The 56,730-nt window shown below is 61.8% G+C and carries 53 protein-coding genes and 1 tRNA gene (1 of these 54 only partly in view); 26 read left to right on the forward strand and 28 right to left on the reverse strand.

The annotated features are described in order from the left end of the window. From soxC to gph, 8 genes are all read left to right on the forward strand, one after another. On the forward strand, positions 1–1,203 hold a 1,203-nt coding region (soxC, locus tag BKY26_RS07190), incomplete at its 5' end, for a sulfite dehydrogenase (protein WP_071689722.1). Beyond that, positions 1,187–2,227, forward strand: coding sequence for a c-type cytochrome (locus BKY26_RS07195; protein ID WP_071689723.1), 1,041 nt, complete (start codon positions 1,187–1,189; stop codon positions 2,225–2,227). The genes soxC and BKY26_RS07195, both read left to right, overlap by 17 nt. A 4-nt stretch (positions 2,228–2,231) precedes the next feature. After that, entirely contained in the window at positions 2,232–2,906 is a 675-nt protein-coding gene (locus tag BKY26_RS07200) for a c-type cytochrome (RefSeq protein WP_071689724.1), read from the forward strand. Positions 2,907–2,962: 56 nt separating this feature from the next. Continuing rightward, complete coding sequence (locus BKY26_RS07205; RefSeq protein ID WP_071689725.1) at positions 2,963–4,225, forward strand: NAD(P)/FAD-dependent oxidoreductase; 1,263 nt, start codon at positions 2,963–2,965, stop codon at positions 4,223–4,225. A gap of 66 nt (positions 4,226–4,291) precedes the next feature. Next, a complete protein-coding gene (locus tag BKY26_RS07210) occupies positions 4,292–4,726 on the forward strand; it encodes a DUF302 domain-containing protein (RefSeq protein WP_071689726.1) in 435 nt (144 codons plus the stop codon). Continuing rightward, positions 4,723–5,949, forward strand: coding sequence for a 5-aminolevulinate synthase (hemA, locus tag BKY26_RS07215; RefSeq protein WP_071689727.1), 1,227 nt, complete (start codon positions 4,723–4,725; stop codon positions 5,947–5,949). Before BKY26_RS07210 ends, hemA begins: the two co-directional genes overlap by 4 nt. A gap of 122 nt (positions 5,950–6,071) precedes the next feature. Then, positions 6,072–6,977, forward strand: coding sequence for an MBL fold metallo-hydrolase (locus tag BKY26_RS07220; RefSeq protein WP_083431355.1), 906 nt, complete (start codon positions 6,072–6,074; stop codon positions 6,975–6,977). Between the two features lie 41 nt (positions 6,978–7,018). Continuing rightward, positions 7,019–7,687, forward strand: coding sequence for a phosphoglycolate phosphatase (gene gph / locus BKY26_RS07225; RefSeq protein ID WP_071689728.1), 669 nt, complete (start codon positions 7,019–7,021; stop codon positions 7,685–7,687). Positions 7,688–7,704: 17 nt separating this feature from the next. Here gph and BKY26_RS07230 read toward each other — a convergent pair whose 3' ends face one another. Both BKY26_RS07230 and BKY26_RS20630 read right to left on the reverse strand, forming a co-directional pair. Beyond that, entirely contained in the window at positions 7,705–8,964 is a 1,260-nt protein-coding gene (locus tag BKY26_RS07230; RefSeq protein WP_071689729.1) for an aminotransferase class V-fold PLP-dependent enzyme, read from the reverse strand. A gap of 454 nt (positions 8,965–9,418) precedes the next feature. Then, a complete protein-coding gene (locus tag BKY26_RS20630) occupies positions 9,419–9,712 on the reverse strand; it encodes a hypothetical protein (RefSeq protein WP_245764439.1) in 294 nt (97 codons plus the stop codon). On the opposite strand from BKY26_RS20630, the gene cpaB reads away from it, so the two are divergent. The 5 genes from cpaB to BKY26_RS07255 all read left to right on the forward strand — a co-directional run bounded on the left by cpaB (position 9,684) and on the right by BKY26_RS07255 (position 13,857). Next, positions 9,684–10,325, forward strand: a complete 642-nt coding sequence (gene cpaB, locus BKY26_RS07235; protein WP_245764437.1) for a Flp pilus assembly protein CpaB — start codon at positions 9,684–9,686, stop codon at positions 10,323–10,325. The genes BKY26_RS20630 and cpaB overlap by 29 nt on opposite strands. Beyond that, positions 10,322–11,590 (forward strand): CpaE/TadZ family protein, encoded by a 1,269-nt coding sequence (locus BKY26_RS07240; RefSeq protein WP_071689731.1) that lies wholly within the window; start codon positions 10,322–10,324, stop codon positions 11,588–11,590. Before cpaB ends, BKY26_RS07240 begins: the two co-directional genes overlap by 4 nt. After that, on the forward strand, positions 11,575–12,054 hold the full coding sequence (locus tag BKY26_RS07245) for a TadE/TadG family type IV pilus assembly protein (protein ID WP_071689732.1): 480 nt from the start codon (positions 11,575–11,577) through the stop codon (positions 12,052–12,054). Before BKY26_RS07240 ends, BKY26_RS07245 begins: the two co-directional genes overlap by 16 nt. After that, positions 12,047–12,487, forward strand: a complete 441-nt coding sequence (locus tag BKY26_RS07250) for a TadE/TadG family type IV pilus assembly protein (RefSeq protein WP_071689733.1) — start codon at positions 12,047–12,049, stop codon at positions 12,485–12,487. The genes BKY26_RS07245 and BKY26_RS07250 overlap by 8 nt, the downstream gene beginning before the upstream one ends. 98 nt (positions 12,488–12,585) lie before the next feature. After that, a complete protein-coding gene (locus BKY26_RS07255; protein WP_158514312.1) occupies positions 12,586–13,857 on the forward strand; it encodes a pilus assembly protein TadG-related protein in 1,272 nt (423 codons plus the stop codon). A gap of 7 nt (positions 13,858–13,864) precedes the next feature. Here BKY26_RS07255 and BKY26_RS07260 read toward each other — a convergent pair whose 3' ends face one another. From BKY26_RS07260 to BKY26_RS07355, 20 genes are all read right to left on the reverse strand, one after another. Continuing rightward, complete coding sequence (locus BKY26_RS07260; RefSeq protein WP_071689735.1) at positions 13,865–14,833, reverse strand: type II secretion system F family protein; 969 nt, start codon at positions 14,831–14,833, stop codon at positions 13,865–13,867. Beyond that, the gene (locus BKY26_RS07265) at positions 14,826–15,806 is read right to left on the reverse strand and encodes a type II secretion system F family protein (protein WP_071689736.1); all 981 of its coding nucleotides are present in this window, start codon (positions 15,804–15,806) and stop codon (positions 14,826–14,828) included. The genes BKY26_RS07260 and BKY26_RS07265 overlap by 8 nt, the downstream gene beginning before the upstream one ends. Continuing rightward, complete coding sequence (locus tag BKY26_RS07270; protein WP_071689737.1) at positions 15,796–17,193, reverse strand: TadA family conjugal transfer-associated ATPase; 1,398 nt, start codon at positions 17,191–17,193, stop codon at positions 15,796–15,798. The genes BKY26_RS07265 and BKY26_RS07270 overlap by 11 nt, the downstream gene beginning before the upstream one ends. A 178-nt stretch (positions 17,194–17,371) precedes the next feature. After that, positions 17,372–17,533 carry a Flp family type IVb pilin gene (locus BKY26_RS07275; RefSeq protein WP_071689738.1) on the reverse strand — a complete coding sequence of 54 codons (162 nt, stop codon included), beginning with the start codon at positions 17,531–17,533 and terminating at the stop codon, positions 17,372–17,374. Between the two features lie 585 nt (positions 17,534–18,118). Further along, positions 18,119–19,180 carry an ABC transporter ATP-binding protein gene (locus tag BKY26_RS07280; protein WP_071689739.1) on the reverse strand — a complete coding sequence of 354 codons (1,062 nt, stop codon included), beginning with the start codon at positions 19,178–19,180 and terminating at the stop codon, positions 18,119–18,121. A 3-nt stretch (positions 19,181–19,183) separates the two neighbouring features. Further along, on the reverse strand, positions 19,184–20,287 hold the full coding sequence (locus BKY26_RS07285) for an ABC transporter ATP-binding protein (RefSeq protein WP_071689740.1): 1,104 nt from the start codon (positions 20,285–20,287) through the stop codon (positions 19,184–19,186). Between the two features lie 10 nt (positions 20,288–20,297). Then, positions 20,298–21,230 (reverse strand): carbohydrate ABC transporter permease, encoded by a 933-nt coding sequence (locus tag BKY26_RS07290; protein ID WP_071689741.1) that lies wholly within the window; start codon positions 21,228–21,230, stop codon positions 20,298–20,300. Then, the gene (locus tag BKY26_RS07295) at positions 21,227–22,084 is read right to left on the reverse strand and encodes a carbohydrate ABC transporter permease (RefSeq protein ID WP_131541800.1); all 858 of its coding nucleotides are present in this window, start codon (positions 22,082–22,084) and stop codon (positions 21,227–21,229) included. The genes BKY26_RS07290 and BKY26_RS07295 overlap by 4 nt, the downstream gene beginning before the upstream one ends. Positions 22,085–22,168: 84 nt before the next feature. Further along, positions 22,169–23,800: an ABC transporter substrate-binding protein gene (locus BKY26_RS07300; protein WP_071689743.1), complete on the reverse strand. Its 1,632-nt coding sequence runs from the start codon at positions 23,798–23,800 to the stop codon at positions 22,169–22,171. A gap of 105 nt (positions 23,801–23,905) precedes the next feature. Beyond that, positions 23,906–25,636 carry a sigma-54-dependent Fis family transcriptional regulator gene (locus BKY26_RS07305; RefSeq protein ID WP_071689744.1) on the reverse strand — a complete coding sequence of 577 codons (1,731 nt, stop codon included), beginning with the start codon at positions 25,634–25,636 and terminating at the stop codon, positions 23,906–23,908. 171 nt (positions 25,637–25,807) lie between these two features. Continuing rightward, a complete protein-coding gene (locus BKY26_RS07310; RefSeq protein WP_071689745.1) occupies positions 25,808–26,287 on the reverse strand; it encodes a peroxiredoxin family protein in 480 nt (159 codons plus the stop codon). A gap of 28 nt (positions 26,288–26,315) precedes the next feature. Next, positions 26,316–26,648 carry a carboxymuconolactone decarboxylase family protein gene (locus BKY26_RS07315; RefSeq protein WP_071689746.1) on the reverse strand — a complete coding sequence of 111 codons (333 nt, stop codon included), beginning with the start codon at positions 26,646–26,648 and terminating at the stop codon, positions 26,316–26,318. Between the two features lie 61 nt (positions 26,649–26,709). Next, the gene (locus BKY26_RS07320) at positions 26,710–27,810 is read right to left on the reverse strand and encodes an acetoin dehydrogenase dihydrolipoyllysine-residue acetyltransferase subunit (protein ID WP_071689747.1); all 1,101 of its coding nucleotides are present in this window, start codon (positions 27,808–27,810) and stop codon (positions 26,710–26,712) included. Positions 27,811–27,814: 4 nt separating this feature from the next. Further along, positions 27,815–28,822 carry an alpha-ketoacid dehydrogenase subunit beta gene (locus BKY26_RS07325; protein ID WP_071689748.1) on the reverse strand — a complete coding sequence of 336 codons (1,008 nt, stop codon included), beginning with the start codon at positions 28,820–28,822 and terminating at the stop codon, positions 27,815–27,817. A 29-nt stretch (positions 28,823–28,851) separates the two neighbouring features. Next, complete coding sequence (locus BKY26_RS07330) at positions 28,852–29,832, reverse strand: thiamine pyrophosphate-dependent dehydrogenase E1 component subunit alpha (protein WP_071689749.1); 981 nt, start codon at positions 29,830–29,832, stop codon at positions 28,852–28,854. Between the two features lie 11 nt (positions 29,833–29,843). Next, positions 29,844–30,887 (reverse strand): ATP-NAD kinase family protein, encoded by a 1,044-nt coding sequence (locus BKY26_RS07335; protein ID WP_071689750.1) that lies wholly within the window; start codon positions 30,885–30,887, stop codon positions 29,844–29,846. A 319-nt stretch (positions 30,888–31,206) separates the two neighbouring features. Next, entirely contained in the window at positions 31,207–32,004 is a 798-nt protein-coding gene (locus BKY26_RS07340) for an FAD binding domain-containing protein (protein WP_071689751.1), read from the reverse strand. A gap of 11 nt (positions 32,005–32,015) precedes the next feature. Next, positions 32,016–34,370, reverse strand: coding sequence for a xanthine dehydrogenase family protein molybdopterin-binding subunit (locus BKY26_RS07345; protein WP_071689752.1), 2,355 nt, complete (start codon positions 34,368–34,370; stop codon positions 32,016–32,018). A 14-nt stretch (positions 34,371–34,384) separates the two neighbouring features. Beyond that, positions 34,385–34,855, reverse strand: coding sequence for a (2Fe-2S)-binding protein (locus BKY26_RS07350; protein ID WP_071689753.1), 471 nt, complete (start codon positions 34,853–34,855; stop codon positions 34,385–34,387). A gap of 39 nt (positions 34,856–34,894) precedes the next feature. Beyond that, a complete protein-coding gene (locus BKY26_RS07355; RefSeq protein WP_071689754.1) occupies positions 34,895–35,395 on the reverse strand; it encodes an SRPBCC family protein in 501 nt (166 codons plus the stop codon). Positions 35,396–35,475: 80 nt separating this feature from the next. Between BKY26_RS07355 and BKY26_RS07360 the strand changes: the two genes are divergently transcribed. Then, positions 35,476–36,756 (forward strand): RNA polymerase factor sigma-54, encoded by a 1,281-nt coding sequence (locus BKY26_RS07360; RefSeq protein ID WP_158514313.1) that lies wholly within the window; start codon positions 35,476–35,478, stop codon positions 36,754–36,756. Between the two features lie 163 nt (positions 36,757–36,919). Here BKY26_RS07360 and BKY26_RS07365 read toward each other — a convergent pair. From BKY26_RS07365 to BKY26_RS07380, 4 genes are all read right to left on the reverse strand, one after another. After that, positions 36,920–37,009, reverse strand: a tRNA-Ser gene (locus BKY26_RS07365). An 82-nt stretch (positions 37,010–37,091) separates the two neighbouring features. Next, a complete protein-coding gene (locus tag BKY26_RS07370) occupies positions 37,092–38,039 on the reverse strand; it encodes a glucokinase (RefSeq protein WP_071689756.1) in 948 nt (315 codons plus the stop codon). A gap of 17 nt (positions 38,040–38,056) precedes the next feature. Then, positions 38,057–39,373, reverse strand: a complete 1,317-nt coding sequence (locus BKY26_RS07375) for a GH1 family beta-glucosidase (protein WP_071689757.1) — start codon at positions 39,371–39,373, stop codon at positions 38,057–38,059. 4 nt (positions 39,374–39,377) lie between these two features. Further along, positions 39,378–40,409, reverse strand: coding sequence for a LacI family DNA-binding transcriptional regulator (locus tag BKY26_RS07380; RefSeq protein WP_071689758.1), 1,032 nt, complete (start codon positions 40,407–40,409; stop codon positions 39,378–39,380). 250 nt (positions 40,410–40,659) lie between these two features. On the opposite strand from BKY26_RS07380, the gene BKY26_RS07385 reads away from it, so the two are divergent. The 7 genes from BKY26_RS07385 to BKY26_RS07415 all read left to right on the forward strand — a co-directional run bounded on the left by BKY26_RS07385 (position 40,660) and on the right by BKY26_RS07415 (position 48,881). Then, a complete protein-coding gene (locus tag BKY26_RS07385) occupies positions 40,660–42,003 on the forward strand; it encodes an ABC transporter substrate-binding protein (RefSeq protein ID WP_071689759.1) in 1,344 nt (447 codons plus the stop codon). Positions 42,004–42,072: 69 nt separating this feature from the next. Beyond that, positions 42,073–43,050, forward strand: coding sequence for a carbohydrate ABC transporter permease (locus tag BKY26_RS07390; protein ID WP_071689760.1), 978 nt, complete (start codon positions 42,073–42,075; stop codon positions 43,048–43,050). Then, positions 43,050–44,273: a carbohydrate ABC transporter permease gene (locus tag BKY26_RS07395; protein ID WP_071689761.1), complete on the forward strand. Its 1,224-nt coding sequence runs from the start codon at positions 43,050–43,052 to the stop codon at positions 44,271–44,273. The genes BKY26_RS07390 and BKY26_RS07395 overlap by 1 nt, the downstream gene beginning before the upstream one ends. A gap of 15 nt (positions 44,274–44,288) precedes the next feature. Next, positions 44,289–45,935 (forward strand): alpha-glucosidase, encoded by a 1,647-nt coding sequence (locus tag BKY26_RS07400; RefSeq protein WP_211267991.1) that lies wholly within the window; start codon positions 44,289–44,291, stop codon positions 45,933–45,935. Beyond that, entirely contained in the window at positions 45,928–47,028 is a 1,101-nt protein-coding gene (locus tag BKY26_RS07405) for an ABC transporter ATP-binding protein (RefSeq protein ID WP_071689762.1), read from the forward strand. Before BKY26_RS07400 ends, BKY26_RS07405 begins: the two co-directional genes overlap by 8 nt. 113 nt (positions 47,029–47,141) lie before the next feature. Next, positions 47,142–47,897, forward strand: coding sequence for an SDR family NAD(P)-dependent oxidoreductase (locus BKY26_RS07410; RefSeq protein ID WP_071689763.1), 756 nt, complete (start codon positions 47,142–47,144; stop codon positions 47,895–47,897). 36 nt (positions 47,898–47,933) lie between these two features. Continuing rightward, positions 47,934–48,881 (forward strand): 1-phosphofructokinase family hexose kinase, encoded by a 948-nt coding sequence (locus BKY26_RS07415; protein WP_071689764.1) that lies wholly within the window; start codon positions 47,934–47,936, stop codon positions 48,879–48,881. An 86-nt stretch (positions 48,882–48,967) separates the two neighbouring features. Here the strand turns inward: BKY26_RS07415 and mepK are convergent, their stop codons facing one another. Continuing rightward, positions 48,968–49,528, reverse strand: a complete 561-nt coding sequence (mepK, locus tag BKY26_RS07420; RefSeq protein WP_071689765.1) for a peptidoglycan L,D-endopeptidase MepK — start codon at positions 49,526–49,528, stop codon at positions 48,968–48,970. A gap of 368 nt (positions 49,529–49,896) precedes the next feature. On the opposite strand from mepK, the gene BKY26_RS07425 reads away from it, so the two are divergent. The 4 genes from BKY26_RS07425 to BKY26_RS07440 are packed head-to-tail and all read left to right on the forward strand — an operon-like array spanning position 49,897 to position 54,106. Continuing rightward, a complete protein-coding gene (locus tag BKY26_RS07425) occupies positions 49,897–51,477 on the forward strand; it encodes a L,D-transpeptidase family protein (RefSeq protein ID WP_071689766.1) in 1,581 nt (526 codons plus the stop codon). Positions 51,478–51,512: 35 nt separating this feature from the next. After that, a complete protein-coding gene (gene lpxD, locus BKY26_RS07430; RefSeq protein ID WP_071689767.1) occupies positions 51,513–52,601 on the forward strand; it encodes a UDP-3-O-(3-hydroxymyristoyl)glucosamine N-acyltransferase in 1,089 nt (362 codons plus the stop codon). A 36-nt stretch (positions 52,602–52,637) separates the two neighbouring features. Beyond that, on the forward strand, positions 52,638–52,898 hold the full coding sequence (locus BKY26_RS07435; protein ID WP_071689768.1) for an acyl carrier protein: 261 nt from the start codon (positions 52,638–52,640) through the stop codon (positions 52,896–52,898). Then, the gene (locus tag BKY26_RS07440) at positions 52,895–54,106 is read left to right on the forward strand and encodes a beta-ketoacyl-[acyl-carrier-protein] synthase family protein (RefSeq protein ID WP_071689769.1); all 1,212 of its coding nucleotides are present in this window, start codon (positions 52,895–52,897) and stop codon (positions 54,104–54,106) included. Before BKY26_RS07435 ends, BKY26_RS07440 begins: the two co-directional genes overlap by 4 nt. A 75-nt stretch (positions 54,107–54,181) precedes the next feature. On the opposite strand, the gene BKY26_RS07445 is transcribed toward BKY26_RS07440, so the two are convergent. Then, complete coding sequence (locus BKY26_RS07445; RefSeq protein WP_071689770.1) at positions 54,182–54,838, reverse strand: invasion associated locus B family protein; 657 nt, start codon at positions 54,836–54,838, stop codon at positions 54,182–54,184. 476 nt (positions 54,839–55,314) lie between these two features. On the opposite strand from BKY26_RS07445, the gene BKY26_RS07450 reads away from it, so the two are divergent. Then, positions 55,315–56,730 carry the 5' portion of a helicase HerA-like domain-containing protein gene (locus BKY26_RS07450; RefSeq protein WP_071689771.1) on the forward strand. The gene runs 174 nt beyond the window's last position, so the window shows 1,416 of its 1,590 coding nt (coding positions 1–1,416); its start codon is at positions 55,315–55,317; the stop codon falls past the right edge of the window.

The raw sequence follows: 56,730 nt of genomic DNA on the forward strand, positions 1-56,730 counted from the left end.
GCGGCCGCCATCACGGGAACCGTAGCGCGGGCAGATGCGCCCGATCCGGCCATCACCGAGGTACAGCCCTGGGCGCGCTACCTTGGCGAAGGCGTCGATGCGCGGCCCTATGGCTACCCGTCGGAACACGAGGCGCATGTGGTGCGCCGCAACGTGGAATGGCTGACCGCCGATCCGATCTCCTCGGTGAACTTCACCCCGATCCACGAGCTGGACGGGATCATCACCCCCAATGGGCTGTGCTTTGAACGCCATCATGGCGGTATCGCCGAGATTGACCCGGCCCAGTACCGGCTGATGATCAACGGTCTTGTGGACCGCGAACTGGTCTTCACACTGGAAGACATCATGCGCTTCCCCCGTGAAAACCGCGCCTATTTCCTCGAATGCGCGGCAAATTCGGGCATGGAATGGCGCGGCGCGCAGCTCAATGGTTGCCAGTACACCCACGGCATGATCCACAACGTCATGTATACCGGCGTCCGCCTGCGTACCCTGCTGGAAGAGGCCGGTGTGCAACCAGAGGGCGAATGGCTGCTGGCCGAAGGTGCCGATGCCTCGGCCATGACCCGCTCGATCCCGATGGAGAAGGCGCTCGATGACTGCATGGTCGCGTTCAAGATGAACGGCGAGGCGCTGCGGCCTGAACAGGGCTATCCGGTGCGTCTGGTCGTGCCCGGTTGGGAAGGCAACATGTGGGTCAAGTGGCTGCGCCGCCTGGAAGTGGGCGATCAGCCATGGCACCACCGGGAAGAGACCTCGAAATACACCGATCTCTTTGCCGATGGCCGCGCGCGGCGCTTCACCTGGGAAATGGACGCCAAGTCCGTCATCACCAGCCCCAGCCCGCAAAAGCCGATCAGCCACGGCCCCGGCCAGATGGTGCTGACCGGTCTGGCCTGGTCCGGTCGCGGCACCATCCCGCGCGTGGATGTGACGCTGGATGGCGGCATCAACTGGCACGAGGCCCGCATGGACGGCCCCAGCTGGGACAAGTCGCTGCATCGCTTCTACTATGATTTCGAATGGGACGGCTCGCCGATGATCATCCAGAGCCGCGCCCATGACTCGACCGGCTATGTCCAGCCCACAAAGGACGAGCTGCGCGAAGTGCGGGGCGAGAACTCCATCTACCACAATAACGGCATCCAGACCTACGCCGTGGCAGCCGACGGGAGCGTTGAAAATGTCGAAATCGCTTAAGCTTCTCCTGACCGCCGCCACGCTGACGGCCCTTGGGACGGCCGCAAGCGCACAGACCTATGGCCTGGGCCGCGAGGCATTGCCCGAAGAGGTCGCCGCCTGGGATATCGACATTCGCCCCGACGGGCTTGGCCTGCCGGTTGGCTCCGGGTCGGTTCTGGACGGTGAAGACGTGTTCCTGGAGCTTTGCGCGTCCTGCCATGGCGATTTCGCTGAAGGCGCGGGCCGCTGGCCGCCGCTTGCAGGCGGGCATGGCTCGCTTGCGTCGGACGACCCGCTGAAAACGATCGGCTCCTACTGGCCGTATCTGTCGACAGTGTGGGACTACGTGCACCGCGCCATGCCCTTCGGCGACGCGCAGTCGCTGAGTGATGACGAGGTCTACGCGATCACGGCCTTCCTGCTCTACATGAACGATATCGTGCTCGAGGATGACTTTGTCCTGTCGAACGAGAATTTCGGCGATATCGTGATGCCGAATGCCGACGGGTTCTACATGGATGACCGCGAGGAAAGCCCGCTTTGGGGCCCGCGCGAGGTCTGCATGACTGACTGCGCGGAAAGCGTGGAAATCACCATGCGTGCCAATATCCTCGACGTGACGCCCGATGATGCGGCGGCCCGTGAAGCGCGGGAATCCGGTGGCGCAGAGGCCGTGGAAGAAGCCGCGACCGAGGAAGCGGCCGAAGACCCGAATGCCATCGATATGGAACTGGCAGAGGCGGGTGAGGGCCTGTTCCGGCAGTGTTCCAGCTGCCACCAGGTGGGCGACGGGGCGCAGAACCGCACCGGTCCGATCCTGACCGGGATCGTTGGCGCACCGGCCGGGCTTGTCGAAGGCTTCCGGTATTCCAACCCGATGCAGGCGGCTGCCGAAGAGGGGTTGGTCTGGACGCCGGAGGAACTCCATGCCTTCCTCGAAAACCCGCGCGCCTATATGCGCGGCACGCGGATGGCCTTCCGCGGGGTGGCGGATGAGGCGGATCGCGACGCCATCATCGAATACCTCCGGTCGGTGGAATAAGAAGATGGTGCGCAGGGTCCTCCTTCCGATCCTCGCAACCCTCGCCGGGGCCCCTGTGGCCCTGGCGCAAGAGGGCGACGCCGAACGCGGTGCCGTCCTCTTTCGACAATGCAATTCCTGCCATGTGGCAGAGCCGGACGGTCCGTCCCGCACCGGCCCCAATCTCTACGGGGTGCTTGGCCGGACCGCAGGTGCGCTGGAGGGCGTCCGCTATTCCCCGGCGATCCGCGAAGCAGGCGAAGGCGGCCTGATCTGGACCGTGGAAACGCTGGACGGGTTCCTGCAGGATCCGCGCGGCTACATCCCCGGATCCCGCATGAGCTTTCGGGGCCTGCCGGACCTTCAGGACCGAATGGATGTGATCGCCTACCTGACCGGCGACGCGCCTGTGGTACATTCTTCGGAACTAGGGCGCCTGTCGCCCGAAATCTTTACGATCGAAGGCGACGTGGAATACGGGGAATACCTGTCGTCCGAATGCGTGGCCTGCCATAGCGCCAGTGGCAGCGACGAAGGCATTCCGGTGATCACCGGGCTGGAGCCCGAAGCCTTCATCCTCGCCTTGCACGATTATCGCGACGGCCACCGGGAGCATCAGGTGATGACCACGGTGACCGCCAGATTGACCGACGAGGAAATCGCCTCGTTGGCGGCCTATTTCGCCGAACTGGAGGAGTAGGGCCAATGCCCGCTTGGAGGAGCGGGCAGACAAAAGTGGAGTAGGGAGGCTCCGGTATCATGATCAACAGACGTACATTCCTCGGAACCACGGCCGCACTGGCCGGAACACTCGCGGCCCCGGCCGTACTTGGCCAGGCCAGACCGCGCGCGGTCGTGATCGGCGGCGGGGCAGGCGGGGCGACCGCCGCGCGCTACATCGCAAATGACAGCGACGGCATGATCGACGTCACCCTGATCGAGCCAACGCGCCACTACTACACCTGCTTCTTCTCGAACCTCTATCTGGGCGGCTTCCGCACCATTGAATCGCTCGGCCACAGCTATGGCACGCTGGCAGCCGATTACGGCATCAACGTCGTCCATGACTGGGCCACCGGCATCGACCGTGATGCGCGCACCGTGGCGCTGGCGGGTGGTGGATCAGTGCCCTATGACCGGCTGATCGTCAGCCCCGGCATCGACTTCAAGGAGGGCGCCGTGCCCGGCTGGTCCACCGCCGCGCAGAATGCGATGCCCCATGCATACAAGGCGGGATCGCAGACCGAGCTGCTGCGCGCGCAGCTGGAAAACATGCGCGAGGGCGGCACCTTCGCCATGGTCGCGCCGCCCAACCCCTATCGCTGTCCGCCGGGGCCCTATGAGCGGGTCTCGATGGTCGCGCATTACCTCAGCCAGAACAACCCGACGGCGCGGATCCTGATCCTCGACCCGAAGGAAAGCTTCTCGAAACAGGCGCTGTTCGAAGACGGATGGGCCCGCCACTATCCGGGGATGATCGAACGGATCGGCCCCGATTTCGGCGGCGGCAACGTGGAAGTGCGCCCCGAGAGCATGGAAGTGGTCGTCGACGGGCAGGTCGAGGCGGTCGATGTCTGCAATGTCATCCCGGCGATGCAGGCGGGCAGCATCCTGCAAGACGCGGCCCTGACCGAAAGCGATTGGGCCACGGTGATGCCCGCCACCATGCAGTCGGTGATGGATGAAAACATTCATGTCCTGGGCGACTCCGCGCGCCAGGGGGCGATGCCGAAATCGGGCTTTGCCGCCAACAGTCAGGCCAAGGTGGCCGCGATGGCCGTGCGCCATGCGCTGACCGACAGCCGCCTGTTCCCGGCGCGTTTCTCGAACACCTGCTGGTCGCTGATCACCACCGATGACGGCATCAAGGTGGGGGCGACCTACCAGGCGGGCGAGGACCGGATCGAGGCGGTCGATACCTTCGTCAGCCAGCTTGGCGAAAGCGACGAAGTGCGGGCGGAAACCTACCGCGAGTCGCTTGGCTGGTATGACTCCATCACCTCCGACATGTTCGGCTGATGGAACCATTCGGCCTCGCGGCAGGGTGCTGCGGGGCCACTTCATGAACCACGAAAGGATCAGACGATGAAACAGTTTGCACTTGCAGCCGCCCTGGTAGCGGCCACCGCGACCGGCGCATTGGCGCAGCAGGCCGTGACCTATCCTTTCGACGGCAGTTTCGAGGATGCGGCCTTTGGCGTGGAAAGCGCCATCGTGGGCCGGGGTCTGGTGATCGACTACACGAGCCATGTGGGCGAGATGCTGGAACGCACCCGCGAAGATACCGGCAGCGACGTGGTGCTGTTCGACGAGGCGGATATCTACCTGTTCTGCTCGGCCGTCGTGTCGCGCCAGGTGATGGAGGCCGACCCGATGAACATCGCCAATTGCCCCTATGGCATCTTCATTGCCAGCATGGAAGGCGAGGTGATGATCGGTTATCGGGCGATGCCCGAGGAGTCGATGGCCCCGGTGATGGCCTTGCTGGATGAACTGGCGCGCGAGGCAGCCGGTCAATGACATCTGACCGCTACGACAGCATCTTCAGGGCGCAGCTTGACGCCCTGAAGGACGACGGGAACTACCGCATCTTCGCGGAACTGGAACGTCGCTGCGGGGCGTTTCCTCTGGCGAAGAACCACGGGGCGGGGGCCGATGAGGTCACCGTGTGGTGCGGCAATGATTATCTGGGCATGGGCCAGCACCCGCGCGTGTTGCAAGCCATGCACGAGACCGTTGACGCCTGCGGCGCAGGGGCAGGGGGGACGCGCAATATTTCGGGCACCACCCACGCCCATGTGATGCTGGAGCGCGAACTGGCCGACCTGCATGGCAAGGAGGCGGCGCTTCTGTTCACGTCCGGTTACGTGTCGAACTGGGCTTCCTTGGGGACGCTCGGTTCGCGGCTGCCAGGCTGCACGATCCTGTCCGACAGCCTGAACCATGCCTCGATGATCGAAGGCATCCGCCATGCCCGTTGCGACAAACAGATCTGGCGGCACAATGATGTAGAAGATCTGGACCGGCGGTTGTCGGCGCTCGATCCCGATGCGCCCAAGATCGTGGCCTTCGAAAGCGTCTATTCCATGGATGGCGATATCGCGCCGATTGCCGAGATCCTCGACGTGTCCGAGCGGCATGGCGCGATGACCTATCTCGACGAGGTTCATGCAGTTGGTCTCTACGGCCCTCGCGGCGGCGGGATTGCCGAGCGTGAAGGGCTGATGGATCGGGTCACGTTGATCGAGGGCACGCTTGGCAAGGCCTTCGGCGTGGTGGGCGGCTATGTCACCGGGTCGGCCCCGCTGGTCGATTTCATCCGCAGCTTTGCCAGCGGATTTATCTTCACCACCGCCCTGCCGCCCGCGATTGCCGCGGCGGCGACGGAGTCGATCCGGGTTCTGAAAGGGTTCGAAGGCGCGCGGTTGCGGGCGGCGCAGCAAAAACAGGTGGCGCGGCTCAGGGCGCGTCTGGATGCCATGGGCATTCCGCACCAGCCCAACCCGAGCCATATCGTGCCGGTCATGGTCAAGGATCCGGTCAAGTGCAAATGGCTGTCCGATATCCTGCTGGACCGCTACGGGATCTACGTGCAGCCGATCAACTATCCGACCGTGGCCAAGGGCGAGGAGCGGTTGCGTTTCACCCCCTCGCCGCTGCATTCGGACGCGGAGGTCGACCGGCTGGCGGAGGCGCTGCACGATCTTTGGAGCCAATGCGCCCTGGCGCGGGTCGTGGCGTGATCGGATAGCGGAGGATCGCCGCGCATTGCGCGTCGATCCGCGGGGGATCCTCCCCCGCACCCCCTGAGGTATTTTTGCCAAGATGAAAGGGCTAAAGCCCAGATGGAACAGGAGAACGGTCAATGAGCGGGATCACGCGGCGGATGCTGATGGCGGGGGCGGCGGGCCTTGGAGCGGCGATGGCAATGCCGCGTTGGCTGCATGCGTCCATGCAGATCGGGGATTGGCAGCTCGACACGCTGAGCGATGGCAATCTGATGCTGCCGGCGGATTTCATCCTTGGGCCGATGCCGGCCGATGAGGTTGCACCGATCCTTGCGCGCAACGGGATTGCGCCGGGCGAGCCGCTGACGCCGCCCTGCAATGTGACCTTGCTGCGCGGGCAGGGGCGGGTGGTTTTGTTCGATGCAGGGTCCGGACTGGCCTTTCAGCCGTCGGTGGGGGAATTGCCGGACGCGCTTTTTGCGCTTGGGGTCGATCCCGCGGATGTCACGGATGTGGTGTTCACCCATGCCCATCCCGATCATCTCTGGGGCGCGCTGGATGATTTCGACGAGGCGATGTTCTACAATGCCCGCCATTACATGGGTGCGGGCGAATTGGCCTATTGGCGCGATCCAGAGACGGTGAACAGCATCGGCGCGGCACGCCAGGCCTTTGCCATAGGTGCCGCGCGGCGGTTGGAGATCCTGGGGGACATGGTCGAAAGCTTCGATGACGGCAACGAGGTCTTGCCCGGTGTCACCGCCGTGCTGACGCCCGGACATACGCCGGGGCACATGTCCTTTGCCGTGGGCAATGCAATGATCCTGGGAGATGCCATCGGCAACCATCACGTGGGGTTCGAGGCACCGGGGCTGCTGTCGGGGTCGGATCAGGATCAGGCCATGGCGGCCGAAACCCGGCTGACGCTGCTGGATCGGATCGTGGCCGATGACATGACGGTTGTGGGCTTCCACCTGCCCGGCGGTGGCATAGGCCGGGCAGAGCGCATGGACGGGGCCTATCGCTTCGTGCAGGACGGCTGACGCCCATTGACCCCGCCCGCGCCGTCTGAGATGCGGGGGGCATGACCACGCCTTCCGTTTCGGCCCGCATTGTCTTCGACCTCGACGGCACGCTCATCGACAGCGCGCCCGATATTCACGCCATCGCCAATGAGGTGCTGGCCCTGGAAGGCTGCGCGCCGATCACGCTGGAGGAGGCCCGTCGTTTCGTTGGCAACGGCGCTGCGGTTTTCGTGGCGCGGATGCGCTGCGCGCGCGGGCTGCCGGACGCTGCGCAGGAGCGGATGCATGACGCCTTTATCGCGCGCTATGACCGGGCCGTGGGGCGCACCCATCCCTATCCCGGCGTGGCAGCGGCACTGTCAGGTCTGCAGGCGGCAGGGCACCGGTTGGGGATCTGCACCAACAAGCCGATCAAGCCCGCGCTGGCGGTTCTGGCGCATCTGGACCTGGATGGTTGGTTCGGGGCTGTCATTGGCGGCGACAGCCTGATCGTCAAGAAACCCGACCCCGCCCCGTTGGAGGCTGCGTTCGAGGCGCTTGGGCAAGGGCCGATGGTCTATGTGGGCGACAGCGAGGTGGATGCCGAGACCGCCGAGCGGCTCGGTGTGCCCTTCCTGCTGTTCACCGAAGGTTATCGCAAGACGCCCGTGAACAAGCTGCCCCATGCGGCCGCCTTTGATGACTTTGCGCATCTGGGCGGCTTGGTGGACAATCTGCTGAAACGCTAGCCCTCAGCCCTCAGCCCTCAGCCCTCGGGCGCCATGTCCTTCAGCGCGGCCAGAAGCTCTGCGACCTCGCCCTCGGTATTGTAGTGGCACAGCGACACGCGGATGCAGTCGGTCAGGCCCAGAGGGGTCAGCACATTGCCGCTGTAGTGATCGGCCTTGCGCGTATGGGTGCGGATGCCCTGCTGGTTGAGTGCTTCGACCACATCCTCGGACGCATGGCCCGCGACCACGATCGACACCAGCCCCTCGCGCGCCGGGTTGTCTGCGCCTGCAAGGATCGTGATGTGGTCCATATCCCGCAGTCCGGGCAGATTGCCGGTGCCGTTGATCATCGCGTTGGTCAGATGGGTTTCGTAGTCGTGAATGGCGCGGCCCGCCGCTTCGATCCGGTCACGCCGGTCTGTCGCGTCCGACACCTCGCCGCCCAACCAGTCGAAATAGTCGATGACATCCGACATGGTGGCATAGCTGCCCGCATCGCGGGTGCCGAATTCCCACCCCGTTGCAGGAGCGTCGATCAGCATGTCATGGGGCATTTTGCCGAACCGGTCCGAAATCCAGGCGATGCCATAGCCGTGGCGGGAAAACACCTTGTAGGGCGAGATCGCGTAGCCATCGACATCATAGGCACCCAGGTCGAGCTGACCATGGGCGGCGTGCTGAATGCCATCGACGATGATCAGGCAGTCGGGCGACACGGCGCGGATCGCAGCCGAGATCCCCGCCACATCCATCGCCATGCCAGTGACCGGAGAGCCGTGAAGGATCGTGGCAACGGCGACATCGGGCGTCATCCGGGCGGCATAGTCCTCGGGCGTGGTGCGGCCCGTTGCGTTGTCATGGGGGACGTTCACATATGTCAGCCCGGCAATTTCAGCCCAACGGCGCGCGGCGCTGCGGCTGGCGGGATGTTCGATGGACGACCCGATGACCTTGGCCCCCTTGGGCGCATTCACGCAAGCCGTGCGGATCAGGCGGAACAGTAGCTCGGTGCCGCTTTCACCGGCAAAGAACTGTCCCCCCGGCGCGTTCATGAACACTGCGAGATCGGCCTTGGCCTTGTCGATGATCGCCTGCAAACCTTGACCGGCGGGGTTGATCCGGCCCGGATTATCGGGCAGGGCGGCGAACTTGGCCGAGGTCTGAACCACCGAGTTGAGGGTCAGCGCGCCGCCTGCATTTTCGAAAAAGATGCGCGGGCCCTGAAAGGGACAGCTGTCCACATGGGCAAAGCGCGCGCGGATTGCGTCGAGAAGGGCGGGGGTGTCCTGGATCATATCGTCTGTCCTGTCATGGCGCGAGTGACGGTCGCCTTGGTACGTGGCGCGACACCGGGAAGGCGCGGCGAGAAACCGTTTCGGCAATGGAAGACCGGTTTGAAGGCGTGCTGTCAAGCGCAAGCCTTGAGGACAGCAAAAGGGCTGAATGCGTCAGGCGGGCAGTCTATGCGCGTGGATTGGAACAGTCTGTTCCTCTATCGGCGTCAATGGCGATATGGCCGTGAGCCGGGGTTTATTGTTTCCGATATCGAAATGATGAAAGTCATATTGATGCATTATTGAGGAAGCGGAAGCATTGCGATCATTCTCCAATTGTACGCCGAGCATGGGAAGAGCCTTTTATATACGAAAGAGCTGTGAGACATAATTATGGTATTGTTCCGGTCCAAAAGCAGCCATTGCGGCAATCGTGGCCGCAGAGATATTTTCTTCGAATGAAATAGCGAATTTGTCAGTGGAGACACCACAATGCCTGCCCTGACGACAGGCTGCATTCAGCCAGCAGGGTTTTACTGAAGATAAAGATAGCCGCAAGACCCAAGTGCGAATGCTGAAAAGAGAATGAAATGATACGAGCTTTTCTCCTCATCATCTTTTTGACCAGCGGCAGCGCCGCATTGCGCCATGCATTGGACAATGACGCTGTGGCAGAGGGAATTGCCTCAAACCAGAACCTGCAAATTGCGCGCGCGGAACCCGAAGTGGAACGGGCGAGAGTGAGTGTTGCAGTTGCTTCGCGGGCCATTCAATCGGGGTATCAACTGTCCGCGTCCGATCTCGGATGGGTGCGCATGCCCATTGAGTCCGTGTCACCTGATTTTATCCTCGACGGCGATGCATCCGTGTCGGTCGATGAATTGATCGGCCGGATCGCCGCGCGCGACATCGCCGCGGGCGACCCGATCCTGTTGCAAGACCTGCGCGACATGTCCGAACGCAGCCTGTCTGGCAGGCTGCTGCCGGGGATGCGGGCCTTCTCCGTTCTGATCGACCAGGAGGCCATGGCCGGGGGGCTGATCATGCCCGGTGATCGGGTCGATGTGGTCTACACGTTCTACCCCCAGGACTCCGAGACCGCGGCAAGCATGATCATTGCCGCCAATGTCCGGGTTCTTGCGCTGGACGACATGACCGAGTTCGGCCAGCGGGAAGAGCTTTCGGAGGACGAACCGCCGAATGAAAGAAACGCGACGCTGGAACTGTCGCCCGACCAGATCGGCCGTGTATCGGCCGCGGAAGAGGACGGGCGGTTGCGGCTTGCACTGAGGTCTGCCGATGAAATCGCGGGACCGGCACCAGTGAACAGCCCGATCATTCGCGTCAACCGGGGGGGCGTCGTCAGCTTCGAAATGCGATGAACAAACAGCTCGATCCATCAGATTTTCCGGAAACGATCAGGTCGGCCACGGCCCCCGAAAACGCGCTTCTGCCCGCGCTTCGGATCGGGGCCTTTGCAAGGTCCGAACAGGCGATCCGGGAACTCAACCGCGCCAAGGGTGACATTTCGCTCAACCGGACAAGATGGAAGATCCGCACCGGCGATCTCGACACCGCGATCCATGCCTTCACGGAAGAGAAATCCCCCGATCTTCTGATCGTCGAAAGCGGCGATGATCCGGCTGTCTTGCTGCGCAAGCTCGAAACGCTCAGCGTCCATTGCGAAGCGGGAACGCGGGTCATTCTTCTTGGCGCAAGATCCACCTATTCGGCGGATTTCTATCGGAGCGTTGTGAAGATCGGTGTCAGCGATCTGCTGGTATCGCCGCTCAGAGCCAGGCAGGTCATCGAAACGATCAAGGAAATCTACGCGGACTGGTCCGATGTCCGGCTTGGGAAGATAACCGCGTTCATCGGGTCTCGCGGGGCGGGGTCGTCCATGATCGCGCAGAACGTCGCCGCCACCATGTCGCGCGCCATGTCCACGGATGTGCTGCTGGTGGATCTCGATCCGCAATTCGGGACTGTCGGCCTGAATTTCAACGCCAAAAGCACCTACTCCCTGACCGATATCCTCAGGCGGGGCAGCAAGCTGGATGATATCCTGATCGAGCGGATTTCCACCGTGATGCATGACCGGCTGCGTTTGCTGACGGTGGATGCGCGCATGGACAATCGCAGCGAACTGCCAATCAACGCCATTCGCGCCATCCTGAACCTTCCGAATGCGCTGCGCCAGCACGTGGTGCTGGATCTTCCGCCGATCTGGTCCCGCAGGATGCGGACCATCATCCAGCGGGTCGATACCGTGGTCATCACCGCCGAACCCACACTGCGCGGCTTTCGCGATGCGGGGCATCTGGTGCACGCGGTCCGCGCGGCAAGGCCCGACAAGGAGGCACCCACCCTTGTGATCAACAAGCTGCGCGGCGGCAGGGAAAAACATATCAAGACCTCCGAGTTTCAGGACTTCCTGCGCCTGAACACGGTGATGGACGTGCCCTACAACCACAAGCTGGTTAGAAAGTCCCAGGCTGTTGGGCGGTCTGTCTTCGAATGCGATGAAGGTGCCCAGATTTCCCGCAGCCTTCTCAAGATCGCAAAGGCGGTAAACGGCGAGTTGAACATCGGCGATGATCGCAGCATCTGGGATAAAGTGGCGTCCAGGCTATGGAAATGGTGGTAGCGCGGACAGGCGGATTCTGGAGGTCGGAACGGGGCGCCGGTGCTGTCGAGTTTGCGCTGATTGCACCACTGCTGATCCTGATGCTGCTTTCGGCGGCGGATCTGGCCCTCGCGGTCAATCAGCGCATGGTGATGCAGCATATCCTGCGGGTGGGGGCGCAAACCGCCATGGCCGGTGGCAGCCTGTCAGAAGTCGAACGCGCCCTTGAGACGGCGGAAGACACGCTCGCCACGGGCAGAATGTCGGAGCTTTTGGTCAACGAGCCGGTGATCGACTGGCGTTGCGGGACAAGATCGGTCGACCGACGGGACTCCTGCGGACGGGGGCGTGAGCCTTCTGCCGTGTTCGTATTCGCGGCGGGTCTTCCTTTCCGAAGCATCGTGCTCGGGGATCGTCTCGGGATGGATATCGAGGTGGCGCTGGAGCTTGAGGTGCCCCTGACATGGAGCGCGGACGATGATTGATGATCCCTGCGTCAGGACGCGCGGCCCGCGCAAACCGCTGATCGCGGTTCAGGCCTTCAGCCGGTCCGAGAAGGCCGCGGTGTCAGTGGAGTTTGCGCTGGTCGGCCTGCTTGCCATTCCGCTTTTCTTCGGGATTTTCGAGATCGGCAGGGCGTTCTACAACAAGACCACGCTCGACTACCTTGCCGATGAAATCGCGCGGGCGGCGGCGATCCGGCTGGACAGTGTGGCCATCGACACGGCTTTCATGGACGCGGCCATGGACGAGGCGCTGAATGCCGTCGCCATCTTCATAGATCGCGCCGCGTTGGACCGGCGGCTGGTCAGCAACAACGGGGAAACAACACTTGTCCTGAGCTACCCGCACCAATTGCGTGTGCCGATGATCCTGGATGAAACGATCACCCTGACCGCCACGCGGATTCTGCGATGATTCAGTGCGGCGAACCCACTTGTCTCGAAAGTCCCCGCCGCAAAGCCGGTAATATGGCGTTCCGGCAATCGCGGTTCGTGCAGGATGAACGTGGGTCGATGACCACGACGTTTGCCTTGGTAATGCCCTTCCTGATCGGTGGCATTGCCTTCGGGGTGGAGGTGTCAACATGGCTCATGCTGGAGCGGCAAACGCAAAACGCCGCCGACATGGCCGCGTTTTCCGCCGCGGTCAACCTGTCGCTGATGGATGATGAAGAGGATGCGGTCGACCGGGCCGAGCAGGTCGCATTCGGCAGCGGCTTGTCCCGTGATACCGCCGTGGTCGATGTCGAATTCATCAGCCAAACCGGGGTCGCGGTCGAGATTTCGGTTCAGCACCCGCGCTATTTCACCCGGCTCTTTTCCGACAGCGATGTCACGATCCGGGCACGGGCCGTCGCGGATATCGTTGTCGGAGACGCCGCCGCCGCATGCCTGCTGGTGCTCGACAGTCGGAATGACAGCACCTTGGAACTGGACGGCGGGTCGGTGATCGACATGCCCGATTGCGCGATCGAAGTGCATTCCCGCAATGATGACGGGTTGGATATCTCTGGCAGCGCCGAAATCAGCGCTGCCTGCCTTTCGGTCCGGGCCGATGAGGTGGACGACCGGGACGCCGAGCGCGTTTCCGACCTTGGCTGCGGGTCCATCGTGACGGATGCACCGCTGAATGGAGATCTTCCCGAGCGTCTACAGCAGATCGTCGAGCGCGAAGAGGACAGCCTGCGCGACTTCGTCGACGAAGTACCCAGATATCGTGGCGACCGGACAATTCGGGGCGGGGTGCTGACGCCGGAAGACGTCGGGCATCCTAGTGGGATTCCCATGATGCGGTTTGACCGTGACGTGACCCTGAGCGATGAAATCACCCTGATGCCGGGGATCTACATCGTCGATGATGCAGAGCTGCGCACCCGGAACAACACGGTTCTGAATGGTGAGGCGGGGGTCATGTTCTACCTTGTCGATGGTGGCGAGCTCGATTTTCACAGTGGCACCGACGCCAGCTTGCGGGGATTGACCGGTTTCGAAGGATCCATCTTTCAGGATGTCGTGATGCTGAATGACGGCGATGACGAGGAATACACGTTCGAGGCCGGCGAATGGACGGGGATTATCCTGCTGCCCGAGGCGGAGATCGAAATCGGGGGTGGTCGGTCCATTGACGGCTGCTTTCTGTTCGCGGCGCAGAGGTTCCAGATGCAGGGAAATTCGCGCATTGATGTCCTGTGCGAGGACTCGGCCTTCGATCCCAGCCTCTACGCAGGCACCGGGGGCGGTCCGGGATCGGGCGGAAACAACAGCGTGATCTTTCTGGTGGAATGAGCAGAGCCTATTGAAGATCGAGGATGTCGATTGCCGCGGGCGCAAGGATTACGATGAACAGGACAGGAATCAGAAACAGGATCAGCGGCACCCGCAGCCGCGAGGGCAGGGTGGCTGCCTTCTTTTCGGCCGCTGCAATGCGCAGGCGACGGCTTTCTTCGGACAGGTTGCGCAGGGTGGAGCTTAGCGGCATCCCGTAGAATTGCGCCTGAGAGATGGCGCGCGTGGCCTCGCGCACAGCGGGAATGTTGATCCGGCGCCCCATGTTTTCAAGCGCATCGCGGCGGTTCTGAAGAAAGGCCAGCTCGGCCACCGTCAAGGTGAATTCCTGCGCCAATTCCGGCGCGCTGGTGGAAATGTCCCGCGCGACCTTCGACAACGCGGCCTCCAGTCCAAGACCGGCATCGACGCAGAGATAAATCAGGTCAAGTGCATCGGGCCAGTCGCGCCGGATCTTGTCCTGGTACCGAATCCTGAGGTTCTTCAAGGCCAGATCAGGGGCCCAGATCGCGGCCACCCCGCACAGCAGGCTTGCCAGGATGACGGCCGCCGGCGGGCGCTGTGCCATGATCGTTGCATTCAGAAAACCCCATGCCAGCAGCATGGCGATGAACGGTATCGTCACCTTGGCGATGACGAAGATCGACGCGGCACGCGGGGATCGGAGCCCCGCATTGTGAAGGTCCTTTTTCAGACTCGCGAACGAACTGGCCGCATATCGGGCCAGCCGTCGGTTCAGGCGGGTTTTCAGGGGCGGAGTCATCTGGCGGGACTCCGATGCCGCCGCGGGCCCTGTTCCGTTCCGATCTGTCAAGGGCAGTGTCCCCGCAAGATCCTTCATGCGCGCATGAAGCGTATTCGCAAACAGGGCGGGCCAGAAGATGATCAGAATGGCCGAGACATAGGTCACGAGCACGAGAACGATCAGAACCAGATCGGAGAAGAACAGCTCTTGCAGGGTTGCATAATCAGGCATCGAATTTCACCATTTCCTTCATGATGAAGAACCCAAGGCACATGTAGATGGCAGCCCCCGAGATGATCAGCTTGCCCGACACGGTGGTGTAGAACACGCTTAGGTAGTCGGGGTTCAGGAACAGCAGCGCCGCGATGACAATGAAGGGCAGGGCGCCGATGATCAGCGCCGAAGAGCGTGCATCCGCCGTCATGCTGATGATCTTATCTTTCAGTATCCGGCGTTGGCGCAACGTCTCGCTCAGTGTGTTCAGCGTGTCTGCAAGGGACGAACCGGTTACGCTTTGAAGGTTCACGATGGTCACGAAATACTTGATTTCCTGCAACGGCATCCGCTCTGCGAACCGGGTCATGACTTCCGGAACCGAAAGGCCGATTTCCCGTTCCATCTCGATCCGGCGAAACTCGGCGGCTATGGCGGGCGAGGCTTCCTCCGCAATCAGTCGAAACGTGTCCGTCAAGGTCAGACCCGAGCGCAGACTGCGTACCATGGTGTCGATCGCGGCGGGAAATTCGGCGGCAATGAGAGCCCGGCGCCGGGACCGAAGTTGCCCGCGATAGAGCCACGCGCCGCCCAATGCGAACGCACCCCCGATCATCGAAGCGGCAATCCACGAGCCGCCTACGAACAGCATCGTGAGGGTGACAAGGGGAAAGACGATGATGCCGAGGCCCAGATATCGCCGAAAGTCCGGATCCTTCAGCGCAGACATCCGCAGCATCCGTTCGCGATATCTGGATTGCGGTCCGCGCGGGCGACCGGCGGCGTCCGACATCTGGGATGCTTTGCCCGCGGCGGCACCTGCTGGCTGGACACCGAGTGCGTCAAGCCGCCGCCGATATTTCCGCGCGGGGTTGATCCGTTCATGCAGGATGAAAAGGGCCAGGGCACAGATCGCGATCACCCCGGCGACATAGGCCAGATCGGGCCGCAGCGCCGCGAGAATACTGGTCAGACCCTGTTCAACCGGCATGGGCCATATCCTCATGAACTTGCAGCCCGTCCCGCGCGAGGGCGCGCATCAGGTTTCGGGTCTCGCCATATTGTTCGCTGCGCCTGAGGATTTCCCCGACCGGATACGCAAGTGCCCGATGCTGACCGACGATCTTGTCCCCGACCTGTTCGCCATCGGTCCTGAACACGATCAGATTGCGCAGGCGCTGTTCCTGTGGCCCTTCGTCGAGCACTTCGGTCACATGGGTGATGCGGCGACTGCCATCGCGATGGCGCTCCACGTGAATGATGACGTCAATCGACCGCTGGAACATTTCCTGAATGATGTCAGGCCCAAGCGAGCTGAACCCCATGGTCACAAGCGCGGTCATTCTGGACATGGCATCTTCGGGGGAGTTTGCGTGCAATGTGCTCATGGAACCGTCATGCCCGGTATTCATGGCCTGAAGCAGGTCGAAAGCTTCCGGTCCCCGGACCTCGCCCACGATGATGCGGTCTGGCCGCATGCGCAGGCAGTTCCTGACCAGATCCCGCATTGGGATCTGCCCTTTGCCCTCGACATTCGGCGGACGGGTTTCCAGACGTACCACATGCGGCTGCTGCAAGCGCAGCTCGGCGGTATCCTCGCAGGTGACGATGCGCTCGTGTTCCTCGATATATCCGGTCAGGGCATTCAGCATCGTGGTCTTGCCCGACCCTGTTCCGCCAATGATCAGGATGTTGCAGCGGCACCGGGCGAGGATGCGCAGCAATTCGGCCCCGCCCGCGGAAATGACGCCGCGGTTGACCATCTGATCGACCGTCAGAACATCCTGCCGAAACAGCCGGATGGTCAGGGACGGCCCGTTGATGCTGACGGGTGGAATGATCACGTTCACGCGCGATCCATCCTTCAGGCGGGCGTCACAGATCGGGCTGGCCTCATCGACGCGGCGGCCCACCAGGCTGACCATGCTCTGGCAGACGTTCAGCAACTGGTTGGTATCCCGGAACCGGACATCGGTCTTGCGCAGCACGCCGTCGATCTCGACATAGATCGGCTCGGTGCCGTTCACCATGATCTCGGTGATGTTGCCCTGGGTTAGAAACCGTTCCAGCGGCCCGAAGCCGAGCATGTCATCGCTGATTTCGTTCAGCAGCCGCTCTTCCTCTGCGGCGGATACCTTCAGTTTGTCGCTGATGATGATCTCGTCCAGCGCGGCGGCAATCAATGCGCGCCCCTGCGTAATCCCCCCGCGCAGCAACCGCGCGGCGTCGAGTTCTTCGATCAGCCGGGAAAACACCAGTCGGCGCAGATCGCGATAGGCGTCTTCCTGTTCGAGACTTGCATCGTCTTCCGCACTCGAATCGAGGATATCAAACCCACTGGCGGACGGTGTAGTTTCTTGAAATACCCCATTGGGCATTCCGAAACCGGAAGTTGATGAGTTGGAATTCTTCTTGCCAAACATTATTATGGGCCTTTTGGGAAATGATTACGTACCTTCTGATCCGAATGCCCCAACCGGATTGCGAGGCCACGCCAAAAAATGGGTGGCCTCGCATTTTTTTGTTTCACGAAAGCCCGAATGGCGATCCGCAAGATTATTGCAGAGCGGTGCTGATGGCTGTGAAAGCGGTGGTCAGATCCGTTCCCACAGTGCCCAGGATGCCAACGATGGCAACGGCAATCAACGACCCGATCAGGCCATATTCGATTGCGGTTGCTCCGTCTTCGGACGTCATGAAAGTAGTAAGTTTGTTCATCGTATTACCCCCTAAGTGGTAGTTAATTCCCCCAACGCAATTAAGATTGCATGGTGGCACGACCCGTAGAAGTGTACTTGTGTATAAGATTTGGATCGTTTGAAAATTTTAATATCGTTTGGCGCGTTTTTTAATACTTTGGTATATGTCTGCGGCCAAATGGGTTTCTGGCCTCGAAACAGTAAAAAACTACTGTTTCCGACACTGAAAGCGACCAGGTGAATTTCCGCCGAATCCGAATCGAATTAGGGGGCAGGGCATTGCGCAGCGACTCGCTGTCCGGTCAATCCGGCTGTATGGGGAGGCCAGCTATCGACACCTCTTGCAGAAGGATTTCTGTTTGCCCGGACTTTCTGGCGGGGGTCTGCTGTGGCATGGGGAGACCCGCAAATCATTGCGACGGACGGTCATGACAGGACAGATCAGCTCAAAGCAATTTCCTCTGCCACGACCTTTCCTTTGCCGCCGAACATCTTTACGCCCGTGCCGGGGCAAGCTGAAAGCCATGCCTTGACCGCGACGGACGCAAGAGTAACGTCTTCTGCTCCCCCACTCCCTTGTCGTTCAGGCACCCTGCCGCGATTGCTAGATCCTCTGTCCCGTTTCATCGAACAGGTGGAGATGCCGGGAGTCCAGGCTGACGCGTTGAGCGCAGCCCTCTTTCAGGATCACCTGGCCCGGCGTGCGGATCTTCAGGATCTGCTCGCCCAGCATCGCGTTGATGATGGTATAGCTGCCGAGCGGTTCGACTGAGGAAACCGTCACCTCGAAGCTTGGGTTTCCGTCGCTCTCGCCAAGCCAGATGTCCTCTGGCCTGACGCCGAGCGTACCTTCTCTGCCCTTTGGGGGCGCGCCGCTGATTGCAACGCTTTCAGGCAGGATATCGGCTTTGAACTGCGCACCGCGTTCATCGAAGTACCCTTGGAAAAGATTCATCGGCGGTGATCCGATGACCTTGGCGACGGCAAGCGAGCCGGGCCGGCTGTAGACCTCGTCAGGTGTGCCGATTTGCGCGATCTTTCCGTCGATGACGACCGCCACCCGATCCGAGATCGCCATGACCTCCTCCTCGTCATGACTGACATAGACGAATGTCTGGTTGTTTTCCCGTTGCAGCCGCTTCAGTTCCACCCGCATCTCTTCGCGAAGACGCGCATCGAGCGCGGCAATCGGTTCGTCCAGAAGCATGGCCCGGCTATCCGCCGCAAAAGCCCGGCCAAGCGCGATCCGCTGGCGTTCGCCGCCCGACATCTGCGCGGGGTTCTTGTGCAGGATGTGACTGACATGAAGAACCTCGGATACGAAATCCAGCCGTTCTGCAATCTCGCGCTCCGATGCGCCGCGTTCCCTGAGCGGGAAGATGATGTTCTCGCGTCCTGTCATATGCGGAAAAAGCGCGAGGTTCTGGAACACCATGGAAATGCCGCGCTCGGCGACATCCATACCCGCACCATCGCGACCCGATAGCACTACTTGCCCTTCATCCGGTTGCAACAGGCCCAGGATCAGCTTGAGGATTGAGGTCTTGCCGGTCGATGGCGGCCCGAAGATGCCGAAGAATTCTCCCTGCTCCACCGTCATGCTGATTGGGCCGAGCGTGAATTCAGGATAGGTCTTCACCGCGTTTGTGATTTCAATCGCCGTCATGGTTCAGCGGCCTCCCAGCCGTCGGCCCGAGTCTAGGTCAAAGGCCATGCTTGCATCGGAGGGCAGGAAGAACGGAACGTCATCGCCCACCTCCAGTTGTGCTTGATCGTCGAATGCGAGGAACATGGTTTCCTGAACCTGGAGGTATGCGAGCCGCTTTGGCCCCACCCGTTCCAGAACCTCGACCTTGCCGTGCATCGTGATGTCGGTCGGGCAACGCTGGTCACCGAAATAGATGTCCTGCGGGCGGATCCCGAAAGATCCGCTGTGAACCCTGGCATCGCTGGTGAAATCCGCCCGCACCTTCCCGGCAAGCGGGATCTCGGCCCCGCCATGCAGCATCAGGTGCAGTTCCCCGCGCTCTTCCCGCAACTCGCCGTCAACAAGGTTCATGCGCGGGCTGCCGACAAAATTGGCGACGAAGCGGTTTTGCGGATCGTTGTAGATGTCCAGCGGCGCGCCGTATTGCATCAGCTTGCCCTGGTCGATGATCGCGATTTTGTCGGCAAGGCTCATCGCTTCGATCTGGTCATGGGTAACGTAGATCATCGTCTGGCCGAACTCGTGTTGCAGCACCTTCAGCTCGGCCCGCATGTAGGCGCGGAAGCCTGCGTCGAGGTTGGAGAGCGGCTCGTCCAGCAGGAAAATCCGCGGCTCCACGATGGCCGAGCGCCCGATGGCGAGCTTCTGCATCTCGTTCACCGAAAGGCTGGAGGCAGGCTGATCGAGCCTGTGCGCGATGCTCATCCGGTCGGCCATGGCCCTGACGCGCCGGTCGATCTCGGAGCGGTCGACCTTCTTGACCTCCAGCCCGTAGGACAGGTTTTTGTAAACGCTGAGATGGGTGAAAATCGCATAGTTCTGGAACACGAAGCCGATATTGCGATCCTGGATGCGGATGCGGCTCAGGTCCTGACCGTCGAAACGGATTGCCCCTTCGGTGACGTCCTCCAGCCCGGCGATCATGTTCATCGTTGTCGTCTTGCCGCAGCCCGAAGGCCCCAGCAGCGCGACGAACTCGCCTTCCTCGATGTCGATGGAGATATCGTCAACGGCGGTGAAGTCGCCAAAGCGTTTGGTAACGTTCTGTATTTGAATGGATGACATCTTGGCCCCCCTATTTCTTGGCCATCAAGGACAGGCCCTTCATCGCAAGCATGCTGAGCGCAATCAGGATCGACAGCCCCATGGTCGCCACATAGGCCCATTCCAGCTCGCCGAAGGTCTGGTTGTAGAGGAAGACCGAGATCGTTTCCGTCTGCACACCCGGACCGCCATTGGTCATGATGAAAACCAGGTCGAAGATCTTGAAACACTCGACCGCGCGCAGGACGAGCGCGATGATGATGACGGTCTTCATGCGCGGCAGGATGATCTTGACGAAGTTCTGCCAGTTCGACCCGCCAAGCAACCGCGCGGCAAGAAGCTGGTCGGACGGCACCCCCAGCATCCCCGCCAGCAGGATCAGGAACATCAGCGGCGTCCATTGCCAAATATCCGCGATGATGACCGAGATCATCGCCCGGTTCACATCGGTCAGCCACGAGAACTCGGGCGGCAGGCCGAGATGGTCATTGATCGGCCCGGTGCCCTGAAAGAGCAGGAAGAACATCAACCCAACCACGGCGGGCACGATCATCATCGGTGTCAGCATGATCGAGTAGAACAGTTTGCGGCCGGGAAACTGGTCGATGAACAGATAGGCCAGTGCCATGCCAAGGAAGAACTGCGCGGGCACGGCCACGATCATGATCAGCACCGTGCGCCAAAGCGCCCCCCAGAACCGGGGGTCGGTGACCATGTACCAATAGTTCTCGCCCCAGTTGAACACCTCCCAGGCCTGGTACCAGGGAATGCCTTCCAGCGGTGTCCACCAGGTGAACGACAGGTAAAGCTGCATGAGCAGGGGAAAGACCACGATGAAGACAAGCAGCAGCAGGGTCGGCAGGACGAACCAGAAGCCCATTTTCTGACCGTCGCGGGCAACGCGGGTCCAGTAACCCGCTTTGGCGTGGGTGTTGCTGATTTCGGGTGCTGTTTGATCGGTCATTGCTTGAGTGCTCCGAATGTCAGGCCGCGCACCAGGTGTTTCTGGATCATCAGGCCGAAGATGACGGGCGGGATGGCGGCGATCACGCCGAGGGCGGCTTTCATGCCGTACATCTGCCCGCCCATGGCCGAGGTCAGGGTTGCCATGTAGACAGGCAGCGTCACCCAGTCCCTCTGGGTCAGCAGAAGCGCCAGAAGATAGTCGGACCAGTTCAGGATGAAGACGAAGAGCGCACAGGTTGCGAGCCCCGGCTTCACGATGGGCAGGGTGATCCGGTAGAACACCCGCCAATAGGAACAGCCCGCCACGCGCGCGGCGTCCTCGATCTCGACCGGCACCTCCTCGAAGAAGGTTTTCATCAGCCAGAATGCGAAGGGCAGGGTGACGATGCCGTAAATCAGGCTCAGCCCCCACCAGGTATCTACTGCCCCCAGAAACGACCACATCACCATGACCGGGATCATCACCGCAAGCGGCGGGAAGAGACGCAGTTGCAGGACCGAAAGGGGCAGCGACTGCGCAAGGCCGAAACGCACCACCGCATAAGATGACAGGGTTCCGCAGACGACCGCGACAAGGGTGCCCATGATCGACGTCACAAGGCTGGCGATCAGCGGCCCCACGATGGTCCGGTCGAGAGAAACCACCAGCCCCTCGGCCCGGCCAAAGAAGATGAACTCGAAATTCTGAAGCGTCGGGTTCTCGGGGAACCATGTCAGCCCCGCGACGGTTGTCCATTCCGGGTGAGGTTTGAACGCCATCGTGACCATCCACAAAAGCGGATAGAGCACGACCGCGCATGCGAGCAGAACGAAGAAGTATTTGAGCGCCATCGCGCCCGCTGACGGTTTCACGAGCCTATCCCCCGCTTGTTGCGTGCCGTGTCAGGCGGGCCCGATCTTTGCCGGGCCCGCCGCATGTCTGGAAAAAGCGAAGCGCTACGCCTCGTCGACGATGGTCGGCCAGGTTTCGCGGCTGGCGAGGATGGCCTCCTCGATCCCGTTGCGCCGCTGGCGCCGGATGATCCGCTCCCATTGGCTCTGGGCTGCGTCCATCGCCTCACGCGGGGTTTTCTGCCCGGTGATCGCGGCCTGAAGCTCATCATCCAGAGCATTGTCGAGCGCGGTCTGCCCGGCAAAGTTGATCGACGGAACCGAGCGGGCGATGGTCGCCGGGATCGTTTCCATGGAGTATTGCTGGTAGGTCGATGCAACCAGCGGTTCCCGGAAGTTCGCCTGCTGCATCGGGTCGAAATAGCCGCCCGGATTGCCCGCCATCCAGGTATAGGTGCGGGTGGACGACAGCCATTGCAGGAACAGATAGGCGGCTTCAGGGTATTGCGACTGCGACGAGACCCAGGCGGTGATGTGGTAGTACAGAACCGACCGACGGTTGATCTGGTCGCCGAAGCGACGCCCGACCGGCAGATGGCTGTCGATCATACCTGTTGCAGCGGAACGCGGCGTACCGTCGGGGTTATACCCGTCCCCGAACTTCACGAGGTTGGTGTAGATCGCCGTATGGGGAATGCGCAGGTTCCACATCTGATCATAGGCTTCGGCGAAGGTGTAGGTCAGCGCATCGGGCGGCGTCCAGTCGAAGGAGCGCACATGCTCTTCCGCGCACTGGATGCCCAGTTCGGTGTTCAACTGAGGGTTGGCGTCCTCATCGAAGAAATGGAAGTTCGGGAAGTCCATCGAGGCAAAACGCGCATAGAACGTCGCCAGCCCCCAAAACGGGCTCATCAGGTTGCCGTTGCCATACATGGTGCCATAACCGAAATCCTTGCCGGTGAAGAATTCGGAAATCCGGTCCACCTCTTCCCAGGTGTTCGGCACAGCCAGTTCGTGCCCGGTTTCCGTCAGGAAGGCGTCCTGAACCTCGGGCATCTCATAGATGCCGCGCAGGTAGAACCAGGTCTGGAAATCGCCGTCGAGCGACACCGAGTAATAGTCACCGGCATAGGTATAGAGCAGCTGCTCCATCTCAGGCGTCGGCGTGCCCCGCTCCGGGTCGCCCCAGTCGGGCTGGTACTGCGCCACGAAGTTGGAACAGTTGACCGCACCGCCGGACGACACGAGATCGCCGGTGGAATTCCACGGTCCAGTGTAGATGTCATAAGATCCGGCTTGCGTCGTGACGTCCTGCATGACCTTGGTGAAGATGTCTTCGGCCGGAAAACCGACAATGTCGATCTCGATGCCGGTTTCGCGTTCCCATACTTCCTTGACCGACGGCGCCCCGTCGGGGAACGGCCGGGTGATCTGGCCGATGGCCCCGTCCGTCAGCAGCATGGTCAGGCGTTCGGGGACTCGGCCAGCTGCACGCAGCGCCCGGATACCCTCGATTGCACGGCCTTCGGACATCGTGCCGTTGTACTGGAACCTCTCGGCGCCATCAAAACCCGTGGGACCACCGGTCATGCCTGCGGCGAATTCCTGCGCGCTGGCGGGCGCGGCCATGAAATTGCCCAGCATTCCCATGCTGCCAGCGGCTGCCATGGTCGCCGAAGAGCTTTTCAGGAACTGGCGGCGAGATGGGTGAAGTAGTTTGGGTGTTCTGAATGACATGATCTTCCTCCCTTTTGGACATTCAAAGTCGAAGTCACAAAGGAGAAAGCAACGAACGTGCCATTCGGGGAGGGTGGGCGCAATATTATTGCGTCACGTCATCCCCTAAGAAACGATATGTTCAGGTAAATCAGCCACTTCAACCTTGCCGCTGTCACAGAGCGCAAGGCAAAGCTCGAAGACGTTCATCATTTCCCGGATGTTGCCTGGCCAGTGGTAGGCGGCCAGCACGTCCTCGGCTTCTTTCGAGAACCGCAACGGCCCGTCCGGCGAAACAACGCTGGAAATTTGTTTGATGATCCAGTGCTTGTCTTCACGATCTCGCAAGGCTGGAATCGATAAGACGACGCCATTCAGACGATAATACAGATCCTGACGGAACTGCCCGGCATCCACGAGGGCCTTGAGATTCCTGTGGGATGCCGACACGACGCGAATATCGACCGGCACGGGCTTGGTTGCCCCGACGGCCATGACCTCTTTCTCGGCCAGAACCCGGAGCAGCCGTGCCTGAAGCGCCAGCGGCATATCGCCTATCTCATCGAGGAACAAAGTGCCCCCGTTGGCTTGCTCGATCAGCCCTTTCTTGCCCTTGGCATTCGCGCCGGTAAACGAATTGGGCGCATAGCCAAAGAGCTCGCTTTCGATCAACGCCTCAGGCAGTGCGGCGCAGTTGATCGCTATAAACGGCCCCTTCTTCTTGCGCGCCTCGTGCAGGGCCTTGGCGACGAATTCCTTTCCGACCCCGGTTTCCCCTTCGAGGATGATGCTGATCTGCTTGTCAACGATCCGCGCGGCCTTTCCGGCCAACGCCTGCATACGGCTGTCTCCGCCATGAATCCGCGCGAGTGCTTCTGGCAGTTGTGGACGTGACGTCGCCGGCTCGGGTCTGACCGGCGCGCGCACATCGGCAAACATGATCTGGCCATCGGCCATCTCGATGGCCTGTTCACCGGGTGTTTCCGCCCCCATAAGACGCGGGATGTCATTGAAATCGAAATCGAACACGTCTTCAAACGGCTTGCCGACAAAGCCCTGCACACTCTTCCAGCTCTGACCAATGGTTTTGGCAAAAAGGCGGTGTGCCCCGTGGGTCAACCCCGAAATCGTTCCGTCTGCAGCGATCGAAACCGCACAGTTCGGATCGACGCCCAGGAACTCCGACGTCCGGTTCAGCCGCAATATCCAGTCGGACTTGCGGGAATTCATCAGGTTGGCCAGTTCGATCCGGCGCACACAGGATTTGACCACTTCCAGAGTCAGCGCCTGTGAGTATTTCTCGCTTGGCGACATCAACAGCGACACGTCAAGCACCCCGATGGGAGAGCCATCGGAATGGTAGATCGGGGCTGCGGTGCAACTGAGCGGTGTGTGCGCCATGTCGAAGTGATCGGTCTGATGGATCGTCAAAGCCTCGCCCGAAGCCAGACAGGCGCCGACCCCGCATGTTCCGGCGTTTTCTTCCGACCATTCGGACCCGATATATAACCCGGCCCGTTTGAGTTCGCGGTCGACCTTTTCGTCACCGATGAAATCGACGGTCACCCCCTTGGCATCGGTCAACAGCAGCACGTAACCCATGGAGTTCACCCGTCGATACAGGTCCTCCATCCCGAACCGGGCAATCGACAACAGGTCCTCGGCCTCTTGCTGATGCTGGCGCAGGGCTTTCTCAGGCAGAATCCGAGCTTCGCCCTTGTGTTCGGGGTCAAGCTTGTGGTCGTTCAGGCAGCGCAGCCAGGATTCGACAACCACGGCATCGCGCGTGGTTTGCTTGCCTTCCGAAGCGTCAACGATTTCCCGAACGTGATGTTCAAATGCACGAGATTGATCCATGTCTCCGCTCCTCCCAAAGCGTCGAACAACCTGGAGGTCATCGGCTCCCTCTCAGGTTGTGCATTTTTTAACCGTTTTCTCTTAAAAGTGCTAATCCTTTCGAGATCTGAGAACGTGGAGAAGCCGCGAACGCCTGCTCGCGACTTCCGGCACCTTTCTGCATCCAAGGCATCACAGTCCGGCCAGCACCGCCTCTGCGCCGGAAACAGACACGGCCGTGGCGTCGGGTTCGATCGCGCAGCTTTCCACCACGCCATCTCTGATGACAGCTGCATAGCGTTGCGTTCGCATCCCAAGACCCAGTTCGGTCAGATCCAGGATCTGGTCGGCATCTTTCGTGAAACCCAGACTGCCATCGGCAACAAATGTCAGCACGCCCTCAGGGTCCATCTGGTCCGCCCAGGCCTTTGCAACGAAAAAGTCGTTCGGCACCAGAATGATGACCTCATCAACGCCCTTTGCTTTCAGGCGCGCAAGGTTCTGGACATACCCCGGCACGTGATCATCCGAGCAGGGCGGGGTAAACGCCCCGACCAATGCAACCAGAACAAGTGTCTTGCCGGTCGACCGTTCGGAAAGGTCGATCTGGACGATTTCACCGCCCACGAATTGCTGCACCGGCGTTGTGGGTATCGTTGATCCTGTTTCCATCGGAAACTCCCTGAAGTGTTGGATGTCGTCAAAGGTTATCAAAGGCATCAAGCGCTTTTGCGGCGTAAACCGTGCCGGGGCCGCCCGACATTTCGATGGTCACGGCCAGCACCTCGACAAGGGTGTCGCGACTGGCGCCATGGGTTTTCGCTTCGTTGACGTGGTAGAGGATGCAATCCTCACAGCCCCGTGCCGCTGCAATGGCTACAGCGATACACTCCTTCATGGCTGACGAGATACTTCCCTCTCGAACAGCGGTATCGCCCAGACCCTTGAAGGCCAGCATGGTTTTCTGATCGGCTTTGAAGAGGCCCATCAATCGTTTGTTGGTCTCGGCCAGTTTTTCCTTGTGTGTGCTCATCTTGTCTTTCCATGGGAATAGGCCCGCCCGGCGGGAGGGGACCGGGCGGGCGGGGATGGGGTCAGAGCTGTTCCTTGATCAGCTCGTTGACCCGGGACGCGTTTTCCATCATCACCATATGCCCGGCATCAGCGACCACGGTGACCTTCGCACCTGTGATGGCAGCGGCGTGGGAGTTCGGGATAACCGCGTCGGCCTCTCCCCAGACGACCTGAATCGGGAGATCCAGGCTGCTCAGACCGTCAGCGATGCCGACAGCTTGTTTGCCATCCGAAAACAGATTGCCCCTGAGCGTATCAAGGAACGCCTGCACGCCATCGAGGCGCTTGTATTTCAGCAGATCGTCCACCATCGAACGGCTCACGAGGCTCTGATCCGCAAAAAGGTGCTTCAGGGTTGGTTTGAGTTCCTTGCGGTTGGCGGCAGACACGAACCCGTCGATATAGTCCGAATTGATCTCGTTCCCGAGACCGGCAGAGCAGATCAGCGTCAGCGATGCGACGCGTCCTCCGTGATCAATTGCGGTTTGCCCTGAAACGAGCCCCCCCATCGAATGCCCAACCAGATGGGCCTTATCGATCAAGAGGTGATCCATCAGTTGAATCACCGCTTCGACCATTGTGCCAAGGCCCGGGTTATCGATGGATTTGACCGATCCGCCATGTCCGGGCAGGTCAAGTGCATAGACCGGGGCGTCCGCAGCGATTGCGTCGATGTTGAAGAGCCAGTTGTCGCTGTCTCCGCCAAAGCCATGGATCAGGATCACAGGCGTGCCGTCACCGTCGCGCGACGCATAGCGGATGCGGCCCACCCCCAGCTCTGCAATCTCATGCGTGGGCGCTTCGTCCTCATCCTCTTCGATCACGGGCATTTCGAATGCGCCGATATAGGCGTCGATCTCGGAATCCGAGACCGACGCCGGCGCCAGGACACCCAAAAGAGCCTGAACCGGATAAATCTCTCCGGCTATCCCGACGCATCTGCGCAGGAGGCCACCATCGGCGGCCTCCACGACATTTGCGATCTTATCGGTTTCGACATCCATGATCTCGTCGCCGGGTTTGATCTCTGTACCTTCCTCGACATGCCAGGCGGCGAGGGTGCCTTCCCGCATGGAAAGGCCCCATTTTGGCATGAGGATCGGCGTTATCAGATCGCTCATCCGTTCACGCCCCCATGGTCTTGCGCACCGCCGCCGCGATGCGGTCGGGCGACGGGATGTAGAGGTCTTCCAGCGCGGGCGAGAACGGAACCGGCGAATGCGGAGCTGTCACCATCTCGATTGGCGCTTTCAGCGCTCCGAACGCATCCTGGGCCACGTTTGCCGAGATGTCGGTGGCGATGGAACAACGCGGGTTCGCCTCGTCGACGCAGACCAAACGGCCGGTATTTTCGACGCTTTCGATGACCGTATCCATGTCGATCGGGCTGAGCGTGCGCAGGTCGATCACCTCGACGTCGATGCCTTCTTTCTTCAGGGTCTCGGCAGCAGCCAGCGAATTGGGCACCATCAGGCCATAGGTCACGATGGTCACGTCGCTGCCTTCGCGGGCGATGCTCGCTTCACCGAAGGGGATGGCATAGGGCTCCTCCGGCACATCGCATTCGGAGGCGTAGAGGTTCTTGTGCTCCAGGAAGATCACCGGGTCGTTGTCGCGGATCGCCTGGATCAGAAGGCCCTTGGTGTCATAGGCGTTGGACGGACAGACCACCTTCAGACCCGGAATATGGGTGAAGATCGGGGTCAGCATCTGGCTGTGCTGCGCCGCCGCGCGGAAACCCGCGCCGCACATGGCCCGGATCACCACCGGCGTTTCGGCCTTGCCGCCGAACATGTAGCGGAACTTGGCTGCCTGGTTGTAGATCTGGTCCAGGCAGACGCCCATGAAATCGATGAACATCAGCTCCGCCACCGGGCGCAGCCCGCAGGTCGCCGCGCCGATGGCCGCGCCGACATAAGCGCTTTCCGACAGCGGCGTGTCGATCATCTGCTTGGGGTGCTTGTGGTAAAGCCCTTTCGAGACCCCCAGAACCCCGCCCCAGGCGTCATCCTCGCCCGCCGCACCAGCGCCGCCGACGATATCCTCGCCCATCATGATCACCGTGGGGTCGCGGGTCATCTCCTGATCCAGCGCCTCGTTGATCGCGTCTTTCATGCTCAATGTACGTGCCATTTTCTATCTCCTTTCCTTGTCAGCGCGTGTCAGTAGGACACGTACACGTCGGTCGTCAGGTCTGCGGGGGTGGGCAGCGGCGCGGCCTTGGCCTCGGCCACCGCGTCCTCGATCAGGGTCATGACCTCGGCGTCGATGGCGTCGAGCTCGGCGTCGTTCAGAACACCCGCCTCGGTCACCTTGGCGCGGAAGATCTTGAGACAATCGCGGTTCTTGCGGTTGTCCTCGTTCTCGCCCGGGGCGCGGTAGGTCTGCGCATCGCCTTCGAAATGGCCGAAGAAGCGGATCATCTTGCATTCCAGCAGGGTCGGCCCGCCGCCTTCACGCGCACGCTTCACGACCTCGCCCGCCGCTTCGTAGACGGCGAAGAAATCGGTGCCGTCCACGGTGATGCCCGGCATGCCGAAACCGGTCGCACGGTCGACATAGCTGTCGGACGCCACCGCGTAGTCTACCGAGGTCGATTCCGCGTAGCCGTTGTTTTCCACCACGAAGATCGCCGGCAGGTTCCAGATCGCGGCCAGGTTCATCGATTCCAGCACCGTGCCCTGGTTCGAGGCACCGTCACCGAAGAAGGTGATGCCCACACCGTCATGGCCCAGCTTCTGGGCCGCCAGCGCGGCACCGCAGACCAGCGGCGCACCGGCGCCGAGGATGCCGTTGGCGCCCATCATGCCCTTGGACAGGTCGGCGATATGCATCGATCCGCCCTTGCCCGCGCAGGAGCCGGTGGCCTTGCCGTAGATCTCGGCCATCATGCCTTTCACATCCACGCCCTTTGCGATGCAATGGCCGTGGCCCCGGTGGGTCGAGGCGATGCGGTCATGATCCTGCAAATGCATCATGATGCCGACGCCCGCGGCCTCTTCGCCTGCATAAAGATGGACGAAACCGGGGATGTCCCCGCGGCCGAAATCGACATGCAGGCGTTCTTCGAATTCCCGGATCGTTTTCATCCGGCGATAGGCTTCCAGAAGCCCGTCTTTTTCCAGTGGGAACGGGTTGCTCATGAGGTCCTCCCTTATGATTGAGCGGTGCGCAGCGCCTCTGACGCGGCGCGGGTGTGAAGCCCGTGCCTGGCCGCATAGGCCATGCAATCGGGCACGTTGACGGTGCGGAACGCATCGGCCTGAAGCCGGATGCTGACATCGTCGATTTCGCTGAAGGTCAGTTCCCGTTCCCCATCGAGTGCAAAGGACCCGGCGGAAACGCTTGGCAGATAGACCTCGTTGGGAACAACCTTCTCGATAGCCCCGATGCCGACCTCTTCGATCAGGCCCGGCGCAATGGGGGCGGTCAGACGCAAGTTTGCGGTCTCAAGCGGTAGAAGTCGTACCCTTCGCCCCTCGGGTGCCTGCCGATCAAGCGGTGCTAGAAGCCCTACGATGGAGGACATGCCGATACCGTCAGGCCGGCCGAAGGTGACAAACAGGTCGCGGAAGTTCGCCGTCTTCCAGATGGCGCGGGCACCGATGAAGCGCTCGGAAACGACGGCCACATCGACAAGTGCGATCTCGCGCTGATCGTTCACGCGGACTTCCAGCCGCTTGTTGTAGGCAAAGGCGTGCTCGCAGGGCACTTGTCCCGTTACCGCCAGACCGACCGCCAGTCCGGTGATGGTCGGTTCGCGCAACTCTGGAAAAGCGTTGTTGGTGCCGGTGGACACGCCCGCAATCGGCGTATTGCCGCATTTGGACACAACCACCCGATTGGTTCCGTCACCGCCCAGAACAACAATCGCTCCGACACCCTGATCGTGCATCTGGCGGGCGGCTTCCGCGCTATCCTCGGAGGTGCAGGTGACCGGCATGTCCAGATAGCTGACGCGGGGAAACCGAACGTGACCCATGCGGTTTTCGCGGTCGATGACGCGCATCAGCTGAGTTCGGATCCCACCGTTTTCCGGCATGATCACCACCTCTTCAACGCCCGTCGCCATCAGCCCAGTCATCATCCGGAGCACGATATTGGCCCGGTCGTTGATTGGCAGATTGCCCGCATGGCTGACGATCCGGCGAATGTCGCGGGCAGAGACAGGATTTGCGATGATGCCAACTTTGGTCACGAGTGATGCCTCCCTTTCAATGAGAGAAAGCAACGTTTGTGCCAATTGAGTTTCGAATTAATCTCGTCGCCACCTGTGCGCAGGGCTAGATGCCGAGCGCAAGCAAAGGTTGCTTTGCGACTGCGCGGATACGCTCTTCCTCTACCATGCTGGCAAAGGATTTGAGCGGCGCCCGGCAGACCGCTCGCCGCATTCGAGACTTCTGGATGCTTGTGGAGGCGGAATGCGGATGAATTTCTCAAAGGCCCAAATCGGCCTGACTCATCACCGGCATTCATGCGGAAAGACCCCGAGCGCAGGCTCCGGGTCTTTCAATGTTTCAGGATGCGGCGGCAACCGCACGCGCTGTCAGAACCTGAACCAGGTTCGCGCGATAGCTTCCATCGCCATGCAGGTCGCTGATCATCCCTTGCGACCTGACTGACAGCCCGCCAATCGCATCTGCTGTAAAATCAGACGACAATGACGTTTCGGCGTCTGTCCATCGGAATACGCCCTCTTCCGAGGCACCCGTTACGGCAACGCGCACGCCTTCCGCGAATTGCGCAACGAACACGCCCACCAGGGCAAAGCGCGAGGCAGGTTGCGCGAATTTCTGGTAATTCGCCGCCCGCGGGATCGGGAAGGTGATCGAGGTGATGACCTCGCCCGCATCAAGGGCCGTAGCGAACAGGCCCTGAAAATAGTCGTCGGCCGCAATGTCGCGCGTGTTGGTCGAGATGATTGCCCCCGTTCCAAGCACCGCCGCCGGATAACATGCCGCAGGGTCGTTATTGGCAAGGCTGCCGCCGATGGTGCCCCGATGACGGACCGCAGGGTCACCGATCCGGCCCGCCAGATCGCAAAGAGCGGGGAAGGCGGATCGCAACGCTGCGTGCCCTGCCACCTCTGCATGGGTGGTCATGGCGCCTATAGTGGCTGCGCCGTCGGTTATTGATATCCCGCGAAGCTCTTCTGCGCGCGAAATATCGACGAGGTCCGAGGGCGCGGCCAGTCGTGCCTTCATCGTGGGCAACAGCGTCTGACCGCCAGCAAGCAGCGCCCCGTCTTCGGCAGATGACAGAAGGCTCGCGGCCTCTGCTGCCGTTATGGCAGCGTGATAGTTGGTACTGTGCATTGTAACCTCCCTTATTCAGCGGCGACTTTGGCGCTGTTCAGCGCGGCCCAGACCTTGGCCGGGGTGGCCGGCATGCTCAGATCGTTGTTGCCAATTGCATCGGTGATCGCGTTGATGACCGCCGGTGGTGTGCCGATGGCCCCGGCCTCCCCACAGCCTTTCATGCCAAGGGGGTTGGTCGTGCAGGGGGTTGAGTGGTGCAGGACATCGAAGTCCGGCAGATCGTCGGCCCGAGGCATTGCGTAGTCCATATAGGACGCCGACAATTGCTGGCCGTCTTCGCTGTAACGCACTTCCTCCAGCATGGCCTGCCCGACACCCTGAGCGATGCCACCATGAACCTGGCCTTCGACAATCATCGGGTTGATGATGGTTCCAAAGTCATCCGACGCGACGAATTTCAGGATCTCGGTCTTGCCGGTCTGCGGGTCGACCTCCACCTCGCAGATGAAGCAGCCCATCGGGAAGGTGAAGTTCAGCGGGTCGTAGAACGCCCCTTCCTTCAGACCGGGTTCCATGCCCTCGGGCAGGTTGTGGCCGGTATAGGCCGCGAGGCCGACCTCGTGCCAGGCGAGAACCTTGTTGGTTCCGTCGACTTTGACCTGTCCGTCCTCGATCACGATATCGGCTTCCGACGCTTCGAGCAGATGCGCCGCCAGTTTCCTGATCTTGACCTCGAGCTTGTCGAGCGCCTTGACGATGGCCGACATGCCCACCGGGCCGGAGCGCGACCCATAGGTGCCCATGCCGAACTGGACCTTGTCGGTGTCGCCATGCACGATCTGCACGGTATCAATCGGCACCCCGAAACGATCGGCCACGACTTGCGCGAATGTGGTTTCGTGCCCTTGCCCGTGGCTGTGCGACCCGGTCAGAACCTCGATCGTGCCGACGGGGTTCATCCGCACCTCGGCGCTTTCCCAAAGGCCGACACCCGCCCCAAGCGACCCGACAGCAGCCGACGGCGCGATGCCGCAAGCCTCGATATAGCAGGACATGCCGATACCACGCAGTTTGCCGCGCATTGCGCTTTCAGCCTTGCGGGCGCCGAACCCGGCCCAGTCGGCGGCAACCATCGCCTGACGCATATTGCCTTCGAAATCGCCGGAGTCGTAGTTCATGATCACCGGCGTCTGATGCGGAAACTCGCGAATGAAGTTGATGTTGCGCAGATCCGCAGGATCCTTGCCCAGCTCTCGCGCGGCTGTCTCGATCATGCGTTCCACAAGATAAGAGGCTTCCGGTCGTCCCGCACCGCGATAGGCATCGACAGGCACCGTGTTGGTATAGACACCCAGAACCTCGCAATAGATGTTCGGGATATTGTAGGTGCCCGACAGCAGCGTCGCATAGAGATAGGTCGGAACCGCGCTGGAGAAGAGCGACATATAGGCCCCGAAATTGGCCTTGGTCGAGACCTTGAAGCCGACGATCCTGCCATCCTGATCGAAGCCCATCCGCGCTTTGGTCACATGATCCCGACCGTGTGCATCCGTCAGGAAGGCCTCGGTCCGGTCGGAGGTCCATTTGACAGAGCGATTGGTCTTCATCGACGCCCAGAGACAGGCGATCTCTTCGGGATAGATGTAGATCTTGGATCCAAAGCCGCCGCCCACATCGGGCGCAATAACGCGCAGCTTGTGTTCCGGCGCAACGTTATAGAACGCGCTTAACACCAGACGCGCCACATGCGGGTTCTGACTGGTTGTATAGAGCGTATAGTGATCCTCGGCATCGTCATAGATGGCCACGGCTGAACGCGGCTCCATCGGGTTCGGCGACAGACGGTTATTGGTGATGTCCATCTCGGTGATATGCGCAGCATCCGCCAATGCGGCCTCGGTGGCGTCATTCTCTCCGATCTCCCAGTCATAGACGATGTTGCCCGGGGCGTTTTCGTGGATCTGCGGGGCGCCATCAGCAAGCGCTGCCGCGAGACTGGCCGCAACCGGCAGTTCCTCGTAGTCGATCTCGACGGCCTCTGCCGCCGCGCGGGCCTGGGCATTGGTTTCGGCAATCACGATCGCCACCGCGTCGCCCACATAGCGGGTCTTTTCCGTGGCAAGCGCCGACCAGGCGCCCATGTTCATCGGGCTGCCATCCTTGGAGGTGATCGCCCATCCGCAGATGATATTGCCGATCCCGTCCCCGGTCAGTTCCGCGCCGTTGAGAATGGCAATGACGCCATCCATGGCCTCGGCCGCACTCGTGTCCATGTTGTTGACCCGCGCATGGGCATGCGGCGAGCGCACGAAGGCCGCGTAGGCCTGGTTTTCCATGCGGATATCGTCGGTGTATTTTCCCTTGCCGGTCGTGAAGCGCTTGTCTTCCTTGCGCTTGACTGCGGCACCAATCCCTTGGCTCATCAGATGACCCTCCCTTACATCTCGCCAGCGGCCTGGCTGATGGATTTCACGATGTTGTGGTACCCGGTGCAGCGGCAGATATTGCCTTCCAGCTCGTGCCGGATTGCAGCCTCATCAAGCGTTTTGCCCTCGGCCTTGTAGCGGTTGACCATGTCGATCCCGCTCATGATCATGCCCGGCGTGCAGAAGCCGCATTGCAGACCGTGATTGTCGTTGAAGGCCTTTTGCATCGGATGCAGCCCCCCGTTGGCGACGCCTTCGATCGTTGTCACCTCGGCCCCGTCTGCTGCCGCTGCCAGCATCGTGCAGGATTTCACGGCCTTGCCATCGACATGGACAACACAAGCCCCGCATTGCGACGTGTCACAGCCCACATGCGTGCCGGTCAGGCGCAGGGTTTCGCGAATGAACTCGACGAGCAGCATGTTGTCTGCTACGTCTCCGCCAACCGGTTTCCCGTTAACGGTCATCTTTATCTCGGACATCAGATCCTCCCTTGATCCATTGGGTCTGCGAAGCGCCGATCAGCTCACAAGCCTGTTCAGCCACCCCTTCTTTTTCTGTGCCGGTGATGCGATGTCGTCGGGGCCTTCGATCTCAACCTGAAGGTTTGCAAAGAACTGATCGGCCATTTTCTTGGCGAATCCGTCAATTATGCGCGACCCAAGCTGTGCGAGCTTGCCCCCGACTTTCGCCTCGACATGATAGTGAAGTACGGTGCAATCGCCGTCCTCTTCGAGATGCACCCTTGCTCCGCCCCTGGCGAAACCGGCGGCGCCGCCCTTGCCTTCGCCGTCCAGTGTCAAGCTTTTGGGCGGGACCATGTCGGACAGTCTTACCAAGCCCACGAAGGTCGCTTTGACCGGTCCGACTTTCTGAACCACGGTCGCCTCGAACCCCGTTTCGGGTGAGCCAGACATCTCGGTGCACCCCGGAACGCAGGCTTTCAGGCAATCAGCTGACAGTATCGCGTTCCAGACATCGGCTCTGGGCGCCGCGATTTTCCTCGATCCGGTAAGGTCCATGAGTCGACTTCCCTCCACTTGTCCTGTATCTGCAAGCAACAAACATGCCAGTAATTGACATCAGGCTTTGACGGATGCCCTTGAAACAGGTCCAGCAGCAGACACAGGTGCAAAAACTGGCATTGACCCAGACGATGCGGACGTCTCTGTCATTGCTGGCTATGGACCAGGAAGAGGCCGCCAAACTCATCGAGCGCGAACAAGGCAGAAATGCGTTTCTCCGATCGGTCCCGTCGATCCCCGTCAAAAGCGCCGCTCATCACGAGGAGATCGAAAGGCCGGAGGAGCAGAGCCGGACGGACGCACTCCTTCACCAGGTCGGGCTGATCAAACTATCCACAAGACAGGCGCATCTTGCCGAAGGTCTTGTGCATAGCCTCGATCACCGTGGCTTTCTGGCTGACACACCCCAGGAGATTGCAGGGTATCTTGAGTGCGGCCTTGATGAATTGATGGACCTCGTCGCAAAGCTTCAAAGAGAAGTGGAACCCGCCGGAGTTTTCGCGTGGTCGCTGGCGGATTGCTTTCGATTGCAGCTCGAGGCCAGAAACCGCTTTGATCCGCTGATCGAGAGGCTGCTTGAACGGCTGGACTTGATCGCGAGCAAAGACGTCGCGGCAATCTGCGCTGAATGCGGCGTCGACGAGGAAGACGCGGTCGACATGCTGGAGGATATCCGTGGCCTCAACCCCGCCCCACTGGGGCATCAACCCGATCCGGTCACGACAGAGCAGGCGCCGGATCTTCTGATCCATCAGGATGATGATGGAGGTTTCACGGTCGCGCTGAACGAAGCCGCGATGCCCACACTCCTTGTAGATGACGCGCTGTTTTCGACGACGATGGCGGCAGAGACCGATGACAGGGCTCAAGTCTACTATCGGGACTGCTATCGGGAAGCGGGAAACCTGGTCCGCGCCATGCAGAAACGTGCCAATACGATCCTCGCCATCGGCACCGCACTCGCCCGGCATCAGGAAAAGTTCATCAGAACCGGACGTGACCGTGACAGGCAACCTTTGACGATGGCTCAGCTTGCCTCGGAGATCGGCGTCAACAAGAGCACGATCAGCAGGGCCATGTCCGGTTGCAGCATCAGGACGGATCGCGGAACCCATGCTGCCACGGCATTCCTTGCACGGCCGCTAAACGAACAGGAGTCCGGACGAACCCGGGAACAGGCCCTTCAGCGTCTCAAGCTGCTGATCGCAACCGAGAACGCGCGAAACCCTCTCTCAGACGAGGATCTTGCCGGGCAACTGAAGAAGGCTGGCATGCCAATGTCCCGTCGGACTGTGGCCAAGTACCGAGCCCTGCTCGCAATACCCGGCGCGTATGAACGGCGTCGAAAGCAAGCTTGAGTGTCCCTTGCAGAGTCGGCTTTCGGCGCCACGCGTCATAGACGCTCATGAAGCGAGAAAGCGGACAATCCGGATTGGAATGCCGTCGAACTGTGGGCCCAATTGTGGGCATCACACCGTCGGATCAAGACAGTTCAAGGATCTTCGATATGTTCTGTCAGTATGGCGGAGAGACAGGGATTCGAACCCTGGAGACGGTCTCCCGCCTACACACTTTCCAGGCGTGCGCCTTCGACCACTCGGCCACCTCTCCGTGCCGGGCGGAGATAGCGCAAGGACCGGGCCGGGTGCAAGGGGGCTTGTCGCATGCAGGGCAAAAAAATGTGACAGCGTGATCAGCCGATGGGCAGGTGCCCCAGATGCGACGCGCATCCGGTCAGGGCGGCATAATCGTCCTGCACCACGGCCACGCCGAACTGCTCCATGAAGCCTGTGAACCGGCCTTTGCCCCGGAACGCGTCGGCAAATCCGAGAGGAGCCAGCCAGGGCGTGATCGCGCGGGCCATGCCGCCGATTAGGTAGATACCGCCGAAGGGCAGGTGGATGAGCGCGAGGTCGCCCATGACAGTGCCCATCAACTCGATGAAGAGCCGTGCGGTCTCGGTGGCCTTGGGGTCGCCCTGCGACAGGCGGGAAATGATCTCGACCCCTTCCAGATCCTCACCATGAAGATGCCGGTGAACCCGGACGAATCCGCCGCCTGACAGCGCGTCCTCGACGGCGGCGAATCCGTGACGGGGTTCCATCGCTTCAGCCAGCGCCGCAAGGGCAGGGGTGTGGCGCGGCATGGTGATATGGCCGCATTCCGAGGGCGGCACGAAGCGCCCGCCCGACGTGTCATAGACCGGGGCCGCGTTGAACCCGGTGCCAAGCCCCACCACCAGCTTGGCCGCATGACGCATGGCATCGGGTTGCGGCAGCAGGCGGGCGAGGTCGTCTTCTTCCAGATGGCCAAGCGCGTGGCCCTGTGCCTGAAGGTCATTCAGAACCGCCAGCTTACGGGCACCCGTAACGGCCCCCAGCCCCTCTCGATCCACCCGCCAGTCCAGATTGGTCATCTGCCCCACGCCGTCGCGCACCGGCCCGGCAATGGCCACACAGGCCCCGGTCAGGGCACCGGGCTGCATTTCCTCGATATAACGTGCCAGATGCGTGTCCAGCCCGGATACCCCGGCATTGGAATAGCGCCGCACCGTGTCGCGCTGCACCTCGAAGCCACGGGCCAGCGCCACGCGGGTATTGGTGCCACCGATATCGGCCACGAGCGAGATGTCACGGTGCATGGGCAGGATCCCCCTGGTTAGCGCAAACGCTGCGCGAGGGCGTGATAGGATGCTTTGGGCGTTCTCTTCAAGCTTTCGAAGTCCACATGGACCAGTCCGAAGCGTTTTTCATAGCCAAGCGCCCATTCGTAATTGTCCATCAGCGACCAGATGAAATAGCCGCGCAGGTCCACGCCCTCGGCCATGGCGCGGCGGCAGGCGTCCAGATGCGCGTCGATATAGGCCAGCCGTTCGGGGTCGGTCACCGTGCCATCCACCAGCATATCCGCATTCGCCATGCCGTTTTCGGTCACGTAGATCGGCAGGTTGGGCACCAGATCGGCGGTGCGTTTGAGGAAGTGGTAGAGCCCGTCGGGGAAAATCTCCCACCCCATCTGGGTCTTGGGCAGGGGGCCGTCGAGTTCTGCCAGCGCGGGCCAGGGGCCGGGGGCAGGGGCGATGTTCTTGCGGGTATAGTAGTTCAGCCCGATCCAATCGAGCGGCTGGCCGATGGTGGCGAAATCATCCTGCCAGCCGTCGGGCAGATGCGGTTCCAGACCCGCCAGCGCTTCCGCAGGGTAAGCGCCTTTGAAAATACCTTCCAGAAAGAAGCGGTTGTAATAGGCGTCATAGGTGGCGGCGGCGCGGGCGGCCTCTCGGCTGTCATCCACCGGGTTGGCCCACTCCATGTTGAAGACACCGCCGAGGTTCGCCATCCCCAAGCCCCGCATCACCTCGATTGACCGGCCATGGGACAGCAACACATGATGCATGGCGCGGGCGGTGGCGCGGATATCGCGCAGGCCAGGGGCGTGATGGCCCAGGAAGTGGCTCAGCCAGCCGACGCACCACGGTTCATTGATCGGGGCGGCAGACCAGACCCGGTCCCCGATCCGGCCCATGACGATTTCCGTGAAATCCGCGAACCAGCCCGCGATATCGCGGTTGCGCCAGCCGCCCCGGTCGGCCAAGGGCTGCGGCAACTCCCAGTGATAGAGCGTCGCGGCAGGTTTCAGCCCGCGTTCCAGCAACCCGTCCACCAGCCGATCATAGAAATCGAGCCCCTCCGGGTTGGGCCTGCCCGTGCCTTCCGGCATCACCCGCGCCCAGGAGGTCGAGAAGCGGTAAACATCGACGTTGAGGGCGCTCAGCAGATCGAGGTCTTCGTCCATCCGGTGATAATGGTCACAGGCTCGCCCCCCATGTTCGGCGCGAACCACATTGCCGGGCGTGGCTGCGAAGCTGTCCCAATGAGTGGGGCCTGCGCCGCCATAGTCATGCCCTTCGATCTGATAGGCCGAGGTCGCGGCCCCGAAGAGGAAGCCCTCGGGGAAATCCTGGCGTGTCCATGTCATGTTGTCAGCTTTCTTGCGGGGCAGGGCCGGTGGATCGGCCCAGCATCAGTTCGGCTTCCAGAAGGTGATGGCGCGGGGTGCGGGCAGGGTCTTCGATCAGCTCCAGCAGCGTGTTCGCCGCGATCCGCCCCGCTTCGCGCACAGAGGACCGTGTGGCGGTGAAGATCGGCACGTCCTTGCCATTGCCCAGATAGCTCAGCTCGTCGTCATGGGTGATGACGCTGACATCGCGGCCCATCTTCAGATCTGCCTCCTCCAGCGCGCGACGCACCCCGATGGCGGAAATCAGCGAGGATACCAGAAAGGCCGTCGGCGGAGTGTGCCCGGCCAACATCCGGCGGGCGGTGTCATAGCCATAGTGCTCGGTCATCTCGTCGCTGGCCCCAAGCGCCGGGTCAGCTGCCAGCCCTCGTTCACGCAGGGCCTTTTCATAGCCCTGACGGCGGCGAATGGCGAAATCCATGTCTTCCAGCCCGTTGACCAGGGCGATCCGACGATGGCCCAGATCCAGCAGCAGTTCTGTCGCCCGCGAAAAGGCGCGGCGGTTGTTCACATCCACCCAGGAATAATCGCTGTCCTCGGCAGAGGCCCGGCCATGCACCACGAAGGGCAGGTCCAGGTCCTGCAACAGCTTGATCCGCCGTTCATTGGCACGGGGGCCGTGGATGACGATGCCGTCGACGGTCTTTTTCTGGGCAAGGCTGCGATAGGTGGCATCCTCGGCGTCATCGGGCACGATCGACAGGGTCATATCGTAGCCCGCCTTGGCGTAGGCTTCACCGGCACCGGCGATGAAGTCGGAGAAGACCGGGTTCATCATCTCGTGCCGGGTCGAGATCGGGATGACATGGCCAATCATGTGGGCGCGGCCCGTGGCCAGGCTGCGGGCGCGGGTATTGGGGCGGTAATTGTGGCGATGCGCGGCATCCTGCACCCGCTTGCGTGTGGCCTCGCTAACCTCCGGATAGCCGTTCAGGGCCCGGCTGACCGTGGTCTGCGACAGGCCGAGGGATTCGGACAGTTGTTTGAGGTTCATAGCCAAGAGGGCACCCAAAGCGCTTTCAAACTTTGGGCAGTATCCCCGAAAATCCGGGGCTGTCAAAGGCGAATTCCACAAGCCAAGCATGAGTTTTCGGCCGTGTGCGCCCTCTTTTTGTGCGGATTCCACAATCCTCATTGACAGAAAACCGGGAATCGCGGATGCCTAGAGAGGTGTCAAAGCGCTTTGGAAACGTAGGTACTGCGTTCCAATCAACCGGGGCTTCGGCCCATTCTGGGAGGAAACCATGAAGAAATCGTTACTCGCCGGCGCCGCAGCGCTGGCTCTTACCGCAGGTATGGCGCAGGCCGACGGGCATATGATGTTCGCGCCCGGCGAAGGCGCCTTCAACTGGGACAGCTTCACCGCCTTTGCAGACGGCAATGACCTGTCCGGTCAGACCCTGTCGATCACCGGCCCCTGGATCGGCCCCGACGCCGAACTGGTCGAAAGCATCCTGGCCTATTTCGAGGAAGCGACCGGTGCGACGGTGAACTATTCCGGCTCCGACAGCTTCGAGCAGGATATCGTGATCGCCACGCAGGCGGGCAGCGCGCCCAATATCGCCGTGTTCCCGCAGCCGGGTCTGGCCGCTGACATGGCCTCTCGCGGGCTGCTGACGCCGCTGGCCGATGGCACTGCTGACTGGGTGTCTGCCAACTACGCGGCAGGGGATTCCTGGGTCGATCTGGGCACCTATGCAGGCCCCGATGGGGACGAGGCGCTTTATGGGTTCTTCTACAAGGTCGACCTGAAATCGCTGGTCTGGTACAGCCCCGAAGCCTTCGACGAGGCCGGCTATGACATCCCGACCTCGATGGAAGAGCTGATGGCTCTGACCGACCAGATCGTCGCCGATGGCGGCACGCCCTGGTGCATCGGTCTGGGCTCGGGTGCCGCCACCGGCTGGCCCGCGACCGACTGGGTCGAAGACCTGCTGCTGCGCACGCAGCCTGCCGATGTCTATGATGGCTGGGTGACGAACGAGATCCCCTTCACCGATGAACGTATCGTCGGCGCGATCGAGGCTTTCGGCCATTTCGCCCGCAATGATGCCTATGTGAACGGGGGTGCCAGCGCCGTCGCCACCACCGACTTCCGCGACAGCCCTGCGGGCCTCTTCTCCTATCCGCCGGAATGCTACATGCACCGTCAGGCGTCGTTCATCCCCACCTTCTTCCCCGAAGGCGCGGATGCGGACTTCTTCTACTTCCCGTCCTATGAGGAAGGCGATCTTGGCAACCCGGTGCTTGGCGCGGGCACGCTTTGGGCGATCACCGATGACGCCCCGGCGGCCCATGTCTTCATGGAGTTCCTGCAAACCCCCATCGCGCATGAGTTGTGGATGGCACAGTCGGGATTCCTGACCCCGCATAGCGGCGTTAACCTCGACGTGTTCCCGTCCGACGCGCAGCGCGCGATGAACGAGATCCTTCTGGGCGCGACCACCTTCCGCTTCGACGGGTCCGACCTGATGCCGGGCGAGATCGGCGCAGGCGCGTTCTGGACCGGTATGGTCGACTACACCTCTGGTGCCGACGCCGCAGATGTGGCGCAGGCGATCCAGGACCGTTGGGACTCGATGCAGTAACACCTGCTGGTCCGGGCCGCATCCGCGCGGCCCGGACCGCTTCAGACCTGATGTCGGGAGGGCAAGGTCATGTCACCGCTTTTGCAGGGTGTGATTACCATCGTCGTGGGCGTGTTCGGTTGCGTGGGCTATTTCTACGCCGCGAACCTGATCCTCGACAAAGTAATCTTTCCGCCCCGTGGCCCCCAGGCGGGTCGCAATATCAACCGCGCCACCGCCGTCCGGCCTTGGCTGTTCCTGTTTCCGGCAATCTTCGCCCTGTCGCTCTATCTGGTCTACCCGGTGATCGGCAGCCTGTGGCGCTCGATGCATAACCGAGCCGGGGATGAGTTCATCGGACTCGACAATTACGGGTTTCTGTTTGGTGACCCGGAGTTCCTTCAGGCCCTTCTGAACAACGCACTCTGGGCGCTTGTCGTGCCCGCTGCCGCGACCTTTCTGGGCCTGCTGGTGGCACAACTGACCGACCGGCTGTCTTGGGGCAACATCGCCAAGTCGCTCATTTTCATGCCGATGGCGATCTCTTTCGTGGGGGCCTCGCTGATCTGGAAATTCGTTTACGCGGGCGATCCCGATATCGGCATCATCAACGCCCTGCGCGACGTGATCGGGCTTGACCCGATGGACCCGGTGCAGGTGCCGTTCTGGAACAACTTCTTCCTGATGGCGATCCTTGTCTGGATCCAGACCGGATTCGCCATGGTGATCCTGTCGGCCGCCCTGCGCGGTATTCCCGAAGAAACGGTCGAGGCCGCGATCATCGACGGGGCGAACCCGTTCCAGCTGTTTTTCAAGATCAAGGTGCCGCAGATCATGGGCACCATCGTGGTGGTCTGGACGACGATCACCATCCTCGTGCTCAAGGTGTTCGACATCGTCTACACGATGACCGGCGGCAATTTCGGCACCCAGATCCTGCCAAGCTACATGATGAGCTTCATGTTCCGCGATGACGGGCGGGCGACCGCCGTGGCCGTTGTGATCATGATCGTGGTGCTTCCCGTGATGATCTGGAACATCCGCCAGGCCCAGAAGGAGATGCGCTGATGGAGAATATCGCTGGCAAAAGCTCTGGCCTGAAATGGGCCGTCAACATCTCCGTGGCGCTTCTGGTGATTGCGTGGCTGATCCCGACTGTCGGGCTCTTCGTGTCATCCTTCCGCGACCGTGACCAGATCACCGCATCGGGCTGGTGGAACGCGCCGTTTTCGGTGGAACTGACTTACCGCACCCGCGCCAATGACGGCGAGCCTATGCAAGAGGGCGATCTGTGGGTCGTCGAGGGCAATATCTTCGCCACCTCTGAAGTGGCCGAGGCCTTTGCCAATGGCGAGGCGTCCATCACCGCCTTTGGCGTCACCGGTCGTGAACCGACCGCTTATCCGGCCGGGACCGAGGGCGAGACCCGCGATGGCGGCACGCTGACGGTCAATGCCGATGGTAGCTACCGGTACACGACGGCGGAAACGCCCGATGACCGGGGCCTGCGCATCTATTTCGGGGCCGCGACGCCGCCGGATTTCACGATGGACAACTACCTGACCATCCTGACCGCGCAAACCACCGAAGAGCGTGAAGAAGCCTATGCCGAGGGTCAGAGTTTCTGGGAAATCCTGTCGGACGAAAACGGCGTCTTCCGCAACTTCATCAACACTTTCACGGTCACGATCCCCTCGACCGTCATCCCGATCCTGATCGCGGCCTTCGCGGCTTATGCGCTGGCCTGGATGGATTTTCCGGGGCGTGGCCTGCTGATTGCCTGCATCGTCGGCCTTCTGGTGGTGCCCCTGCAATTGGCGCTTGTGCCGCTGCTGAACCTGCACAACCAGATCGGCATCGGGCAGAGCTTCGTCGGCATCTGGCTCGCCCATACCGGGTTCGGCCTGCCGCTGGCGATCTATCTTTTGCGCAACTACATGGTCGGGCTGCCGCGCGACATCATTGAAAGCGCCAAGGTCGATGGGGCCACCGATTTCCAGATCTTCACCAAGATCATCCTGCCGTTGAGCTTCCCCGCGCTGGCCAGTTTCGCCATCTTCCAGTTCCTCTGGACATGGAACGATCTGCTGGTCGCCAAGGTTTTCCTGCCCTCCGACGACGCTTCCAAGGTCATGACCGTGCGCATTGCCGATGACCTGCTCGGCTCTCGCGGTGGCGACTGGGGCATTCTGGCGGCGGCGGCCTTCGTGTCCATCGCGGTGCCGGTCCTCGTCTTCTTCACCATGCAACGTTACCTCGTGCGCGGCCTTCTGGCTGGCTCGGTCAAATAAAGGGCATCAAGACCCATGAACCTCATGCAAGACATGACCCCTGCCCATGCGGCCTCTGTCGATAAGGACTGGTGGCGGGGGGCGGTGATCTACCAGATCTATCCGCGCAGCTTTCAGGACAGCAATGGCGACGGCATCGGCGATCTGTCGGGGATCATCCACCGGCTGGACCATATCGCGCGGCTCGGCGTCGATGCGATCTGGATTTCACCCTTCTTCCGCTCGCCCATGCTGGACTTCGGCTATGACGTCTCGGATTACCGCGATGTCGACCCGATGTTCGGCTCACTCGGCGATTTCGATGCGCTGATCAAGCGTGCCCATGATCTGGGGCTGAAAGTGCTGATCGACCTTGTGATCAGCCACACCTCGGATCAGCACGCCTGGTTTCAGGAAAGCCGCCAGAGCCGCGACAACGCGCGCGCCGACTGGTATGTCTGGGCCGATGCCAAGCCTGATGGCACACCGCCCAACAACTGGCTGTCCATTTTCGGCGGTTCCGCCTGGGAATGGGATGGCGAACGGATGCAGTATTACCTGCATAATTTCCTGTCCGAACAGCCTGACCTGAACCTGCACAACCCGGATGTGCAGGATGCCCTGCTGGATGTGGTGCGCTTCTGGCTGGAACGCGGGGTCGATGGCTTCCGTCTGGATACGATCAACTTCTATTTCCACGACAAGGAATTGCGCGACAACCCCGCGCTGGCGCCAGAGGCCCGCAACGCCACCATCGCGCCAGAGGTGAACCCCTATAACTGGCAGGATCACCTTTACGACAAGAACCAGCCGGAGAACCTGGAATTCCTGCGCCGCTTCCGTGCTGTGATGGATGAGTTCGATGCCGTCGCCGTGGGCGAGGTGGGTGACGCGCAATACGGGCTGGAGATTCAGGCCGAGTACACATCGGGCGGCGACAAGGTGCAGATGTGCTATTCCTTCGAATTCCTGTCCGGGGTTTCGCCCACAGCGGAACGGGTGGGCGAGGTGCTGACCCGATATGAGGGGGCAATTGGCGACGGATGGGCCTGTTGGGCCTTTTCCAACCACGATGTCGTGCGCCATGCCAGCCGGTGGGCCCTGTCGGAAGCCGCGCAACGGGCCTATGCGGCGCTGCTGCTTTCCTTGCGCGGCTCTGCCTGTCTCTATCAGGGCGAGGAACTGGGCCTGACAGAAGCCTATGTGCCGTTCGAGCACCTGCAGGACCCCTACGGCATCCGCTTCTGGCCCAAGTTCAAGGGGCGCGACGGGTGCCGCACGCCGATGCCCTGGGTCACCGACAACGCCAATGGCGGGTTCACGGAAGGCAAGCCGTGGTTGCCCGTCGCGGTCGAACACCTGTCTCACTCCGTCTCCGCTCAGGAGGGCAAGGCCGATAGCGTGCTGGCCTTCTACCGCCGCATGATCCGCTTCCGCACGTCCGAGCCGGCCTTGGCAAAGGGCGATTTCACCCTGCTGACGGCAGCGGATGGCATCCTGTCCTTCACCCGCCAGCACGCGGGCCGTACGGTCCTGTGCATTTTCAACCTGTCGGACAGCCCGCGGGATATCGACATGCCCGATGGTGACTGGACCCCGCTTGCCGCGCCCTTCGATGGCACCCTTCAGACCCTCGGGCCCTGGCAGGCCCTTTATGCAGCACAGGAGAGCTCCGATGGCTGATCTCATCCTCAAGGACGTCGTCAAATCCTATGGCGATGTGAATGTCCTCAATGACATCAATCTCGATATCAAGACGGGCGAACTGATCGTCTTCGTCGGCCCTTCCGGGTGCGGGAAATCCACGCTTCTGCGGATGATTGCGGGGCTGGAGAAGATCACCGATGGCACCCTGTCGATTGACGGAGAGCCGATGAACGACGTGCCGCCCGCGCAGCGCGGCATTGCGATGGTGTTCCAGTCCTACGCGCTTTACCCGCATATGACGGTGCGCGAGAATATGGCCTTTGCCCTGCGCATCGCGGGCAAGTCGAAGGACGAAATCGACAGCGCCGTCAACGCCGCCGCCGACAAGCTGCAACTGACAGATTATCTGGACCGGCTGCCCAAGGCGCTGTCTGGCGGTCAGCGGCAGCGTGTGGCGATTGGCCGGGCCATTGTGCGCGATCCGAAGGTGTATCTCTTCGATGAACCGCTGTCCAACCTCGATGCGGCGCTTCGCGTGGCCACCCGGATCGAGATCGCGCAGCTGAAGGAACAGATGCCCGACTCGACCATGATCTACGTGACCCATGACCAGGTGGAGGCGATGACGCTGGCCAGCCGGATCGTGGTGCTGGCCAACAAGGGCATCGCGCAGGTTGGCAGCCCGCTGGAGCTTTACGAGCGCCCCCGGTCCACCTTCGTGGCCCAGTTCATCGGCAGCCCGGCGATGAACCTGCTGGCGGGCAAGATCGTCGGCACCGGAGAGGTCACGACGCTGGAACTGGCCGACGGGGCAGGGCGCATCACCTCGAATTACCCCTCGGTTGAGGCGGATATGGGGGCCGAGGTTGAAGTTGGCATTCGGCCCGAGGATATGGTGCAGACGGACTCTCCCGACTACGCCTTTGCGGGGACGGTCGATATCACCGAGGCGCTTGGGGAAGTAACTCAGCTCTACTTCTCGGTGCCGAGTGCCAATCATGACACCGATACGGTCATCGCCAAGTTGCAGGGGATCCATCAGGGATTGCGCGGCACCCGCGTCACCATGAGTGCGGCCCCGGAAAAGGTGCATGTCTTCCGCGATGGTGTGTCGCTGCACTACCGGTAATTGGTTCCTCCCGCGCCCGGCACGGCGCGACAGAAACGACGTTGCGTCTTGATTGACGCGGCGTCGTTTCCTTTCGTAATTGAACGCGTGTTCAATTTATCAGGGAGGCAGCCATGGACATCGCAACCGCACAGGTGATCGTGACAGGCGGGGCCAGCGGGCTAGGGGCCGCGACGGCGGCATATCTGGCCGGGGCAGGGGCATCGGTCACGGTTTTTGACCGCGATGCGACCAAGGGGGCCGAGATGGCTGCAACCCCCGGCATCAGCTTCGCCGAGGTCGATGTGACCAGCGAAGACAGCGTTGCGGCAGGTGTGGCACATGCAGTTGCGCAGATGGGCGGCATCACCGCCGTGGTGAACTGCGCGGGCATCGTGACTGGCGCCAAGACGGTCGGATCGAAAGGCCCGTTTCCGCTCGACGCCTTTCAGCGTACCATCGACATAAACCTTGTGGGGGCCTTCAACGTGGCGCGGATGGCCGCGGTCGAGATGTCGAAGAACGCGCCCAATGAAGACGGCGAACGCGGGGTGATCGTCAACACCGCCTCCATCGCCGCATTTGACGGCCAGAAAGGGCAGGCGGCCTATTCGGCCTCCAAGGCGGGTGTGGCCGGTCTGTCCCTGCCCATGGCGCGCGATATGGGCGCGATCGGCATCCGGGCGAACGCGATTGCGCCGGGGCTGTTCCTGACGCCGATGCTGGAAAGCCTCGGGCCCGAGATGATGGCAGAGCTTGCCAGCGACGTGATCTTCCCGCGCCGTCTGGGTAACCCGCAGGAGTTCGCGCGGCTGGCCCGGTTCATGATCGAGATGCCGTATCTCAATGGTGAAACCATCCGTCTCGACGGGGCGCTGCGCCTGCCATAGGGTCTGGGGGTAGCTGCCCTTACGGACCTTTTTGGAATGACCCCAGTTCTGACCATCACCCTGAACCCGGCCGTGGACCTCGATACCTCCACCGCCGAGGTGCGCCCCGGCCCCAAGCTGCGCTGCTCCACGCCGAGGCTCGATCCCGGCGGAGGCGGCCTCAACGTCTCGCGCGCCATGGCGGAACTGGGAGGCGAAAGCCTGGCGCTGGTGGCGGCGGGCGGTGGCATGGGCGTGGTTCTGGCCAAGCTGCTGGCGGGCACCGGTCTGCCGGTTCGCATCATCGAAGCCCCGGGTGAAACCCGCCAGAGCGTTGCGGTGATCGAAGACGGGACCGGCAAGCAGTTCCGGTTCATCTTTCCGGGACCGGAATGGTCCGAGAATGATATCGCGAAAGCCGAGTCCGAGATCGCCGAGGTCATTCCCGAGGGCGGGCTGGTGGTGTTGTCCGGCAGCCACCCGCCGGGATTTCCCGACGATTACCCCGCCCGTCTGGTGGCGATGTGTTCAAAGCTTAATGCCCGGCTGATCCTTGACACCTCCGGCGCCGCGCTTCGGGCATTGCAGGCGGGGCGCATCGCGGGTCTGGACGTGCTGAGGCTGGATCATGAAGAGGCGCAGGAGCTTGCGGCGCGGGCCTTGCCGACCGCGCAGGACAGCGCCGATTTCGCGCAAACGCTTGTGCGGGGCGGGGTGGCGCGGGTCGTGGTGCTGGCGCGTGGGGCGGATGGTTCCATCCTCGCGACGGATCGGGACCGCTGGCTGTCCCATGCCGCCGATGTGCCGGTGCGCTCCAAGACCGGCGCGGGCGACAGTTTCGTAGCGGGCTTCACGCTGGCCCTGTCCCAGAGTGCGGCTTTACCGGACTGTCTGCAACGGGGCATGGCGGCGGCAAGTGCCGCGGTGATGACGGAAGCGACGCGTCTTTGCGAACGCTCTGATGCGGAACGGCTGATCGCGGAATGTCCGGTGGAGCGGATCTGACAAGAAAAAACCGGCCCTGATGGCCGGCTCTTTCCTGTCCCTCAGGATCGTATGGCCACCCCTTGGGCGACGTGGCCGCAAACCTGTCAGCCGCCCCAGGAGCGGACCGGGCCGCAATCCATATGGGTGAAATTGGAGCCGGAATAGCGCCCGACGCCGCCTGCGGAACAGGATTCCGCCGCAGCGGCAACTTGCCGGACGGAGCGTCCCTCGATCCGCAGGTCGGCAGCCTGTCCCTGCATGTGCAGCGAATTGCGCGCGACGCCGGAAGACCGGGCACGCAGCATGGCATTGGTGGAGGGCGACCGATACCCGGACAACAGCAGATAGGGTTGGCCAGTTTCCAGCAAGTTGTGGGATGCGGCCATGATGTCCAGCGTGCGCGGGTCGATATCATGGGCTTCGTCAACGCGCCAGTCGCGCATGAAATAGGAGATTTCTTCGACCGCAGGCCGGATATAGTCGCCATCAATCCAGTAAACCATGTCGAGGGTTTCACCGGTCCGCGCGGAATACATGCGCAGCTTGCGATAGTCGCCGCCGCCACGAAGGATCCCGAAAGCGTTTGCCGCATAGGGGGCGGCAGCAACCGTGGTGGCCGCGAATACCCCAAGCAGCGACCGCCGCGTCATCGTCGGATTCGTCATAAGATTTGCCCCGTCCTTCTGCCCGTTCCGTCCAGTGTCACTTTTCCGTGACTTGTTACATGTCCATCCCCAGCTGTGCGTTTTATGACACAATTGAAACTTTCTTGAAAGTCTCAAGTCGGGGCGTCCCACCAGTATGGTGGCCTGTCGGCAGAAATCCGCCAAAAAGGCGTTGATTCCGGGGATATTGGCCGATTCTTCGGCAGGCGTTGCACCGTGGGCACGTCGTATTTTTCAAGTAACTATCAGGAACATCTTTCGAAATTGTGAATGGACTCTGCCTTGTCGGACAGGTCATCTAGACTTCACACACACGTGATCCGCGCGCAATCAGGTGACCCATGACAAAAAAGCCTTTTCTTCCGTCCATGCTGCCAATTCTGGCGGCCATCCTTTCGATCTCGCTGCTGGTTCCTGCCCCCGCTTCGGCGCTGGTCACGGCCTTCCGTCAGGCCATTGCCGAGGGTGTGGCCGAGCACGAGGACATGGCCGAATTCTACCGTGAACGGGCATTCGAGCCGATCTGGACCCGCACCGAGGATGCGGCGCGGCGCAATGCGCTGCTGATGGCACTGGAAGGGGCCGCCAATCACGGGCTGCCCGCTGGCCGCTACGACCCGGACGCCCTGCGCGCTGCCTTCATGGATGCAGACAACCCCTACAGCCGGGGTCAGGCAGAGATCATGGCGTCCGCCATGTTCCTGCGCTACGCCCATGACGTGCAGTCGGGCATTCTCGATCCCGGCGAGGTCGTGCGCGAGATCCATCGCGACCTGCCGCGCCGCGACCCGACGGACCTGTTGCAATCCCTCGTCGATGCCGACCCCTACGAGGTGATGCGCGCCCTGCCGCCCGCGCACCCTGAATACCTGCGCCTTCAGCGCGAATTGCTGCGCCTGACCCGCATGGCCAACGAAGGCGGATGGGGGGCGTCCGTCAATGGCGGTCGTCTGGAACTGGGCGACCGTGGTCAATCCGTGGTGCAATTGCGCGACCGGCTGATCCGCATGGGCTATATGGAACGCTCGGCCACCGCCGTGTTCGATGCGGACATGGAGGCCGCCGTTCAGCGCTTCCAGTCCGCGCATGGGCTGCTGGCAGACGGCGTTGCGGGGTCTTCGACCATCGAAGAGGTCAATATCGGGCTCGATACCCGCCTGCGTCAGGTCATTCTGGCGATGGAACGCCAGCGCTGGTTGAACTGGGAAGACCCGGAGCGCGGCAGCCGTCACGTTCTGGTGAACATCCCCGACTACCACGCCTATGTGATCGACAATGAAGAGGTCACCTTCGAGACCCGCGTCGTGGTGGGCGCGACCCCGTCGAACCGCGTGACGCCCGAGTTTTCCGACACCATGGAGCATATGGTGATCAACCCGAGCTGGTATGTGCCGCGCTCGATCACCATCGGGGAATACCTGCCGCAGATGCAGGCCAACCCCGCCGCTGCCGGTCATTTGGAGCTGCTGCAAGGCGGCCGTCAGGTCAGCCGGGCGGGCATTGACTTCAGCCAGTACACCGCCTCGACCTTCCCCTTCGACCTGCGTCAGGGACCGGGGCCGGGCAATGCGCTTGGGCGGGTGAAGTTCATGTTCCCGAACCGTCACAACATCTATCTGCACGATACGCCGTCGCGGAACCTCTTCGCCCGCGAAACCCGCGCCTACAGCCATGGCTGCGTCCGGGTTCATCGTCCGCTGGAACTGGCCTATCACCTGCTGGCCCGTCAGGAATCGCAGCCGCAAAGCTATTTCGACCGCATCCTGCATTCCGGTCAGGAAACGCAGGTTGATCTGGTTCAGCAGATCCCGGTGCATATCGTCTACTGGACGGCCTTCGTGACGCCAGAGGGCGAGCTGAACTTCCGCCGCGACATCTATGGGCGGGACCGTGCCCTGTGGAATGCGATGGAACAGGCCGGGGTGGAACTCCCGATCGTGGCCAGCTAAAGCTTTCGCAGCAACCCTCGCTGCGGAGCACGATCATGGCGCTGACCATTGGAAAGATTGCCGAGGCTCTTGGGGCCTCGGCTTTCGGCAATCTGGACCTGGAGATTGACGGCCTGTCGGAACCGGCCCTTGCTGGCCCCCGGCAGCTCGCCCTTGCCATGTCGCCTGCCTATGCGGAGGGTCTGGCAGACGGGCAGGCGAAGGCTGCGGTGTTGGGGCCGGACATGGATTGGCAGGCCTACGCACTGGAGGCCGCCATCGTGGTGCCGCGCCCGCGATATGCGCTGGCCGGTCTGACCGCCGCGCTGGATCCGGGGCCCGAGATTGCGCCCGGCATTCATCCGATGGCTGTGATCCACGAAAGCGCCACCATCGGCATCGGTGCGGCCATCGGCCCGTTCGTCATGATCGGACGCGGCGCGGTGATCGGCGCGCGGGCCCGTATCGCCAGTCATGTCTCTGTCGCGGAACTGGCCCATATTGGCGACGATGCGTTGCTGATGCAGGGGGTGCGTGTGGGCAGCCGGGTCCATATCGGGGATCGCTTCATCGCCCATCCGGGTGCGGTGATCGGTGGTGACGGCATGTCCTTCGTGACACCGGAGAAATCCACCGTGGAACAGGTGCGCGAGTCCATGGGCCAGGCCCAGGCCGTGGATCAAAGCTGGACCCGCATTCATTCACTCGGGTCCGTTCGCGTCGGCAATGACGTCGAGATCGGCTGCAATGCCTGTATCGACAAGGGCACCATCCGGGATACGCAGATCGGGGATGGCTGCAAGTTCGACAACCTCGTTCATGTCGCGCATAACGTACAGGTCGGGCGCGATTGCCTCTTTGCCGCGCAGACCGGGGTGGCGGGATCGACCACCATTGGGGACCGGGCCGTTTTCGGCGGCCAGGTCGGTGTGGCCGACAATCTGACCGTTGGCAGCGACGTGATCGCTGGCGGGGCCACCAAGATCCTGTCCAATGTGCCCGCAGGCCGCGCGGTTCTGGGCTATCCTGCGGTCAAGATGGAAACGCATGTGGAAAGCTACAAGGCGCTGCGTCGCCTGCCGCGTCTGGCCAAGACTGTCGCGGAGTTGCAGAAAGCCGTTTCAAAACTCTCGGGCAATGACTAAGTCAGCCGCAGGCGCGGTAGCAGGGATTACGAAGCCATGACGGACGTTGCAGAAAAGGTCATCGGGATCATCGCTGAGCAGGCGGTTCTCGATGTCGAGGACGTAAAGCCCGAGGCAACATTGGAGGATCTGGGGATCGATTCCCTCGGCCTCGTGGAAAGCATTTTCGCCATCGAGGAAGCCTTCGATATTCAGGTGCCCTTCAATGCCAACGAACCCGATGCGGGCGATTTCGACATTTCCAGCGTAGCGGCGATCATCAAGGCGGTTGAGGGCCTCGTGGCCGACGCGGCATGAAACGGGTTGTCATTACCGGGCAGGGCACGATCAACGCCCTCGGGGCCAATGTGGCTGCCACCAAGGAAGCCATGCGCGAGGGCCGCTGCGGCATCGGCGAGCTGGAAATGCGCGACCTTGACCGGCTGTCAGTTCGGATCGGCGGCCAGATCAAGGATTACGATCCAGAGGCGCTGTTCAACCGCCAGCAGATCTCGCTTTATGACCGGTTCACTCAGTTCACCCTGATTTCCGCGCGCGAGGCCATTGCGCAATCCGGGCTGGTCTTCAGCGGCGAGCTTGCGGCGCGGTCCGGCGTGGTTCTGGGCACCTCGGGTGGGGGGATGCAGACGCTCGACGAGAATTACCGCTCGGTCTACGAGGACGGCAAGAACCGGGTGCATCCTTTCGTGGTGCCCAAGCTGATGAACAACGCCGCCGCCAGCCATGTAAGCATGGAGTTCAACCTCAAGGGCCCCAGTTTCACCGTCGCCACCGCCTGCGCCTCGTCCAATCACGCGATGGGGCAGGCCTTCAACATGATCCGGTGGGGCATGGCCCCGGTAATGATCACCGGCGGGTCGGAATCGATGCTGTGTTTCGGCGGCGTGAAGGCGTGGGAGGGCCTGCGAGTCATGTCGCGCGATGCCTGTCGGCCGTTCAGCGCCAATCGCAACGGCATGGTGCAGGGCGAGGGCGCGGCGGTCTTCGTCTTCGAGGAGTATGAGCACGCGAAGGCGCGCGGGGCCGAGATACTGGCCGAGGTGGTGGGTTTCGCCATGACCTCGGACGCCGCCGATATCGTGATGCCGTCGAAACAGGGCGCGGCGCGGGCCATTTCCGGCGCGCTGCGCGACGCGCGGCTGAACCCCGAGGACGTGTGCTACATCAACGCCCACGGCACCGGCACGGCGGCCAATGACAAGGTGGAATGCGCGGCGGTGGCCGATGTGTTCGGGCATCACGCCGATGAGTTGATGATCTCCTCCACCAAGTCCATGCATGGCCACCTGATCGGCGGCACTGGCGCGGTGGAGCTGCTGGCCTGCATCATGGCGCTGACCGACGGGGTGATCGCGCCGACGATCAATTACGAGGAACCGGACCCGGAATGTGCGCTGGACGTGGTGCCGAACGTGGCGCGCGAGGCAGAGGTCGGCGCGGTCCTGTCCAACGCCTTCGCTTTCGGCGGTCTCAACGCGGTTCTGGCGCTGCGCAAGGCGATCTGAGCCGACATCCAATAGGGAAAGGCCCGCCACGGATCTGTCCGGGCGGGCCTTTGTCTTGTGGTCGGACAGGTCCGGTTACTCGGTCGCGGCACCGTCTTCCTCTGCAGCAGCTGCTGCTGCGGCGGCCTGCAACTGGGCGATCACCTCTTCATTATAGGCTTCCAGCGCCTCGAATCCGGCGGTGAAGCCGGACAGCGAGAGTGTCAACGGAACGACCTGATCGGGCGCCTGAAGCGGCACGATGGCAATCCGCGCTTCGCTTCCGGCGCGGAATGCCTGTACATCGGCACCGGTCAGGCCAAGGCGGACATAACAGCCGATCGGCTGGCAGAAGCTGAACGGATAGACCCGCGCCTGACCGCTATCCACGGCCATGCGCAACTGGCCTGTCAGAAGCGTGTCCAGAGGCGTCACGATGGTGGCCCCTGCCATCAGTTCCCCTTCGTCGGGAACATCGAACAGGTTGAACTCTGCGACGGAGTTGCCCTGTGCATCCACCAGAAGCTGGTAAAGCTGGCAGGGATCGGGTTGCCCCTCTGGCGAAACGATGCAGCGCATGTCCCAGTCACCGAAGGTTTCGCGGCTATAGGCAGAGCCGACCTCGGGCTGGCCAAGCGACAGACCAGCCTGTTCTGCGGCCGAAGGGGTGTCGGAATCGGTGGCTTCCTGCGCGGCCAGGGGGAAGGCAAGGCCAGCGGCCAGAAGTGCTGCGGTCAGGGAAAGGGTTTTCATCAAAGCGCCTCGTCTGTCTTCGTGTGAACAGGGTGTTTGGCAAATGGCTAGCACGCGGGCGGGGCGCTGTCAGGGGCAATTTTCCGCCAAGCGCCGGTTTCCGCCAATTGCCACGCAGGTTTCCGGCACGGGCGGCGGCCAAACAAAAAGGGCCCAACAACGGGGCCCTTTTCAGTATCTTTTTTCTCTCCCTGTCGGACTGGCCGACTTTCTGGCCCGAACGCTAGGACAGGTGCGCGCGGTCGTCAACAGGGTAATTTACGTTTTTGGTCCGTTTTTCGGACCATTTCGGGAACACCGCCACCGACGCGGAAAAAACCGCGCCGGGGAAAGCCGGCGCGGCCAGTCAACAGGGAGGAAAACCATGGCCTCGGGGTCAACCGGCGGCAAACTTGCCGGGGCCATGATGAGGAGACTGGCACAGGATGGTTAAGATTGTATTGTGCGGGGCGAAGAATTTAAGACAGGGGCAGATCATGTCGGACAGCATTTTCATTGGCGGCGGTGGTGAAGACTACGGGGTGGCGCAGCACATGCTGCTTAAATACGCCAACCGGCACGGGCTGATCGCGGGGGCAACCGGAACCGGCAAGACCGTGACATTGCAGATTCTGGCTGAAAGCTTCTCCGCCAATGGCGTGCCGGTCTTCCTGTCCGACGTGAAGGGCGATCTGTCGGGACTTGGCGCGGCAGGCAGCGAAAGCTTCAAACTGCATGACGCCTTCATGGACCGCGCGGGCCGGATCGGGTTTGCCGACTACGCCTATCGCGCCTTCCCGGTGACCTTCTGGGATCTCTATGGCGAGGCCGGTCATCCGGTGCGCACGACGATTTCGGAAATGGGGCCGCTGCTGATCTCACGCCTTCTGGAACTGTCCGAGGCGCAGGAGGGTATTCTGAACATCGCCTTCCGGGTTGCTGACGAACAGGGGCTGGCGCTCTTGGACCTCAAGGACCTGCAATCGCTGCTGGTCTGGGTAGGCGAGAATCGCAAGACGCTCAGTTTGCGCTACGGCAATGTCTCCACCGCCTCGATCGGCGCCATCCAGCGGCGGCTTCTGGTGCTGGAGGGGCAGGGGGGCGACAAGCTCTTTGGCGAACCGGCGCTGGACCTCGCCGATATCATGAAAACGGACGCGGACGGGCTGGGGCGGATCAATATCCTGGCAGCTGACAAGCTGATGGGGTCACCACGGCTTTATGCGACTTTCCTGTTGTGGCTGCTGTCGGAACTGTTCGAGGAACTGCCCGAGGTGGGCGACCCCGACAAGCCGAAACTCGTCTTCTTCTTCGACGAGGCGCATCTGCTGTTCGACGACGCGCCCAAGGCGCTGGTCGACAAGGTGGAACAGGTGGCGCGGCTGATCCGGTCCAAGGGCGTCGGCGTCTATTTCATCACCCAGAACCCGGCCGACGTGCCTGAGGATGTGCTGGGACAGCTTGGCAACCGGGTCCAACACGCGCTGCGCGCCTATACCGCGAAGGACCGCCGCGATCTGCGGCAGGCCGCCGAGAATTATCGCGACAACCCGGCTTTCGATATCGAAGACGCGATCCGGGAAGTGGGCGTGGGTGAGGCCGTGACCTCGATGCTGGAGCGCAAGGGCATCCCCGGCATGGCGGAACGCACGCTCATTCGCCCGCCCTCGTCGCAACTGGGGCCGATGGCCGATGCGATGCGCGCAGGCCTGATCGCGACCTCACCCATTGCCGGGAAATACGAGGCCCAGGTGGATCGGGAAAGCGCCTTCGAGATCCTGCAGGCGCGCGCCGAAGCCGCTGCGCGGGAGGCGGAAGAGGCGGAGGCGGTCGAGGAAGAGACCGAGAGCGTGGCAGAGCGCGAATACCGCGCCGGACGGCGCTATTCCGGCAATCGCGTGGGCCGGTCCAGT

It is taken from the genome of Nioella sediminis (assembly GCF_001879695.1).
Taxonomy (GTDB): Bacteria; Pseudomonadota; Alphaproteobacteria; order Rhodobacterales; family Rhodobacteraceae; genus Nioella; species Nioella sediminis.

What these genes read in the sequence shown, in the direction of transcription:
- BKY26_RS07310 (WP_071689745.1), bottom strand. Translation starts at nt 26,287, where the DNA reads ATGGAAACAGGATCAACGATACCCACAACGCCGGTGCAGCAATTCGTG.
- hemA (WP_071689727.1), top strand. Translation starts at nt 4,723, where the DNA reads ATGACATCTGACCGCTACGACAGCATCTTCAGGGCGCAGCTTGACGCC.
- BKY26_RS07355 (WP_071689754.1), bottom strand. Translation starts at nt 35,395, where the DNA reads ATGGACCTTACCGGATCGAGGAAAATCGCGGCGCCCAGAGCCGATGTC.
- BKY26_RS07270 (WP_071689737.1), bottom strand. Translation starts at nt 17,193, where the DNA reads ATGCCCAATGGGGTATTTCAAGAAACTACACCGTCCGCCAGTGGGTTT.
- BKY26_RS07385 (WP_071689759.1), top strand. Translation starts at nt 40,660, where the DNA reads ATGAAGAAATCGTTACTCGCCGGCGCCGCAGCGCTGGCTCTTACCGCA.
- lpxD (WP_071689767.1), top strand. Translation starts at nt 51,513, where the DNA reads ATGGCGCTGACCATTGGAAAGATTGCCGAGGCTCTTGGGGCCTCGGCT.
- BKY26_RS07285 (WP_071689740.1), bottom strand. Translation starts at nt 20,287, where the DNA reads ATGTCATCCATTCAAATACAGAACGTTACCAAACGCTTTGGCGACTTC.
- BKY26_RS07340 (WP_071689751.1), bottom strand. Translation starts at nt 32,004, where the DNA reads ATGCACAGTACCAACTATCACGCTGCCATAACGGCAGCAGAGGCCGCG.
- BKY26_RS07445 (WP_071689770.1), bottom strand. Translation starts at nt 54,838, where the DNA reads ATGAAAACCCTTTCCCTGACCGCAGCACTTCTGGCCGCTGGCCTTGCC.
- BKY26_RS07265 (WP_071689736.1), bottom strand. Translation starts at nt 15,806, where the DNA reads ATGCCGGTTGAACAGGGTCTGACCAGTATTCTCGCGGCGCTGCGGCCC.
- BKY26_RS07230 (WP_071689729.1), bottom strand. Translation starts at nt 8,964, where the DNA reads ATGATCCAGGACACCCCCGCCCTTCTCGACGCAATCCGCGCGCGCTTT.
- BKY26_RS07400 (WP_211267991.1), top strand. Translation starts at nt 44,289, where the DNA reads ATGAACCTCATGCAAGACATGACCCCTGCCCATGCGGCCTCTGTCGAT.
- BKY26_RS07345 (WP_071689752.1), bottom strand. Translation starts at nt 34,370, where the DNA reads ATGAGCCAAGGGATTGGTGCCGCAGTCAAGCGCAAGGAAGACAAGCGC.
- BKY26_RS07325 (WP_071689748.1), bottom strand. Translation starts at nt 28,822, where the DNA reads ATGGCACGTACATTGAGCATGAAAGACGCGATCAACGAGGCGCTGGAT.
- BKY26_RS07350 (WP_071689753.1), bottom strand. Translation starts at nt 34,855, where the DNA reads ATGTCCGAGATAAAGATGACCGTTAACGGGAAACCGGTTGGCGGAGAC.
- BKY26_RS07250 (WP_071689733.1), top strand. Translation starts at nt 12,047, where the DNA reads ATGATTGATGATCCCTGCGTCAGGACGCGCGGCCCGCGCAAACCGCTG.
- BKY26_RS20630 (WP_245764439.1), bottom strand. Translation starts at nt 9,712, where the DNA reads ATGGCCCGCGAAGCAACTGCAACACTCACTCTCGCCCGTTCCACTTCG.
- BKY26_RS07440 (WP_071689769.1), top strand. Translation starts at nt 52,895, where the DNA reads ATGAAACGGGTTGTCATTACCGGGCAGGGCACGATCAACGCCCTCGGG.
- BKY26_RS07315 (WP_071689746.1), bottom strand. Translation starts at nt 26,648, where the DNA reads ATGAGCACACACAAGGAAAAACTGGCCGAGACCAACAAACGATTGATG.
- BKY26_RS07195 (WP_071689723.1), top strand. Translation starts at nt 1,187, where the DNA reads ATGTCGAAATCGCTTAAGCTTCTCCTGACCGCCGCCACGCTGACGGCC.
- BKY26_RS07240 (WP_071689731.1), top strand. Translation starts at nt 10,322, where the DNA reads ATGAACAAACAGCTCGATCCATCAGATTTTCCGGAAACGATCAGGTCG.
- BKY26_RS07390 (WP_071689760.1), top strand. Translation starts at nt 42,073, where the DNA reads ATGTCACCGCTTTTGCAGGGTGTGATTACCATCGTCGTGGGCGTGTTC.
- BKY26_RS07210 (WP_071689726.1), top strand. Translation starts at nt 4,292, where the DNA reads ATGAAACAGTTTGCACTTGCAGCCGCCCTGGTAGCGGCCACCGCGACC.
- BKY26_RS07220 (WP_083431355.1), top strand. Translation starts at nt 6,072, where the DNA reads ATGAGCGGGATCACGCGGCGGATGCTGATGGCGGGGGCGGCGGGCCTT.
- BKY26_RS07330 (WP_071689749.1), bottom strand. Translation starts at nt 29,832, where the DNA reads ATGAGCAACCCGTTCCCACTGGAAAAAGACGGGCTTCTGGAAGCCTAT.
- BKY26_RS07435 (WP_071689768.1), top strand. Translation starts at nt 52,638, where the DNA reads ATGACGGACGTTGCAGAAAAGGTCATCGGGATCATCGCTGAGCAGGCG.
- BKY26_RS07305 (WP_071689744.1), bottom strand. Translation starts at nt 25,636, where the DNA reads ATGGATCAATCTCGTGCATTTGAACATCACGTTCGGGAAATCGTTGAC.
- BKY26_RS07255 (WP_158514312.1), top strand. Translation starts at nt 12,586, where the DNA reads ATGACCACGACGTTTGCCTTGGTAATGCCCTTCCTGATCGGTGGCATT.
- BKY26_RS07245 (WP_071689732.1), top strand. Translation starts at nt 11,575, where the DNA reads ATGGAAATGGTGGTAGCGCGGACAGGCGGATTCTGGAGGTCGGAACGG.
- BKY26_RS07280 (WP_071689739.1), bottom strand. Translation starts at nt 19,180, where the DNA reads ATGACGGCGATTGAAATCACAAACGCGGTGAAGACCTATCCTGAATTC.
- BKY26_RS07260 (WP_071689735.1), bottom strand. Translation starts at nt 14,833, where the DNA reads ATGCCTGATTATGCAACCCTGCAAGAGCTGTTCTTCTCCGATCTGGTT.
- BKY26_RS07425 (WP_071689766.1), top strand. Translation starts at nt 49,897, where the DNA reads ATGCTGCCAATTCTGGCGGCCATCCTTTCGATCTCGCTGCTGGTTCCT.
- BKY26_RS07200 (WP_071689724.1), top strand. Translation starts at nt 2,232, where the DNA reads ATGGTGCGCAGGGTCCTCCTTCCGATCCTCGCAACCCTCGCCGGGGCC.
- BKY26_RS07275 (WP_071689738.1), bottom strand. Translation starts at nt 17,533, where the DNA reads ATGAACAAACTTACTACTTTCATGACGTCCGAAGACGGAGCAACCGCA.
- BKY26_RS07370 (WP_071689756.1), bottom strand. Translation starts at nt 38,039, where the DNA reads ATGCACCGTGACATCTCGCTCGTGGCCGATATCGGTGGCACCAATACC.
- BKY26_RS07405 (WP_071689762.1), top strand. Translation starts at nt 45,928, where the DNA reads ATGGCTGATCTCATCCTCAAGGACGTCGTCAAATCCTATGGCGATGTG.
- gph (WP_071689728.1), top strand. Translation starts at nt 7,019, where the DNA reads ATGACCACGCCTTCCGTTTCGGCCCGCATTGTCTTCGACCTCGACGGC.
- BKY26_RS07300 (WP_071689743.1), bottom strand. Translation starts at nt 23,800, where the DNA reads ATGTCATTCAGAACACCCAAACTACTTCACCCATCTCGCCGCCAGTTC.
- BKY26_RS07410 (WP_071689763.1), top strand. Translation starts at nt 47,142, where the DNA reads ATGGACATCGCAACCGCACAGGTGATCGTGACAGGCGGGGCCAGCGGG.
- BKY26_RS07395 (WP_071689761.1), top strand. Translation starts at nt 43,050, where the DNA reads ATGGAGAATATCGCTGGCAAAAGCTCTGGCCTGAAATGGGCCGTCAAC.
- BKY26_RS07380 (WP_071689758.1), bottom strand. Translation starts at nt 40,409, where the DNA reads ATGAACCTCAAACAACTGTCCGAATCCCTCGGCCTGTCGCAGACCACG.
- BKY26_RS07290 (WP_071689741.1), bottom strand. Translation starts at nt 21,230, where the DNA reads ATGACCGATCAAACAGCACCCGAAATCAGCAACACCCACGCCAAAGCG.
- BKY26_RS07415 (WP_071689764.1), top strand. Translation starts at nt 47,934, where the DNA reads ATGACCCCAGTTCTGACCATCACCCTGAACCCGGCCGTGGACCTCGAT.
- BKY26_RS07375 (WP_071689757.1), bottom strand. Translation starts at nt 39,373, where the DNA reads ATGACATGGACACGCCAGGATTTCCCCGAGGGCTTCCTCTTCGGGGCC.
- mepK (WP_071689765.1), bottom strand. Translation starts at nt 49,528, where the DNA reads ATGACGAATCCGACGATGACGCGGCGGTCGCTGCTTGGGGTATTCGCG.
- BKY26_RS07320 (WP_071689747.1), bottom strand. Translation starts at nt 27,810, where the DNA reads ATGAGCGATCTGATAACGCCGATCCTCATGCCAAAATGGGGCCTTTCC.